General features: G+C 55.5%; 58 protein-coding genes (2 of these 58 running past the window's edge). 20 read left to right on the forward strand and 38 right to left on the reverse strand.

Annotation, left to right across the window (positions count from 1 at the left end; translation table 11 throughout):
- The 10 genes in view from flgK to flgB are tightly spaced (at most 30 nt apart) and all read right to left on the reverse strand, a layout consistent with a single transcriptional unit that may run on beyond the window.
- Positions 1-894: the 5' portion of a flagellar hook-associated protein FlgK gene (gene flgK, locus OVA10_RS04435; protein WP_268195480.1), read on the reverse strand. 477 nt of this gene lie to the left of the window's left edge; 894 of the gene's 1371 nt are visible here — the first part of the coding sequence; it begins with the start codon at positions 892-894; the stop codon falls past the left edge of the window.
- Between the two features lie 3 nt (positions 895-897).
- A complete protein-coding gene (locus OVA10_RS04440; protein WP_129036130.1) occupies positions 898-1290 on the reverse strand; it encodes a rod-binding protein in 393 nt (130 codons plus the stop codon).
- A gap of 9 nt (positions 1291-1299) precedes the next feature.
- Positions 1300-2391, reverse strand: a complete 1092-nt coding sequence (locus OVA10_RS04445) for a flagellar basal body P-ring protein FlgI (RefSeq protein ID WP_181827182.1) — start codon at positions 2389-2391, stop codon at positions 1300-1302.
- Positions 2392-2402: 11 nt separating this feature from the next.
- Positions 2403-3068, reverse strand: a complete 666-nt coding sequence (gene flgH, locus OVA10_RS04450; RefSeq protein WP_100778017.1) for a flagellar basal body L-ring protein FlgH — start codon at positions 3066-3068, stop codon at positions 2403-2405.
- 19 nt (positions 3069-3087) lie between these two features.
- A complete protein-coding gene (gene flgG, locus OVA10_RS04455) occupies positions 3088-3873 on the reverse strand; it encodes a flagellar basal-body rod protein FlgG (RefSeq protein ID WP_100778018.1) in 786 nt (261 codons plus the stop codon).
- 30 nt (positions 3874-3903) lie between these two features.
- Entirely contained in the window at positions 3904-4635 is a 732-nt protein-coding gene (locus tag OVA10_RS04460) for a flagellar basal body rod protein FlgF (protein WP_100778019.1), read from the reverse strand.
- Positions 4635-5822, reverse strand: a complete 1188-nt coding sequence (flgE, locus tag OVA10_RS04465) for a flagellar hook protein FlgE (protein WP_100778020.1) — start codon at positions 5820-5822, stop codon at positions 4635-4637. The genes OVA10_RS04460 and flgE overlap by 1 nt, the downstream gene beginning before the upstream one ends.
- A gap of 12 nt (positions 5823-5834) precedes the next feature.
- Entirely contained in the window at positions 5835-6527 is a 693-nt protein-coding gene (gene flgD / locus OVA10_RS04470; protein ID WP_100778021.1) for a flagellar hook assembly protein FlgD, read from the reverse strand.
- A 3-nt stretch (positions 6528-6530) separates the two neighbouring features.
- Positions 6531-6956 carry a flagellar basal body rod protein FlgC gene (flgC, locus tag OVA10_RS04475; RefSeq protein WP_100778022.1) on the reverse strand — a complete coding sequence of 142 codons (426 nt, stop codon included), beginning with the start codon at positions 6954-6956 and terminating at the stop codon, positions 6531-6533.
- Positions 6957-6975: 19 nt separating this feature from the next.
- Complete coding sequence (flgB, locus tag OVA10_RS04480; RefSeq protein WP_107702447.1) at positions 6976-7326, reverse strand: flagellar basal body rod protein FlgB; 351 nt, start codon at positions 7324-7326, stop codon at positions 6976-6978.
- An 87-nt stretch (positions 7327-7413) separates the two neighbouring features.
- Here flgB and flgA point away from each other — a divergent pair, with 87 nt between their 5' ends.
- The 5 genes from flgA (at position 7414) to OVA10_RS04505 (ending at position 12022) form a co-directional block, all read left to right on the forward strand.
- Positions 7414-8199, forward strand: coding sequence for a flagellar basal body P-ring formation chaperone FlgA (flgA, locus tag OVA10_RS04485; protein ID WP_268195483.1), 786 nt, complete (start codon positions 7414-7416; stop codon positions 8197-8199).
- Between the two features lie 128 nt (positions 8200-8327).
- Complete coding sequence (gene flgM / locus OVA10_RS04490; protein WP_100778025.1) at positions 8328-8600, forward strand: flagellar biosynthesis anti-sigma factor FlgM; 273 nt, start codon at positions 8328-8330, stop codon at positions 8598-8600.
- Positions 8601-8602: 2 nt separating this feature from the next.
- A complete protein-coding gene (locus OVA10_RS04495; RefSeq protein ID WP_100778026.1) occupies positions 8603-9040 on the forward strand; it encodes a flagella synthesis protein FlgN in 438 nt (145 codons plus the stop codon).
- A gap of 41 nt (positions 9041-9081) precedes the next feature.
- Positions 9082-11358, forward strand: coding sequence for a glycosyltransferase (locus OVA10_RS04500; RefSeq protein ID WP_268195486.1), 2277 nt, complete (start codon positions 9082-9084; stop codon positions 11356-11358).
- A 16-nt stretch (positions 11359-11374) separates the two neighbouring features.
- A complete protein-coding gene (locus OVA10_RS04505; protein ID WP_268195487.1) occupies positions 11375-12022 on the forward strand; it encodes a methyltransferase domain-containing protein in 648 nt (215 codons plus the stop codon).
- Between the two features lie 166 nt (positions 12023-12188).
- On the opposite strand, the gene OVA10_RS04510 is transcribed toward OVA10_RS04505, so the two are convergent.
- From OVA10_RS04510 to OVA10_RS04550, 9 genes are read right to left on the reverse strand one after another with little or no spacing between them, the layout of a single operon-like run.
- Complete coding sequence (locus OVA10_RS04510) at positions 12189-13127, reverse strand: hypothetical protein (RefSeq protein WP_268195489.1); 939 nt, start codon at positions 13125-13127, stop codon at positions 12189-12191.
- Positions 13128-13161: 34 nt separating this feature from the next.
- Entirely contained in the window at positions 13162-14541 is a 1380-nt protein-coding gene (locus OVA10_RS04515; RefSeq protein WP_268195490.1) for a glycosyltransferase family 2 protein, read from the reverse strand.
- Between the two features lies 1 nt (position 14542).
- The gene (fliJ, locus tag OVA10_RS04520; RefSeq protein ID WP_100778031.1) at positions 14543-14986 is read right to left on the reverse strand and encodes a flagellar export protein FliJ; all 444 of its coding nucleotides are present in this window, start codon (positions 14984-14986) and stop codon (positions 14543-14545) included.
- A 6-nt stretch (positions 14987-14992) separates the two neighbouring features.
- A complete protein-coding gene (fliI, locus tag OVA10_RS04525; RefSeq protein WP_100778032.1) occupies positions 14993-16312 on the reverse strand; it encodes a flagellar protein export ATPase FliI in 1320 nt (439 codons plus the stop codon).
- Positions 16305-17051, reverse strand: coding sequence for a flagellar assembly protein FliH (gene fliH / locus OVA10_RS04530; protein ID WP_129036123.1), 747 nt, complete (start codon positions 17049-17051; stop codon positions 16305-16307). The genes fliI and fliH overlap by 8 nt, the downstream gene beginning before the upstream one ends.
- Before the next feature lie 2 nt (positions 17052-17053).
- Complete coding sequence (locus tag OVA10_RS04535) at positions 17054-18088, reverse strand: flagellar motor switch protein FliG (RefSeq protein ID WP_100778034.1); 1035 nt, start codon at positions 18086-18088, stop codon at positions 17054-17056.
- Complete coding sequence (fliF, locus tag OVA10_RS04540) at positions 18057-19730, reverse strand: flagellar basal-body MS-ring/collar protein FliF (protein ID WP_268195492.1); 1674 nt, start codon at positions 19728-19730, stop codon at positions 18057-18059. Before fliF ends, OVA10_RS04535 begins: the two co-directional genes overlap by 32 nt.
- A gap of 10 nt (positions 19731-19740) precedes the next feature.
- The gene (gene fliE, locus OVA10_RS04545; RefSeq protein ID WP_100778036.1) at positions 19741-20115 is read right to left on the reverse strand and encodes a flagellar hook-basal body complex protein FliE; all 375 of its coding nucleotides are present in this window, start codon (positions 20113-20115) and stop codon (positions 19741-19743) included.
- 20 nt (positions 20116-20135) lie between these two features.
- Complete coding sequence (locus OVA10_RS04550; protein WP_100778037.1) at positions 20136-21167, reverse strand: sigma-54 interaction domain-containing protein; 1032 nt, start codon at positions 21165-21167, stop codon at positions 20136-20138.
- Between the two features lie 486 nt (positions 21168-21653).
- Here OVA10_RS04550 and OVA10_RS04555 point away from each other — a divergent pair, with 486 nt between their 5' ends.
- The 7 genes from OVA10_RS04555 to OVA10_RS04585 are packed head-to-tail and all read left to right on the forward strand — an operon-like array spanning position 21654 to position 27948.
- Positions 21654-22535 (forward strand): FliM/FliN family flagellar motor switch protein, encoded by an 882-nt coding sequence (locus tag OVA10_RS04555; RefSeq protein WP_268195495.1) that lies wholly within the window; start codon positions 21654-21656, stop codon positions 22533-22535.
- On the forward strand, positions 22528-22929 hold the full coding sequence (locus OVA10_RS04560; RefSeq protein ID WP_100778039.1) for a FliM/FliN family flagellar motor switch protein: 402 nt from the start codon (positions 22528-22530) through the stop codon (positions 22927-22929). Before OVA10_RS04555 ends, OVA10_RS04560 begins: the two co-directional genes overlap by 8 nt.
- A complete protein-coding gene (gene fliP / locus OVA10_RS04565) occupies positions 22926-23678 on the forward strand; it encodes a flagellar type III secretion system pore protein FliP (RefSeq protein WP_100778040.1) in 753 nt (250 codons plus the stop codon). The genes OVA10_RS04560 and fliP overlap by 4 nt, the downstream gene beginning before the upstream one ends.
- Positions 23679-23680: 2 nt before the next feature.
- Positions 23681-23953 (forward strand): flagellar biosynthesis protein FliQ, encoded by a 273-nt coding sequence (gene fliQ, locus OVA10_RS04570; protein WP_100778041.1) that lies wholly within the window; start codon positions 23681-23683, stop codon positions 23951-23953.
- A 5-nt stretch (positions 23954-23958) separates the two neighbouring features.
- Positions 23959-24732, forward strand: coding sequence for a flagellar biosynthetic protein FliR (gene fliR, locus OVA10_RS04575; RefSeq protein ID WP_100778042.1), 774 nt, complete (start codon positions 23959-23961; stop codon positions 24730-24732).
- Positions 24729-25865: a flagellar biosynthesis protein FlhB gene (gene flhB, locus OVA10_RS04580; protein WP_416079560.1), complete on the forward strand. Its 1137-nt coding sequence runs from the start codon at positions 24729-24731 to the stop codon at positions 25863-25865. The genes fliR and flhB overlap by 4 nt, the downstream gene beginning before the upstream one ends.
- Positions 25852-27948, forward strand: coding sequence for a flagellar biosynthesis protein FlhA (locus OVA10_RS04585; RefSeq protein ID WP_268195498.1), 2097 nt, complete (start codon positions 25852-25854; stop codon positions 27946-27948). Before flhB ends, OVA10_RS04585 begins: the two co-directional genes overlap by 14 nt.
- 81 nt (positions 27949-28029) lie before the next feature.
- On the opposite strand, the gene OVA10_RS04590 is transcribed toward OVA10_RS04585, so the two are convergent.
- Positions 28030-28962 (reverse strand): lysozyme inhibitor LprI family protein, encoded by a 933-nt coding sequence (locus tag OVA10_RS04590; RefSeq protein WP_231276871.1) that lies wholly within the window; start codon positions 28960-28962, stop codon positions 28030-28032.
- A gap of 229 nt (positions 28963-29191) precedes the next feature.
- Here OVA10_RS04590 and OVA10_RS04595 point away from each other — a divergent pair, with 229 nt between their 5' ends.
- From OVA10_RS04595 to OVA10_RS04610, 4 genes are all read left to right on the forward strand, one after another.
- Positions 29192-29443, forward strand: coding sequence for a hypothetical protein (locus tag OVA10_RS04595; RefSeq protein ID WP_181827175.1), 252 nt, complete (start codon positions 29192-29194; stop codon positions 29441-29443).
- A gap of 419 nt (positions 29444-29862) precedes the next feature.
- Entirely contained in the window at positions 29863-31488 is a 1626-nt protein-coding gene (locus tag OVA10_RS04600) for a sensor domain-containing diguanylate cyclase (RefSeq protein WP_142503713.1), read from the forward strand.
- 90 nt (positions 31489-31578) lie between these two features.
- Complete coding sequence (locus OVA10_RS04605) at positions 31579-32340, forward strand: EAL domain-containing protein (protein ID WP_123429867.1); 762 nt, start codon at positions 31579-31581, stop codon at positions 32338-32340.
- Between the two features lie 239 nt (positions 32341-32579).
- Positions 32580-33434: an EAL domain-containing protein gene (locus OVA10_RS04610; protein ID WP_268195501.1), complete on the forward strand. Its 855-nt coding sequence runs from the start codon at positions 32580-32582 to the stop codon at positions 33432-33434.
- 49 nt (positions 33435-33483) lie between these two features.
- Here the strand turns inward: OVA10_RS04610 and ssb1 are convergent, their stop codons facing one another.
- Positions 33484-34011 (reverse strand): single-stranded DNA-binding protein SSB1, encoded by a 528-nt coding sequence (gene ssb1, locus OVA10_RS04615; RefSeq protein WP_100778048.1) that lies wholly within the window; start codon positions 34009-34011, stop codon positions 33484-33486.
- A 246-nt stretch (positions 34012-34257) separates the two neighbouring features.
- On the opposite strand from ssb1, the gene uvrA reads away from it, so the two are divergent.
- Positions 34258-37080 carry an excinuclease ABC subunit UvrA gene (uvrA, locus tag OVA10_RS04620; protein WP_100778050.1) on the forward strand — a complete coding sequence of 941 codons (2823 nt, stop codon included), beginning with the start codon at positions 34258-34260 and terminating at the stop codon, positions 37078-37080.
- A gap of 3 nt (positions 37081-37083) precedes the next feature.
- Here the strand turns inward: uvrA and OVA10_RS04625 are convergent, their stop codons facing one another.
- The 5 genes from OVA10_RS04625 to dnaB all read right to left on the reverse strand — a co-directional run bounded on the left by OVA10_RS04625 (position 37084) and on the right by dnaB (position 42451).
- Complete coding sequence (locus OVA10_RS04625; RefSeq protein WP_100778051.1) at positions 37084-37437, reverse strand: MmcQ/YjbR family DNA-binding protein; 354 nt, start codon at positions 37435-37437, stop codon at positions 37084-37086.
- 117 nt (positions 37438-37554) lie between these two features.
- The gene (aphA, locus tag OVA10_RS04630; RefSeq protein WP_100778052.1) at positions 37555-38268 is read right to left on the reverse strand and encodes an acid phosphatase AphA; all 714 of its coding nucleotides are present in this window, start codon (positions 38266-38268) and stop codon (positions 37555-37557) included.
- 275 nt (positions 38269-38543) lie between these two features.
- Positions 38544-39737: an aromatic amino acid transaminase gene (gene tyrB / locus OVA10_RS04635; protein WP_268195502.1), complete on the reverse strand. Its 1194-nt coding sequence runs from the start codon at positions 39735-39737 to the stop codon at positions 38544-38546.
- A gap of 131 nt (positions 39738-39868) precedes the next feature.
- Complete coding sequence (alr, locus tag OVA10_RS04640) at positions 39869-40948, reverse strand: alanine racemase (RefSeq protein ID WP_181827172.1); 1080 nt, start codon at positions 40946-40948, stop codon at positions 39869-39871.
- Positions 40949-41038: 90 nt separating this feature from the next.
- Positions 41039-42451 carry a replicative DNA helicase gene (dnaB, locus tag OVA10_RS04645; RefSeq protein ID WP_100778055.1) on the reverse strand — a complete coding sequence of 471 codons (1413 nt, stop codon included), beginning with the start codon at positions 42449-42451 and terminating at the stop codon, positions 41039-41041.
- 74 nt (positions 42452-42525) lie between these two features.
- Here dnaB and OVA10_RS04650 point away from each other — a divergent pair, with 74 nt between their 5' ends.
- Positions 42526-43509, forward strand: coding sequence for a quinone oxidoreductase (locus tag OVA10_RS04650; RefSeq protein WP_100778056.1), 984 nt, complete (start codon positions 42526-42528; stop codon positions 43507-43509).
- A gap of 177 nt (positions 43510-43686) precedes the next feature.
- Here OVA10_RS04650 and pspG read toward each other — a convergent pair whose 3' ends face one another.
- The 4 genes from pspG to OVA10_RS04670 all read right to left on the reverse strand — a co-directional run bounded on the left by pspG (position 43687) and on the right by OVA10_RS04670 (position 47115).
- Positions 43687-43929, reverse strand: a complete 243-nt coding sequence (gene pspG, locus OVA10_RS04655; protein WP_100778057.1) for an envelope stress response protein PspG — start codon at positions 43927-43929, stop codon at positions 43687-43689.
- Between the two features lie 138 nt (positions 43930-44067).
- Positions 44068-45063 carry a tRNA dihydrouridine(20/20a) synthase DusA gene (gene dusA / locus OVA10_RS04660; RefSeq protein WP_268195504.1) on the reverse strand — a complete coding sequence of 332 codons (996 nt, stop codon included), beginning with the start codon at positions 45061-45063 and terminating at the stop codon, positions 44068-44070.
- 81 nt (positions 45064-45144) lie between these two features.
- A complete protein-coding gene (gene traF, locus OVA10_RS04665; protein ID WP_371923377.1) occupies positions 45145-46404 on the reverse strand; it encodes a conjugal transfer protein TraF in 1260 nt (419 codons plus the stop codon).
- 222 nt (positions 46405-46626) lie between these two features.
- Positions 46627-47115 carry a cupin domain-containing protein gene (locus tag OVA10_RS04670; RefSeq protein ID WP_100778060.1) on the reverse strand — a complete coding sequence of 163 codons (489 nt, stop codon included), beginning with the start codon at positions 47113-47115 and terminating at the stop codon, positions 46627-46629.
- 116 nt (positions 47116-47231) lie between these two features.
- On the opposite strand from OVA10_RS04670, the gene zur reads away from it, so the two are divergent.
- Complete coding sequence (gene zur / locus OVA10_RS04675; protein ID WP_100778061.1) at positions 47232-47747, forward strand: zinc uptake transcriptional repressor Zur; 516 nt, start codon at positions 47232-47234, stop codon at positions 47745-47747.
- 68 nt (positions 47748-47815) lie between these two features.
- Here the strand turns inward: zur and OVA10_RS04680 are convergent, their stop codons facing one another.
- From OVA10_RS04680 to OVA10_RS04695, 4 genes are all read right to left on the reverse strand, one after another.
- A complete protein-coding gene (locus OVA10_RS04680; protein WP_095280331.1) occupies positions 47816-48025 on the reverse strand; it encodes a CsbD family protein in 210 nt (69 codons plus the stop codon).
- Between the two features lie 141 nt (positions 48026-48166).
- Positions 48167-49489 (reverse strand): MATE family efflux transporter DinF, encoded by a 1323-nt coding sequence (dinF, locus tag OVA10_RS04685; protein WP_268195507.1) that lies wholly within the window; start codon positions 49487-49489, stop codon positions 48167-48169.
- Between the two features lie 67 nt (positions 49490-49556).
- Positions 49557-50165, reverse strand: a complete 609-nt coding sequence (gene lexA / locus OVA10_RS04690) for a transcriptional repressor LexA (RefSeq protein ID WP_100778063.1) — start codon at positions 50163-50165, stop codon at positions 49557-49559.
- Between the two features lie 109 nt (positions 50166-50274).
- Complete coding sequence (locus OVA10_RS04695; RefSeq protein WP_100778064.1) at positions 50275-50643, reverse strand: diacylglycerol kinase; 369 nt, start codon at positions 50641-50643, stop codon at positions 50275-50277.
- 154 nt (positions 50644-50797) lie between these two features.
- Between OVA10_RS04695 and plsB the strand changes: the two genes are divergently transcribed.
- Positions 50798-53218: a glycerol-3-phosphate 1-O-acyltransferase PlsB gene (gene plsB / locus OVA10_RS04700; RefSeq protein WP_100778065.1), complete on the forward strand. Its 2421-nt coding sequence runs from the start codon at positions 50798-50800 to the stop codon at positions 53216-53218.
- A 94-nt stretch (positions 53219-53312) separates the two neighbouring features.
- Here plsB and ubiA read toward each other — a convergent pair whose 3' ends face one another.
- The 4 genes from ubiA to OVA10_RS04720 form a co-directional block, all read right to left on the reverse strand.
- Entirely contained in the window at positions 53313-54182 is an 870-nt protein-coding gene (gene ubiA, locus OVA10_RS04705; RefSeq protein WP_100778066.1) for a 4-hydroxybenzoate octaprenyltransferase, read from the reverse strand.
- Positions 54183-54194: 12 nt separating this feature from the next.
- A complete protein-coding gene (gene ubiC / locus OVA10_RS04710) occupies positions 54195-54692 on the reverse strand; it encodes a chorismate lyase (protein WP_100778067.1) in 498 nt (165 codons plus the stop codon).
- Positions 54693-54873: 181 nt separating this feature from the next.
- A complete protein-coding gene (malM, locus tag OVA10_RS04715) occupies positions 54874-55827 on the reverse strand; it encodes a maltose operon protein MalM (protein WP_123429859.1) in 954 nt (317 codons plus the stop codon).
- A 114-nt stretch (positions 55828-55941) separates the two neighbouring features.
- Positions 55942-56737 carry the 3' portion of a maltoporin gene (locus tag OVA10_RS04720; RefSeq protein WP_100780781.1) on the reverse strand. 557 nt of this gene lie beyond the right edge of the window, so 796 of the gene's 1353 nt are visible here — the last part of the coding sequence; its start codon lies off the right edge, out of view — the gene reads right to left on this strand; the stop codon is at positions 55942-55944.

Below are 56737 nucleotides of genomic sequence, written 5' to 3' on the forward strand. Positions count from 1 at the left end.
GGCGACGGTTTCGGCCATCCCCTGGACCGAGGCCTGCATGTTCGCCAGTTCGCCGGTTTCGTAATCGTACAGCGCGCCAAGCTGGCCGCCCGTCGACGGGTTTAACGAGAAATCGCTGCCGGAAAACGTCAGCGTTAAGACAGAGTTACCGTTGGCATCGGTGCTGGCGCTGAGCTGTCCGGCCACTTTGCCGCTCACCAGCGGCTGGCCGTTTTTCATCGATACGGAGTAGCTGCCGTTGCTGTCTTCCACCACTTTCACGTCGCTGTAGGTGCTGAGCTGTTTCACCAGCTCGTCACGCTGATCGCGCAGCACGTTGCTGTTGCCGCCCGTCGAGTCCATCTCCATGATTTTTTTGTTGTAGTCAGCGATCCCGGTGGTCAGGGTGTTCATCTGCTCGACAATGGCGTTGCGCTGATTACCGACCGAGGTTTTCTGGCTATTGATGAAGTCGTTCATGTTGTTGAAACGGGTCGCCAGGGACTGCGCCTGGTTCAGCAACTGCTGGCGGTTGGCTTCACTTTCTGGCCCGGCGGTTAAGGCGCCGAGGGCCGAGAAGAAATCGTCCAGCCCGGTGCCGAGACTGGTGGAATCCGTGCCAATCACCTTCTCCAGCGAGCTGAGATACTGGTTGTTAATGCCGTAGTAGTTAGCTTTGCTGTTGCTCTGCCACACCTGGCCCGTCAGGTATTGATCGGAAATCCGGCGGATGCTATCCACCTGCACACCCGCCCCGGCGGACATACCGCCCGGCCCCATCGTCGTCACGGAGCTTTGGATAATGCCCTGACGGCTGTAGCCCGGCGTCAGCACGTTGGAGATGTTCATCGAGGTCACGCTCATCCCAAACTGCGCGGCCTGCAAGCCGCTAAAGGCAATGTTAATCATGTTCATGGATTACTCCTGCCCGCGACGTATTACCGGGACGACGGGGGGCGTTAATGTCTTCGGATGTTCCTGTAAAGCGACCATTCCCTGCGAATTCTTAAGCGGCGCGCTCTCCTGCGGGCCGAGCTGGGTGATGATCATCTGGGCGATGCCCGTGCTGCGCTGGGAAGCCAGCTGTGACGCCAGCTTGTCATCGTAAAAATCGCGCATCATGCGCTGCTGCTTGCTGTCGAACGGGTTGTTGTCCACCAGCGCTTCGGAGGCTTTTCGCATTTGCTGGAGCATCGAACGCAGGAAAATACCTTCGAACTGCTCCGCTGCCTGTTCCAGATTCTGCGGTTTCACCTGGCCGGTAAAATCGCCGGGCAAAACGCTGGTCTGGGGTTTGATCGCCTGTAGCATTGTCTCTCCTTAAATCACAACCAGTTCGGCATCCAGCGCGCCTGCTTCATGCAGAGCCTGCAGGATCGCCATGGTGTCGTCCGGCGACGCGCCGAGGCTGTTAATGGTATTCACGATGCTGCGCAGGCTGGTGCCTGCTGCAATAGTCACCATCTGGCCGCTACCGCGATTCACATCGACGTCGCTTTGCGGTGTGACCACCGTCTGACCCTGGCTGAATGCGCCCGGCTGGCTAACGTTCGACGATTCACGAATGGTGACGGTCAGGTTGCCGTGCGACACCGCCGCCGCGCGAACCACCACGCCATCGCCAATCACTACGGTGCCGGTGCGGGCGTTAAACACCACGCGCGGCGGCTGTTTACCGGCGTTGATCTGCACATCTTCCAGCATCGACATGAACGCCACGCGCTCGCCCGCCGGCAGCGGAGCGTTGACCACCACGTTAGTGGCGCTTTGCGCCGTCGCCGTGCCGGAGCCAAAGGCGCTGTTCAGCGCCACCGCCACGCTGTTGGCAGTTTTAAAACTTGGGCGCTTAAGGTTGAGAATCACCTGATTGTTCTGCTGAAAATCGGACGGCACTTCGCGCTCGACGGACCCTCCGTTCGGCACGCGGCCCACGGTCGGGGTGTTGATGGTGACGCTCGACCCGCTGTTGCCTTCGGCTTTCACACCGCCGACCACCACGTTCCCTTGTGCCAGGGCGTAGACTTCACCGTCCGCTCCGCGCAGCTGCGTCAGCAGCAAGGTGCCACCACGCAGGCTTTTCGCGTCACCGATGGACGAGACGGTAATGTCGATACTCTGCCCGCGCGCGTAGCCCGGTGGCAGCGTGGCGCTGATCGCCACGGCAGCAACGTTTTTCACTTTTGGATCGATTTTGGTCGGCAGCTGAACGCCAAACTGGCGCAGCATATTGGTCACCGACTGGCTGGTGAACTTCACCTGATTTTTATCGCCCGTGCCGTCGAGGCCGACCACCAGGCTGTATCCCACCAGTTGGTTACCGCGCACGCCCTGAATATCGACCACATTTCCCAGTCGTTCTGCGGTTGCCGCCGTCGTCCACAGCAGCATCAGAAATAGCATCGCTTTACGCATGGCAGACTCCATTAAATCGGGAACAGCGGATGGTTAAAGAAGCGCGTCAGCCAGCCTGCGGAGTTGGAGTCGCTGAGCGCTCCGCGTCCGGCGTAGGAGATACGCGCGTTGGCGATCCGCTGGGAGGAGACTGAGTTGTCGCGCTCAACGTCTTCCGCGCGTACCAGCCCGGTCACACGCATGTATTCATCGCCCTGATTAAGGGTCAGCCATTTTTCACCGCGCACGGCGAGCACGCCGTTGGGCAGCACTTTGTAGACCGCCACGGTGATGGCTCCGCGCAGGCTGTTTTGCTGCTGGGAAGTGGCGTTGCCGTTGAAGTTGCGGCTGCCGTCGATGGAGCCGGAAAGCTTATCGACGGAGTGACCAAAGGCTTCCGGCACGCCAATCGAGACGTCATTTTTCTTGCCGAAGTTGGTCCGTGCCTGTTTGCTGGCCTGGGTGGATTCGTCCAGTTTGACGGTCAGGATGTCACCCACGCGGTAAGCGCGGCGATCCTGCGTCAGGGACCAGTTGTAGTTGCCGTTATACAGCCCGCCGCCCTGCACTTTGGTGGTCGGCATGGAGAAATCTTCTGGCGGCGCGTAGGCCGCGTCATCTTTTTGCACTAACAGCGCCGGGCTTTCACACCCGGCCAGCAGCAGTGCAATACATCCAATAACTAACTGCTTTTTCATTTCTTTTTCACTTCACGCGTTACATCGACTGCGTGACAAATTTGAGCATGTCATCCGCCGCCGAGACCATTTTGGCGTTCATCTCATAGGCGCGCTGAACGGTGATCATATCGACCATCTCCTCCACGACCTGCACATTGGAGCCTTCCAGCGAGCCTTGTTCGAGCTGCCCGAAAGCCTCTTCGCCCGCCACGCCTTCTACCGCTTCGCCGCTGGCCGCCGTTTCGCGATACAGGTTGCCGCCGAGGGCTTCCAGTCCGGCCGGATTGACGAAGTTCACCAGCGTGATCTGCCCAAGCTCGACCGGATCAGCTTCGCCCGCGACCGTGGCCGTGACGGTGCCGTCTTTGCCGATTTGCAGATCTTTAACGTTATCCGGCAGTTCAATCTGCGGCACCAGCGGCAGCCCCTGAGCGTTAGTCAGCAGGCCGTCCGGGTTTTTCTGGAAGTTACCGGAGCGGGTATAGGCGATATCGCCGTCGCTGGTTTCTACCTGGAAAAAGCCCTGTCCGGTGATGGCAACGTCCAGCGACTGTCCGGTGTTCTGGATATTGCCGGTGGTGAACTCTTTTTGGGTGCCGACAATTTTGACGCCGGTACCAAACTGAATGCCCGTCGGCGAGATGTTGTTCTGGTCTAGCTGACCGCCCGGCGTGCGCTGATTCTGATAGAACAGATCGGCGAACATCACGCGATCGCGCTTAAACCCGGTGGTGTTAACGTTCGCCAGGTTGTTGGAGATGGCGCTCATCTTCGCGTCTTGCGCGGCAAGACCGGTTTTACTGATCCATAAAGCGGGATTCATCGTTATTCCTTTTGGCTAAACGGGCAAAAATCAGGCGTTACGCAGCAGGCGATTGCCCGCCGTCGCCAGATCTTCTGCCGCCTTCATCATTTTGATTTGGGCTTCGAACTGACGGTTAAGCGCGATGCTGGAGACCATTTCGTTAATCGCCGAGACGTTAGAGGTTTCCAGATGCCCGGCAACGACCTCGACCTCTTCGGTACGCGGATTGACGTTGGCGTTGGTCACCAGAAAACCGGCGCTGTTTTTGCTCAGCTCGCTGGCGGCGATATCCACCAGCTTGATACGGTCGACGTCCATCGGCGCGGCGATGTCGCCGTCATCCGCCACGATGGTGATGACCCCGTCGTCGGCGATGCTGACGGACGAAAACGGCGGCAGCACGATCGGGCCGTTGTCGCCGGAGACCGGCAGGCCGTCGATGGTCAGATCGCCCTCCGGGCCGACTTCAATCTGGCCGTTGCGGGTGTAGACCTCGCGGTTGCCGCTGACCAGCGCAATCAGGCCGCTGCCTTTGACGGCGACATCGAGATCGCGCCCCGTCTCACGCGTTGCCCCTGGCGTCAGATCGACGCCGCCCTGCTGCTGTTGCACCAAGAAACGGGAGGCGTAACCCTCCCCCTGAATTTGCTGCGACATCGCGCTGTCCAGATCGTGACGAAACCCCTGGGTGTTGACGTTCGCCAGGTTGTTCGCGTGGATCTGCTGCTGCGCGAGGCTGCGGGACGCTCCGCTCACGGCGGTATAAATTAAGTGGTCCATTACAGTGCCTGGAAGAGCGCCGACATCATGTTGTCGTTGGTGCTGATCACTTTGGTGTTGGCCTGGTAGTTACGCTGCGCCGTCATCAGCCCGACCAGTTCGGCGGTGAGATCGACGTTGGAGCCTTCCAGAGTGTTGGAGCTGATCGACCCCAGCAGCCCGGTGCCCGGCGCGCCCGTCAGCGGCGTACCGGAGCTGGCGGTTTGCGACCAGGTGGTGCCATCCTGCGAAGAGAGACCGTTCGGATTGGAGAAGCTCGCCAGCACCAGCTGGCCCTGCAGCAGGCGCTCACCGTTGGAGAAGGTGGCGTAAACGCTACCGTCTTTGTCGATCATTTGTCCGGTACGTTCCCCGGAGGCGTAGCCGTTGCCGGAGTTTTTGCTGACCGAGAAATCGGAGCCAAACTGAGTGGTGCCGCTGTAGCTCAGGGTCAGTTCGATACCGTCTGCGCCCGGAATACTGGCGTTGATGGTGACCGGGCCGGTCGGCGTCTGCAGCACGCCCTGCTCGGTGAAGGTCATTTTCTCGGTAGTGCCAAGATCCTGATCGTCCATGTAGTAGTGCACTTCCCACTCGTTGTCGGTGGTTTTAACGAAGTACTGCTTCATGGTGTGTTCACGGCCCAGAGAGTCATACACCTGGGTGGCGTAAGTGTGGTTGTAGGATTTCTCGTCGGTCGGATCGAAATCGGGATTTTCCGGCAACTTTTCGTTGGCATTCAGGTTGGCGGTGAAGTCGAGAGTGCTGGTTGCTTTCGCCGGGATAGAGCCGCTGCTGATGGTCAGATTGCCGATGGTCCCGGTCTGCACCACGCCGTTGGCATCCACCGGATAGCCCTGCAGGTACATGCCGAGGTTGTTAACCAGGTTACCGTTGTTGTCGGTGGCCATATAGCCGGCGCGGGTGTAGGCGGTGGTGCCGGTGCTGTCGCGCATCATAAAGAAGCCGTCGCCATTAATGGCCAAATCGAGGCTGTTGGCAGAGGCAAAAATGGCTCCGCTTTTGGAAATACTCTGCGCAACGGCGGTCACGCCCACGCCCAGCGGCTGACCTTCGGCATACAGGGATGCGAACTCCGCGCGCCCGGATTTAAAGCCCACGGTGCCGGAGTTAGCGATGTTGTTGGAGATCGCGCCGAGCTGTTGGTTGATGGCATTCAGGCCAGAAACTGCAATATCAAAACTCATAATAATTCCTGATTAACTCGTTAATCCCTTCGGGTTTTTGTCGTTCGACTGGCCGAACTGAGTGATGTTGTGGTACGCCACTTCACCGATGCCGCTGATGTTGAGCATGGTCGCAGTGCCATCGAGCGGGATCCGCACGTTGTTCACCACGCCGCCGACTTCAATCGGCACTTTGGCTGGCTCGTTGTCCGTCATGACGGTCATGGTGTATTTGCCCTCTTTCAGCCCCAGCTCTTGCGGGTTGAGGGTGAAGTCCACGGAACCGGCTTCCTGTTTGCCCAGCTCGATTTTGGTCTCGTTGCCGCTTTCGTCTTTGACGATCACCGTGACGGTGTTGGCGGCGTGATCCAGCGTCAGGCGGCCTTCGATGTTGGTGCTGCCATCACTCTGGAGGGTATCGGTCTGAACCATCACCTTCTGCCCGACCAGATTGCCCGTCGACAGGGTTTGCAGGTTGTCCATCAGCACCGCGTTGTTGGCCATTAATTGCGACATGGTCTCCATCGACTGCACCTGGGTCAGCTGCGCCAGTTGGCCGACGTATTCCGTGCCATCGGTCGGGTTCAGCGGGTCCTGATTCTGGATTTGTGCCACCAGCAGCTGCATAAACAGGTTGTTCATCCCTGCCGCGCTGTTGTCATTGGCGGATACACCGCTGTCGTAAGGGGTAGTACCGGATTGAGTGGAAACGCCATTCACGCTCATCTATTACGCCTCGCCCAGACGCAGCAAGCTCTGCTGCATGCTTTTTACATTGTTAAGAACATCGACGTTGGTTTCGAAATTGCGCGACGCAGACATCATGTCGGCCATCTCTTCCACCACGTTGATGTCCGGATACCAGACGTAGCCGTCCGGGTTCGCCATCGGGTGATGCGGTTCGTACCGCTGCACCGCGTTGCCGGATTCCACGACGTCCATCACCTGCACGCGGGCACCGGACAAGCCGTTGTTGTTCATCAGCTCGTCGTTCTGATACACCGCCGCGAACACCGGGCGGCGCGCTTTGTACACGCCCGCTTCTGCCGTCGCCGCGGTGTCGGCGTTGGCGAGGTTACTGGCGACGGTATTCAGGCGGACGGTCTGTGCCGTCATGGCCGAGCCTGACACTCGGTAGATATCGGTAAAAGCCATTTATCGTTACCTGATTCAATTACTTACCTTCAATGGCCTTCTTCAGACCAGTGAATTTCATATTCAAAAACGCCAGGCTCATCTGGTAGTCCTGAACGTTTTTGGCAAACTCTGTTTGTTCCACATCCAGCGCAACGGTGTTGCCGTCCGAGGAGGGCTGATAGGGCACGCGATACATCTGTTGCGCCGTCGAGCCGGGAAAGAAATCCCGCTGCGAACGTTGCATCTCCGCGGCAAAATCAATATCTTTAGCCTGGAAATTGGGTGTATCGACGTTAGCCAGGTTTGCTGAAAGCAGTTCCGCCCTGGAAAGTCGAAGTGCTACAGCTTGCGGATGAACGCCCAATGCCTTATCAAAACTAATACTCACAACTCACTCCTTCGTGATGGTGGACAGTGCCGATAGTCCGTGTTGCTGCAATCTTTAAAGCAACTATCGTGCCAGGTTCATAACATCATGATTAATAGCGTTTTATCACTGTTTTCACCGCGCAATGGGAAGGGCTTTTTCCGCTCCTCTTTGACCACAGCCATACTCTGCTTTTCCGCGGCTTCCGCCGCCGCGCCGCCCCAGCCCACCAGCGCCCGTAAGCAGGTGCATTCCCGCGTCCAGCAGGCGGCCTCCGAGGCGATTCGTCAGGAAGCCCAGCGCAGCCGCTGGGAGGATTACCAGGCAAAGCTCAATCTGTTTATTCCCTCTGAAATCTCGCAGTACGCCCCCTGCGCCGCCCCGCTCACCGTCAGCATGCCGACGGGCGAACGCCTCGATCTGCGCAGGCTGCGTTTTGACGTACGTTGCGAAAGCGCGGGCGGCTGGGAAGTGGCGGTGACGGTCAAACCGGACATCTATCTCGCCGTATTGATGGCCAAAAACACCCTGGAGCGCGGGCACGTGCTCAGCCCGTCCGATATCACCCTGAAGAAGTTCAATATCAGCAACCTGCGCAGCGGTTACGTCACCCATCCGGATGATGTGGTTGGCCTGACGCTCAAGCGCCGCGTGCGGGAACTCCAGCCTTTAAGCATGAGCCAACTCGATTCGCCGGTGATGGTTGAGCGCGGTCAGCGGGTGCTGATGATTGCCGATCAGGACGGCGTCGAGGCCCGCACCATGGGGATCGCCAGCAAAAAAGGGCGCAAAGGCGAGATGATCAAAGTGAAGAATGAGAGCAGCGAGCGGGAAGTGACCGCCATCGTCAGCGAGATGGGCGTGGTCAGAACCAGCCTGAGCGCGAAAAATTAAAAAACTTTACGCAGGGCTTAAGTTTCGCCCTGAGTGCGTCGCTTTACAGGGGTATGGAGATCGGAAACGTTTTTTCCGCCCGATGAACAGCTGACGCAACCTGCACAAACAAGAAGATGGAGTAAGCGATGAAAGTGACATCCCCCCAGTACGCCATGACGAGCGCGATTAATCAGTCCAGTGCGACGGCACAGACTCGCACCGCAGGTGCTGAGGAGATGAAAGTCGCACGCACCACCGCGATTGATCCGGTTCTCGGTGATGCGCAGACACAGCTGGCAAGCCTGCCAGAAGTGGATATGGCGCGCGTCGCCAGTATGAAAGAGGCTATCGCCAGCGGGAAAATCAGCGTCGATCTCGATGCCTTGACCAGCGCGATAGAGCAATACTATCAGAGGTAAAAATGAGTAACGCCGCACAGAGCGTCAGAACGCTGATTCAGGGCATGGTCGACGATCGCAACCATTACAACCAGCTAAAGACCCTGCTGACGGATCAGCGTCAGTTCCTGATCGCGCGTAACGCGCAGGCACTGGAGACGCTGAACGCCAGCATTTTCACGGTGTATGAACAGCTTCTGGAAAACAGTAAACAGCGCTATCAGCTCCTGACTCGGCTCGGTATCCCCGCCGGTGCGCACGGCCTGCGCACGCTCTTCACCCGCCTGCCCGCCGCCAATCAGTCGCAACTCAACACGCTCTGGGATTCGCTGGAGCAGGCAGCCGCAGAATGTAAAACGCTGAACGACAGCAACGGCATGGTGCTGGCGATGCAGCAGGAGGTTCTGCAAAACCTGTTTAACGTAGGCGAGCCGGAGAACTGGCTTTATCGGCAGGTGTGACCTCCCCCGCTGAATCTCTTTTTCCCCCGAAGGACCGCAGCATGACAACTCAAAAAATCCTGGCGGCCGACCTGCCTCAGGAATATTTGCTGGCCGCTATTCAGGAAGCAGCAACAGCCCATTCACCCGTCTCGCTGGAAGGTGCAACCCCTGACAAATTCGCAGAAGTCAGCGGGTATCTGCGTCGCTGCGGCTATCAGTGCATCGGGCAAATAGACCAACCGCTTTCGTATCAATTTGTTCCGCTCGAGGCTGGAAAACAGCGGATTGTGGTGACAGCGACCAACGATAATTTCCATTTTTTGCTTCCCGTCATGGGGCTGATGCAAGAGCAAGGCCATCATGTACAGAAGCTTAGCGGCAAATCACTCACCCAGCAGTCCCTGCTCAATGCCCTTCGCCATTGCGATGTCGCCTGGTTTGAGTGGGGCGACGGCGCGATTATTGCGGCGAGTCAGTTGCCGAAGTTTTGCCGCATGGTCTGCCGTATCCATCGTTACGAACTCTATGGGGAGGCATTTTTACAGGCCAACTGGGACAATATTGACGAAGTTGTTCTTGTCAGTCAGGCGATGAAAAAACGCTTTATTTCCCTGATGGGCAAAAAATTACCCGTCCATTTGAAGGTCACTGTTCTCGCCAATTTGACCGAACATGTTCCTGTCACGCAGAGTGCCATTCGTCGAAATCCGTTTCATATTGCCTGCGTGGCCCGCTTTGCGCCGCAAAAAAATCTGATCATGCTTCTGCCCATCCTGCAGGCGTTAGTGAAACAGAATTCGCGCTATAAGCTGTTTATTGCCGGACGCGTAGAGGATCAATGTCTCTTCGACAGTTTTACTCAGCTTGTCACCATCTATGGTTTATCCCGCAATGTGGTCATATGCGGAACAATTGCCGCCGAGGAAATGGCGAGCTGGTACGCGGATAAATCCTTTTTGCTCTCCACCAGCTATAACGAATCTCAGGGCATGGGCGTATTTGAGGCGATGCTTGCCGGATTAAAACCTGTTGCATTTCATGCTGCTGGAGGATTGAGTGAATATCTACCCAAGCGCTATTTATTCACTTCGCTTGAAGACGCCGTGGCCCGCGTGCTTGAAGGTAATCCCTCTCCTGAACACTATACACAGGAAGCACAAACCCTTTTGCGCCAGCAGGAATTGCCGGAGGGTTATCAGGCTCTCTGGCAACCGGTCGGCAGTACCACGCCGCTTTTTTCGATTCTCATCCCCTGCTATAACCGTGAGCGCTATTTACTTCCAGCAGTTTATTCTGCGCTGAATCAAAGGGATTCGCATTTTGAGGTGGTGGTGGTTGACGATGGCTCTACAGACGGGAGCCTTGCGACAATCGAAGACCTGAACGATCCGCGCTTGCGCATCGTTCGCAAAGCACACAGCAATGCCCCGGATACCCGAAATCACTGTATTGAAGAGGCGAAGGGAGAATATCTGGTCTGGCTGGATAGTGATGACCACCTCCATGCCAATGCGTTAACCCATTACCGCACCCTGCTACAGCGCAACCCGCAGACCGACGTGATCTCCTGTGCAATGGAAACCTTAGCAGGTGAAAAGAAGTTTTTTTCCCTGTTCAACCATGCACCTGCCAACTGGTTACATCAGATAGTCCATGGCAGTTTCATTACTAATCCTGGTTGCTGCGTTCGTCGTTCGCTCTACACCCGAGTCGGGGACTATAACCCGGCATACCTGCGTGCTCATGACTACGAATTCTGGTCCCGCGCTGTCGGCGTAGCCCGTATTGCTTTTACCGCACAGTGCAATGTCGCTTATCGCCTGCATGACGACAATTTGACCGGAATGGGCAAACCAATTGATGCGACCTATGAGTATCGTATCTTTGAAGCCATTCTTAAACGTTACCGGTCGACGGAGTTGTTTCCTGGCAAAAGCCGCCAGGAGATCGACGCGTTTGTGCAGACACGGCGCGAGGCTTTAATCGCCGCCTGCGATCTTGAATACATAATCATTGTGCTGGACGCCACGACGGTCTCCGTTGACACGTTAATTGAGCAAATCCAGCTCCTGGGCGCTCAACAGGATAAGCAATTCCATTTGTTAGTTGTTTCAGATAAAGCATTGCCATTTGCCAGCCTGCCCGTGCTGATTGCCGATTCGCCCGAGCCTACTATTCTGCGCCAGTACGTTAGTGAAACCTTCCCGCAGCGCTATTGCCGACTCTTTACGACCGACCCCGGCATGCAAATACATCCACTAACGATAGCCGATCTCAAGCACGCACTTTTGCACGACAGCCCTGTAGCAACAGGCCTGCATCGTTTACCTCTTTAAAGCATCAGGATTAGACATGTCACAGCCAAACAATACGTTAGCGTTTCAACACTCAGCACAATACTGGGACGACCGTTACCGCCTTGAAGGTAATTCAGGCGCAGGATCTTACGGTTGCCTGGCTGATTTTAAAGCCGAGGTACTGAATCGGTTTGTTGAAAAGGAAAACATATCGTCAGTCATGGAGTTCGGCTGTGGCGATGGAAATCAGCTCTCACTTGCGCGCTACCCGCGCTATACCGGTTTTGATGTTTCTGCGCATGCCCTTGAGCGCTGCCAGAGCCGATTCGCCAACGATCCAACAAAGCACTTTTATCCGGTCAACGCATGGAACGGTCAGACAGCTGAACTCGCGCTCTCGCTGGATGTGATTTATCACTTAATTGAAGATCAAGTTTTCACACACTATATGACCACGTTGTTCAGCGCAGCCGAGCGGTTTGTCATTATCTATGCGTCGAATAACGAGGAGCTGAATGCGCTACTAGGCGGGCATGTTAAACACGTTCGCCATCGCAAATTCACTGACTGGATTGTTAAAAATATGACCGCGGAATGGGTGCTAGAGGATTGGGTTCCGAATAGATATCCGTTTGATGTTCGCAATCAAGACAATACGTCCTTTGCAGATTTCTATATTTTCCGTCGTATTGAAGAACAGTAAGTTCCGCAGACCCGGTGCCAGACAGGTTCCAATGCAGACTCACTGCGACGGTAACTCTCTGTAGAGAAATAGAAAAAATAGACATCAAAACGTTATCTTCATGGTTTTGATGTCTATTTAAATTAAAAGGCTGAACGGCTAACGTTAATAGTGACGGCCTGGAACATCAAATCAACGACAGCCCACACAGCAACGTGTAATCCGCAGAATTCGCGCCCTTCCACACATTTCCGCTCTGCCAGTTAAACCACGCGCTAAACAGCGCCACCACATCGTTGTGGGTGAGCTGAGCGTTGTCCTCGAGCCACATGGCGCACAGCATTTTCAGCTGGAACATCATGCGGGTCAGGGACATCAGCACATCGCCGTAGTTGTCGGCGTCGGGACCGGGCAGACATTCGCCATACAGTTTATAGATCAGGGCGTTGCGTAGGATATGCGGCTGTTCGTTCAGCAGGGCGTTGCGCGCGGCACCGGCTTCCAGCTCGCGTAAGCGATCCTGCAGACGGGCAGGCTGCATCACCGCCAGCTCGCTGAGCTTCAGCATCATGCTCATTTTCTGCATTGCGGGCAGATTGAGGGTCAGGCGCATCGCGCCCATCTGCTCCAGCGCTTCCACGCGATTCACCTCAATCGGCGGCAGAAGGCGCAGCTGTTCGTCGAGGATCCCGCGCTCCGCCAGCGCCGAAAGCTGCTCGCCCATCTCCAGCAGCTGGTGCGGCTCGCACTGATCGCTGTCGAGATAACGCTGCGCTTTACTGAGCAACACGCCGATGGCGTACAGGCTGCTCTCCAGCGTCAGTGCCGGATGGACCGCCAGGTTGATGCACTGCTGGTTCAGGGTTTCGTCCCAGGCGCTCAGCCCCTGCTCGCTCTGCGGCCGGGTCGTTGAGGTATGCAGAACAAAGGCCTGCGGGTTGAGCAGGATCTCGCGGGCCGCAGTCTCGCAGCCCGCGTCGAGGCTGTCGCGCTGCTGGTTTTTCAGCTTCACGTGAGTGACGGGCCAGTCGTCCGTACGCCCCTGACAGGCAGGGCATTCGCAGGGCCGTACCCGCTCGGCAAAGCGGACGACATATTCGGGTTGGTAGTGCTCAATCAGTTCCATAGGGTACTCCGGCCGCTGGAGTGGCGGCCCTTCTTCATTGAAAGTTTTTGCGAAAAAACCAGTGGGTGCAATCGATACGCTTCCCGCTTTCGCGGTCGGATATCTCGGGTAAAAAAGCAAAGCTCGGCTGCAGACCAAGCCAGCAGCGGGCCTGCATGAGCGCAGGCCAGCATTCATCAAGGGTGAGCTGTTGCGCGATAGCCTGGCGGTAGCACGCCAGCAGCTCGGGGATGTATTCGCCGTTGACGGCATACGCGCAGCCGCAGTCACCGCGCGCGATGCGGGCCACGCCCGGCAACGCCTTGAGAGGTGAAATACGCTGATAGCGCGCTCCCAGCACCACCACCTGCCAGTCGATATGAGCCAGGCGGGAAAGGAGCTGGTTTACCGTTTTTATCGACATCTCTTTGCGCACGTATTTCACCGACGCATCCACCAGCACCACGCTTTGCCACTGCTCGCGCATCGCCGTGTCCAGCACCTGGCAGTGGGACGTCAGCTCGTCCTGCCCGTCGCGGGCAAAAGGCACCAGCTGTTGCGCATCGAGTCCAAGCGCGACCAGCGCCTGACGCTGATGTTCAAGCTCATCGGGCTGGTCATACAGCACCGCCACCTTAGCGAAGACCGACCACTGCACGGAGGTGCTGAGCGGCGCGTGGCTCAGGCGGCGATAGTGGTTCAGCAGATTGCGATCGGAGACGAAATCTTCCAGCGTCAGCGCCGTCGGCTGGCTGGAGCCGAGCACGAAATCTTTGTCGTAGGTGTTAGCACTGTGCGAAATGCACAAAATCGCCTCGCGGGGATCGATTTGCAGCACCGGTGCGGTGAAGTTATTCAGAAACGCCTGCTCTTCCGCCAGCCTCGCGGAGTCTTCATAGCGATGGTTTTTCAGGAAGTGGCGATGATAGGCAAAGGTGCCGTTCAGGGCATGGTGGGCGCCAAAAGAATGGGTGCGATAGATTTTATCGAGATGGCTGTACCAGATATAAATGGTATCGCTGCCGGAAAAGAGGGCATTGTTGCGCTGCATTTCGCCCACTTGCGCGCTGATTTTGTTCGGCGGGTAGTAGTCGTCATCGTCAAAGCAGACGATGTACTCCCCTTTGGCCAGCTCGTTGAGTTTGTTGCGTTTTTCACCGAGATCCAGCCGCTCCGGGCTGTGGATATAACGCACATTGTCCACGCGCGCATCGACCATCATGGCGATCAGATCTTCGTTGCCTTGCGCGGAATCGTCGAGGATCACCAGCTCGCGTTTATCGGCCGGATAGTCTTGATACTGAAAGAGATAGAGCAAATAGGGCAGGAACGCCCGGCGCTCCCACGTCGGACAGATCACGCTGACAAACGGGAATTCGGTGATTTTTTTCTGCTGCTGGCGTTTGAGCAGCGACTGCATCAAATTAGTAGCCATCTTATCGCTGCCGCTGGGCCTGTTGTTGTCTTAACCAACACTGCGCGGAGACGGCGTCAGTGACTTTTTGCTCGCGGCGCTCCTGCGCCTGGCGCAGGTCCTGTCGACGGCCATCGAGCACCAGTTCGAGACTCTTTTCCCGACGCGATTCCGCCAGCAAATTCCCCTGCAATTTTTGCGCTTCGACTGTCGCGAGCGCCTGCTCCTGCCGCTGCCAGTCGATCACTCGCTGGATATTGCGTTTGTAGAACGACTGATTGTGAAGCATGGTCGCGCTGCCCTGCATCTCCGGCGTGCTGTGGTTGACGAGGTTCGACAGGGCGTGAATGTTCTTCTCCAGGCGCTGGCACAGCTGCTGCTGAGTGGCGAGTTTACTGCTGAGATCTTTTACCGCGCGGTTGCGCAGCACATGGAGTTGTTCGAGGGTCTGAATCAGTTTACTCATCGTCGATTATCCTGCTTTCGCCAGTACGTTGAGATCGGAGATGGTTTTGTCGAGCAGCGCCGCATCCTGCACTTCCTGCTGCAGGAACCGGGTGATTGCCGGGGCGAGATTGACCGCTTTATCGGCCATCGGATCGGCACCCGCCACGTATCCGCCCAGCGGGATGAGCGGCTTGATGCTCTGGTATTCGGCGTACAGCTGCTTGAGGGTGCGCGCCGAAAGCTGGTGTTCGCGCTCCGTCACCTGGCTCATACAGCGGCTGATGGATTGCCCGATGTCGATGGCCGGGTAGTGGCCCGCTTCCGCCAGATGTCGCGACAAGACGATGTGCCCGTCCAGCACCGCACGGGCGCAGTCGACTATCGGGTCCTGCTGGTCATCACCTTCTGCCAGCACCGTGTAGATTGCGGTCATTGAGCCGTGGCTTTCGCTGTTGCCCGCGCTTTCAACCAGTCTCGGGATCATGCCGAATGCCGATGGCGGATAGCCTTTCGTGGCGGGCGGTTCGCCCAACGAAAGGGCGATTTCACGCTGCGCCATGGCGTAGCGGGTTAAAGAATCCACCAGCAACAGAACGTCTTTACCCTTGTCGCGGTAGTAGCTGGCGATGGTGTGGCACAGCTCCGTGGCTTTGATACGCATCAGCGGCGATTCGTCGGCCGGCGCGGCGACGATCACCGATTTACGCCGCCCCTCTTCCCCCAGCGAATGTTCGATAAACTCTTTCACTTCGCGCCCGCGCTCGCCGATCAGCCCCACCACCACCACGTCGGCCTGGGTATAGCGGGTGATCATGCCGAGGAGCACGCTTTTGCCAACGCCGCTCCCCGCCATTAACCCCACTCGCTGGCCTTTGCCGATGGTCAACAGGCCGTTAATCGCCCGCACGCCCACGTCGAGCGGTGCGGCCACCGGCTGACGTCGCAGAGGATGCACCTGCGGGAGTTGCTGCGGCAGTACCGTGTCGCCGGAGAGTTTGCCTTTGTCGTCAATCGGCTCGCCAAGGCCGTTCACCACCCGTCCGAGCCACTGATCGCCAATCAGCACCCCCTGCTGTTTATCGGCGGGGTAAACGCGCGCGCCCGCCATCAGGCCGGAAGGCTGTTTGAAGGGCATTAAAAAGGTTACGTCGCGATCGAACCCGACCACCTGCGCCTCGATAAACTCCCCTTCGGCGCTTTCGACCTGGCACAACTGGCCGACGGCGAGACGGCACCCGACGCACTCCAGCAAAATGCCCGCCACGCGCACCAGGCGCCCGGCCACGCGGGCGAGGTTGATGTTATCGATGGAGCGCAAAACCTGCGCGAAATCGGTGTTACTCATCGCGGGATTCCGGCAGCAGCGTCTCTTTCAGCACGTCCATACACTGGTCCAGTCGGTGCTGGCAGCCCACGTCCATTTCAGTGGTGTTGGTCACCACGCGGCATTCACCGGGGGCCAGATCGGGGTCCGCCATTAGCCCCCACTGGGCCACTTTTTCCGGCTCGGCTTCGCTGATGCGGCGATGTTCTTCGCTGTTGAGCATGACGTTGATCTGCTCGGGTTGCTGGGGCAATGCGCTCAGCGCTTCCTCCACCAGCGTCAAAATCTGCGTGGGATGGAGGGTCAGTTCACAGCGGATCACCTGCCGGGTCACTTTCTCCACCAGCTGTAATAACTCCTCGCGGCGACGCTGCTCGTAGTTCGCCATGAAGGTTTCCATCGACTGAATGATCTCATCCAGCGGATGGGCCGCGTCGAGAAACTGCTGGCGCGCCTGGGTTTTCCCTTCGGATCGCCCTTTCCGCACGCCTTCGTCAAAACCGAGGCGCAGCCCCTCCTGATATCCCTCTTCTTTGCCCTCTTCCATGCCCTGGGCAAATCCACGGTTCAGGCCGTCCTGAAATCCCTGCTGAAGCTGTTCCTGTATCGCCGCGCCGTCAGCCGCAGCGGGAATATCCTCCGCCACGCTGTGTGCCGGGCGGCGTTTACGCAGCGGCGGGAATTTGTACAGGCGCGGTTTGATCACCGCCTGTCGGGTCGGGGTCAGGGCGCTTAAGGGTAAGCTGTGCTTTTTAAACATGGTTACTCCATGGTCTGTTCGGCAAACAGCTGCACCTGAATCTCACCCTCTTCCGCCAGCTGACGGACGGTGGCCATGATCTCTTTACGCACATGATCGACGCGGCTCACAGGAACCGGACCCAGACGCGTAGTGGTGGATTGCAGCAGGGTAACCTGGCGTTTCGGCATGACGTTGAAAATGGTCTGGCGCAGTACCGGCTCGGTGCCTTTCAGGGCAACCGCCCACTCTTCGATGGAGATCTCCTCCATCAGACGTTGCAGCGTGGCTGGCGTCTGGCGACTCAGGATGAAGAACTCGTACATCTCCTCTTCCAGCTCCTCCACCACGCCCGCATCCCGTTCACGCAGCTGATCGAGCAGTTGCTGCTGGTTGGACGGAATACGGTTGACGATATTGGCGGCATGTTTGATGCCGACCACTTTCGAGCCGTGCTCGGACAGCACCGCCACGCCGCGTTCGATCAGGCGATCCAGTTCGTCAATCACGTCGCGGTTAACGTCATCGAGGCGCGCGATACGCCAGACGATTTCGTCCTGACGCTCCTGCGACAGGGCGCTGAGCACGCTGGCGGCCACGTCCGGCGGCAGGAAAGCGAGGAATACCGCCTGTAACTGGAGGTGCTCCTGCTCAATCAGCGCCGCCAGTTGCGGCACGTCGACCCACTGCAGACGCGCCATGCGGTGGCGGATCTCGTCCCCGTAGATGCCGTTGATCACGCTGCTGGCGATTTCGCCGCCCAGCGCTTTCTCCAGAATGCTGCGCAGATAGCTGCGCGAGGCGCCGTTGATACCGCTCTGCTCGCGGTAATCATCAAAAAAGTTGTTCATCGCATAGCGCGCGTGGTCCACCTTCACGCCGTGCAGCCGCGCCATGGTGTCGCTGAGTAAAATCACTTCATCACGGTTCATCTTCTGCATCAGCTTTGCGGCGGCTTCTTCGCCCACGCTGAGCAACAGAATGGCGGCCTGCTCCAGGCGGCTGCGTCCACTTTTGACGCTACCTTTACTGCTCTTGTTTATTAGGTGTTCGCTCATTGCTGTTGATCCATTGTTTCAGTACTTCAGCCATACGTTCGGTTTCGTTTTCCGCCAGCATTTGCAGGTATTCCACCTTGGTTTCAAGGCCAGAACTGAGTGGCGGCAAGTCGGTATCCTGATTGAATGCCGGTCCTGGCAATCCGGTCAGGCCGTTTTCGGTGGTGACCAGCTCATTTTCCGGTGCGTCGTCCAGCCCTTTCGCTTCAATCGCATCGATGGCAGGCGCATCGCGGCGCGCCAGGCGCTGAGCCAGAGGACGCACGCCAAACAGCAGGGTTAATAGCGCCAGCAGGCCGATACCGCCCATTTGTCCCCAGTATTGAATGGACGGGTCTTGCCACCACTTCAGCACCGGCAGGCCGTCGCCCGTGATATCAACAAAGGTCAGACGGTCGAGGGTCAGGGAGTCACCGCGATCTTTTTCGATGCCAGCGGCGTCCTCGACCAGCCGCGTCAGCGTGGCGAGCTGTTCCGGCGTCATCGAGGCGAGAGATGGCGCGGCCTGATTCAGGGCCACCGCCACGCGCAGTTTCTCCAGCTTGTAGCCGGGATGACGGATGTGGCGGATATCGCGATCGAAGGCAAACTTACGCTGCTCCTGGGTGCGGTTGGTGAGGGAGCGCGGATCGCTGGTCTGGGTTTGCGTGGTTTGCTGCTGCGTGTCAGGTGCCGTGGCAGCTGCCGGTGGCGTCACGGGACGGTTACTGAGCGAGCCAGGAATGCCCATCGCCAGCTCGTTGGTGGTGTTTTCGCGGGAGATATTCTCGTCGCTGACCAGCGGCTCTTTGCCCAGGCGCTCCTGGGTCTCTTCGACGCTGCTCATGTCCACGGACGGCGTCACGCTGATGCGGTAGTTTTCGCTACCAAACAGCGGTGTCAGCAGCCCGGCGATATTACTGGTGGTTTCGTGTTTGATACGCTCAATCACATCGCGCCCCTGGCGGATGCTGGCCATATTGGTGGTGCCCTGCTGGCCGTTCTCCGACAGCAGATTGCCCGCCTGATCCACCACGCGTACGCTGTTTGCCTGCATGCCCGGCACGCTGCCGGCGACCAGTTGGACAATCGCGGCGACCTGCTGCTCATCCAGATGTTTGCCGTAGCGTAGTTGCAACATCACCGAGGCGCTGCTCTGCGGTTTGTTGGTCATCACAAAGGAGCTGGATTCGCTCAGACCGAGATGCACGCGGGCGCTTTCCACCGGGTCGAGCGCCATAATGCTGCGCGCCAGTTCCCCTTCGAGGCTGCGTTTGTAGCGAACGTTCTGCACAAACTGGCTACTGCCGAGCATCTCCTCTTTGTCCATCAGCTCGTAGCCTTCCGGCATCACCGCCGTAATCCCTTTCGCCGCCAGCGCCATGCGCGCACGCGGGAGTTTGTTTTCCGGGATCAGGATCTGGCCGTTGTCGGGGTTTATGCGGTAGGCAATCGCCTCTGCGCCCAGAACTTCCACCACCTGCGCCACGGGAATATTTTCCTGGCTGCCGTACAGGGCCACATAGCCCTGATTGCTGCGCCACAGAGAGAAGACGATCGCCGCCACCAGCAGCAAGCCGCCTGCGGTAATCAGCCACTGGGGTTTCAGCCGCCCGGCAGGCAAGGGTAAAGCGGAGAGTTTTTCTTTTAACTTATTCAGCACGGAGGAGACCTTAGAGCGGAGTATTCATCACTTCGTCGAGCGCAGTGGTGAGTTTGTTGCGAACCTGCATCATGGCGGAGAAGGCCACGCTCGCCTTCTGCGATTCGATCATCGCACCAGCCAGATCGTCGCTCTGTCCCATTTCAATCGCTTTTTGCTTTGCTCCGGCAGAGTGCTGGACCGCATCGACGTTATCGATCGCGTTATTCAGCACCTGGGAAAAGGAGAGATTGCCTGCGCCCGCCACGTCGGGAAACGACGCACCGGGGGCGATCATCTGCCCCTGATTCACTGCGCCAGACGCTGCCATCGCGGCCGTATTGTGCATTTTGTCCAGCATCGCCTGTTGGCTGGCGTGAAGACCGATAGCGGTAATTTTGTCCATTGGTTAAGTCCCTTATGCCGTTACGAGTAGCAACCGGCATCAATGCCTTCTTCACGCATTGACGCCAGTCGATAGCGCAGCGCGCGCGGGGTGATACCCAAAAAAGCCGCCGTTTTAGATTTGTTGCCGTTGTGACGTTTGAGCAGTTCGAGGATGTACTGGAACTCCGCCATCCGGCCATGAAGCTTCACGTTGCTCATCGCGCTGGCCGCGCTCTGCTGCTCGCGGTAGGCAGGCATGACGTCGAGGTCGGGCATTTCGACGGTAGGAATCATCACCGGCAGGCCAAAATCCACCGCCGTGATCTCTTCACCGTTGCTCAGAATCATGCCGCGCTGAATAACGTTCTCAAGCTCACGCACGTTGCCCGGCCATTCGTAAGCCAGCAGCGCGTGACGCGCTTCGTCGCTCAGACGAATATTGCCTTTATGGAAGGCTTTATATTTGGCAATAAAACGCAGCGCTAAAGGAATAATGTCCTGACGGCGTTCACGCAGCGGGGTGATATGAATGGGTACGACGGAAATACGGTAAAAGAGATCCTGACGAAAACGCCCTTCGGCAATTTCCTGCTGTAAATCTTTATTGGTGGAGGCGACCAGGCGAATATCCAGAGGAATACGTTTATGGCTGCCGAGACGCTCGACTTCCTGCTCCTGCAAAACGCGCAATAATTTCGCCTGCAGCGCTAACGGCATATCACCGATTTCATCGAGCAATAAGGTTCCGCCATTCGCCTGTTCGAATTTACCGGCAACGCCTGTGACCGCTCCGGTAAAAGCACCTTTTTCGTAGCCGAATAAAATTGCCTCAAGCATGCTTTCCGGAATGGCCGCACAGTTCACGCCAACATAAGGCGCATCGGCACCTAATGCATTCTCATGAATATAGCGGGAGATACACTCTTTTCCTGTTCCGGTCTCGCCAGTAATAAGTACCGATACATTATATTTAGCCACGCGACGCGCTAATGAAAATACATTGACGCTTTCTGGTGCGCTGGCAACAAATCCATTTTCATTTTGGGCTTCATGTTCAATAACAATACTCATAACAACTCACCAACAATTTAATCAATTCATTAACCTGAAACTGCTGCACAGATATTCCGCCGCCTGGCGCGGATATTTATAAATGCATAAGTTCGATATGGGTTACGAAAGTCACCGGATACAGTGAAGCATCGGAATTCATGACTGAAGCGCAGTATATCGGTGCGGGGTGAGATGTCTTGTTTTTAATGGGTATTAAAATATTAATCTATAAATATCATAGAGTTACAAAAGTTATTAATCTTAATAAGCGCCTGTAAAATAAGGAATTAATAACCCGGACAATCTTGTGCCGATCGTCTAAAAAGAGTCTAATTCTTGTCCTTAATAAACTGTGTGCGTCTGGATTTCTCTCTGGCAGGTAATTCCTCCTGAATAGATAAAGCGGCACCGTTTTAAGAAACTTAAATTATTTTAGAACCGATTAGCGTTTTTTGTTTTATCTCTGACGCTTTACGCTTATCACTCTTTTTATGCGGAAGAACTATGCAAGCAGCTCCTCAGCGAATCAGAATCTACCCACGTCAGGCGATTCCCGACATGGTGAAGCTCGATGTGAGCAAGCTCGGTCGCCCATGGCATAAATTACCCAAGTTAATGAATGACAGCTTCGATATCTTTGATTCGCGCCTGAGCATTTATTTTCTTAAAAAATTGCGGGTAAATGTCGCACTGGAATCGATGACGTTTGCGATTGACCAGACGCATAAAAACACCCAACTTTTTTCTACGCCGCTCGGTTCCATTGCCTTTAGCATCGAGCGTTCATTACTCCTGCACATTCTTCATGACTATTATGGCCTGGGGAAAGAGAGCGGAAATATTTCACCGGACACCAGCCAACCGGTAACCAAAACAGAAGATCGTCTGAAAACAAAAATCGGGCTGGATCTCACCCGTTTGCTGATTGATAAAGAGACTTTTGGCCAGGACCTCGAAATTAAAAGCGACAACACCACCATTATTAATCAGTGGGCGTGGTGCGTCACTTTTAGTCTCGAAGGGTATGAGCACGGCAGTTTTACGCTGTTATTTGATAATCAGCACGTCGATCACATGTTGATGAATTTACGCGACCCGCTGACGGACAGCCACGCTGGCCCTAAACCCACGCCGGACCGTTCGCAGATCGAACGTCTGTTTTACAGCCTGCCGCTAAAACTGAGCGGCAAAGTCGCCAGCCTGAATTTAACCGTCGCCCAACTGGCCAAAATCAAGCCGGGCGACATCATCCCTATGAGCATCAACGATCCCGTTCCTGTGTTTATCGGGAAAGAGCAGATTTTTGACGCCAACATCGCCGAAGACCACAGCAAGTTATTCCTCTGTGGATTTAACGACAGAACCATCGAGAAGCCTTATGAGTGATCTGCAACAAGAATTGAGCCAGTCCCTGGATTTCAGCGATCTCAACCTCGGCGATATGCCGCGCGAAGAGACGGTTGAAGGCAATATCCGCCTGGATATTCAGGAACAACCTGAGACGGCGAGCGGCATCGACGACCTGCGCAAAATGGCGCTGTTCAGCCGCATTCCGGTCACCCTGACCCTGGAAGTGGCGTCGGTCGAGATTTCGCTGGCCGACCTGATGACCGTCAACCATGACTCGGTGATTGAGCTGGATAAAATGGCCGGTGAAGCGCTGGACATCAAAGTGAACGGCATTCTGTTCGGTAAAGCCGAAGCGGTGGTGTTGAACGATAAATACGGCCTGCGCATTCTGGAGTTCAACAGCAAAGAACTGGGTGAACTGACGCGATGAAACCGCTGCTTCGCGCCGTGGCGCCCGCGCTGCTGTTTGCCGGGCTGCTCTTTTCACCGCAGCTGTTTGCGGCGAACGGCGATATTACGCTCTTTAGCTCGGCCACCACCGACGGCGGGCAGGATTACAACGTCAAAATTGAAATCCTGATCCTGATGACCCTGCTGGGGTTACTGCCGGTGATGGTGCTGATGATGACCTGCTTTACGCGGTTTATCATCGTGCTGGCGATTTTGCGTCAGGCGCTCGGGCTGCAGCAAAGCCCGCCGAACAAAATCCTCACCGGCATCGCGCTGGCCCTGACGCTGCTGGTGATGCGCCCGGTCTGGACGACGATTTACGATGAGGCCATCGTGCCGTTTCAGAATGATGAAATCACCATGAAACAGGCGTTTGGCAAAGCGGAGACGCCGCTGAAGAACTACATGCTGGCGCAAACCAGCAATAAAGCGATGGCGCAGATGATGGATATCGCCAAAGTGACGGGCGATCCGCGCGAGCAGGATCTGACGGTGGTTACCCCCGCGTACCTGCTGAGCGAGCTGAAAACCGCCTTCCAGATTGGCTTCATGATCTACATTCCGTTCCTGGTTATCGACCTGATTGTCGCCAGTATTCTGATGGCGATGGGGATGATGATGCTGTCGCCGCTGATTGTGTCGCTGCCGTTCAAGCTGATGCTGTTTGTGCTCTGTGACGGCTGGACGCTGATTGTCGGCACCCTCACCTCCAGCGTGCAAGGGGTATAGCCATGGTCACGATGGATATTGCCGGTGACATCATGGCGAGCGGCATCAAGCTGGTGCTGATTATCTCGGCGGTGGCGATTGTGCCGAGCCTGATCGTCGGCCTGTGCGTCAGTATTTTTCAGGCGACCACGCAAATTAACGAACAGACCCTGAGCTTTCTGCCGCGTCTGCTGGTGACGCTGGCGGTGTTGATCATTGGCGGCAAATGGATGCTGACCCAGTTAGTCGACTTTACCGTCAATCTCTTTCACCAGGCGGCGGCGCTGGTGGGCTGACGGCCATGGGCATTGATATTCTCACTCTGATAAACCCGCTGATGGCGCTCGTTCTGCCGTTTGTGCGCATTCTGGCGTTTATCCACTTTTGCCCGGTGCTGGATAACCGCGCCTTTAGCAAACGCATCAAAGCGGCGCTCGCGCTGGCGCTGTCGGTGATTATCACCCCGATGCTGCCGGAAAAAGTGCTGCTCACCGGGCTGCTGTCGGTGCGTACCCTTCTGCTCATCGGAGAGCAGATGCTGTGGGGCATGCTGTTTGGCATGGCGATGCATTTGGTGTTTGTCGCCCTGCAAACCGCCGGACATATTCTTTCGATGAATATGGGCCTTGGGATGGCGATGATGAACGACCCAGTCAACGGCAGCTCGACCACCGTGATTTCGCAGATTATTTACACCTTTTGCGCCCTGCTGTTTTTCATTATGGACGGGCATCTGCTGGTGGTGACGATTCTGTTTAAAGGTTTTGTCTGGTGGCCCATCGGTCAGGCGATTAATAAACCGACATTATTATTAATCGTACAAAGCCTGGGCTGGATAATGTCTGCGGCGACATTAATCGCCCTTCCCACCACCTTTGTGATGCTGATTGTGCAAGGGGGGTTTGGCCTGCTGAACCGCATCTCTCCGACCCTGAACCTGTTCTCGCTCGGCTTTCCCATCAGCATGCTGTTCGGCCTGCTCTGTATTTCGATGATGATGACCAATATTCCCGACCACTATCTCAACCTGACCAATGAAATTCTGGCCAGGCTCGAAGCCGTAAGGAGCCACTGATGGCCCAGGGCGGAGATAAGAGCGAAAAACCCACCCCCCAGAAACTGCGCAAAGCGCGGGAAAAGGGCGATCTGCCGCGCTCGAAAGACCTGACCATGGCGGTGGGGCTGCTGACCTCGTTTATCACCCTGAGCAGCTTTTTTCCCTATTACCAGCAGCTGATTATGGAATCTTTTACCTCGGTGGGAATGATGGCCGGGCGGCTGGACGATAGCGGCGCGCTGAGCCAGTTTCTAATGCTCAACGTCTCGGTGATCTTGCGCTTTATCGCCACCCTCGCGCCGATTCCACTGGCCTGTATTGTGGCGAGCCTGATCCCCGGCGGCTGGATTTTTACACTGTCGAAGCTAAAGCCCGATTTCAAAAAAATCAGCCCGATCAGCGGCGTAAAGCGCATGTTCGCCGCCAGCCATTATGTGGAAGTGGGCAAGATGATGCTCAAGTGCGGGGTGATTCTGGCGGTGCTGTATTCGATGGTTCACAGCTCCCTGAATCCGCTGCTGCATCTGCAGCGCCTGAACCTCAACCAGGCGATCCACGCCGGTTTTGGCATTTTTCACCATGTACTGATCTACTTCATTTCAGTGATTGTGATTTTTGCTCTGCTCGACGTGCCGCTGACCAAATTCATGTTCACCAAAAAGATGCGCATGACCAAGCAAGAGGTGAAGGAAGAGTACAAAAATAACGACGGGAATCCGCAGATCAAGGGGCGTATCCGCCAGCTCCAGCGCCAGATGGCGATGGGGCAGATTAACCGCACCGTACCAGAAGCAGACGTGATCATCACCAACCCGACCCATTTCGCGGTGGCGCTGAAATACGATCCGAACAAAGCAGAAGCCCCGTACATCGTGGCGAAAGGGGTCGATGATATCGCCCTCTACATCCGTGAAGTGGCAAGCCAGCACCAGATTGAAGTGGTGGAGTTTCCGCCTCTGGCGCGAGCGGTTTACCACTCCACGCGCGTTAACCAGCAAATTCCGGCCCAGCTTTTTCGCGCCATTGCGCATGTGCTGACCTACGTCATGCAGCTCAAATCCTGGCGCACCGGCCAGCTTGAGGCCAAACCGAGCCTGAACAAACAGATCAACATTCCTAAAGAGGTATTAAAAACCCATGGCGAACAGTAAGTCACAGCAAATGCTTGCCATTCTCCGTCAGGGCCGCATCGGCGTACCGATATTACTGCTCAGCGTGCTGGCGATGGTGATGTTGCCGTTGTCTCCGCTGATGCTGGATATTTTGTTTACCTTCAACATCGTTCTGGCCGTGACGGTCCTGCTGGTGGCGGTAAACATGCAGCACCCGCTCGATTTTGCCGTGTTCCCGACGCTTCTGCTGATCACCACCCTGATGCGACTGACCCTGAACGTCGCTTCCACGCGCGTGGTGTTACTCCACGGCCACGAAGGGGAAGGTGCAGCCGGTAAGGTGATCGAGGCCTTCGGACAGGTGGTGATCGGCGGCGATTTCGTCGTCGGTTTTGTCGTATTCATCATCCTGATGATCATCAACTTTGTGGTGGTCACCAAAGGGGCAGAGCGTATTTCCGAAGTGTCGGCGCGTTTCACCCTTGATGCCCTGCCCGGTAAACAGATGGCGATCGACGCCGACCTGAATGCGGGGCTGATTAATCAGAAACAGGCGCGCGATCGGCGTAAAGAGGTGTCGAAAGAGGCTGACTTCTACGGCGCGATGGACGGGGCCTCGAAGTTTGTCCGTGGTGACGCCATCGCCGGGATCATGGTGCTGGTGATTAACGTCATCGGCGGGATCTGTATCGGTATCTTCAAATACGATCTTGATGCCAGCCACGCGTTCCAGCAGTACGTTCTGCTGACCATCGGTGACGGCCTGGCGGCGCAGATCCCTTCCCTGCTGCTGGCGACCGCCGCAGCGATTATCGTGACGCGCGTCAGCGACGGCGATGACGTCAGCGATGAGATCAAAACCCAGCTGCTGGCCAAACCGCATGTGCTCTACACCGCCGCCTTCGTCATGTTTATTCTGGCGATTGTCCCCGGAATGCCACACATCGCGTTTCTGTGCTTCACCGGTTTACTGCTGTTTGCCGCCTGGCGGCAGAGCAAAGTGGTTAAACCCGCCGAAGAAGAGACGGATTACGAGGCGATTACTGACGCACTGGGCCAGGATGTCGCGCCTGCCATCAACTGGGAAAGCATTCCGCTGGTGGAGCCGATTGGCCTGAATCTGGGGTACAAACTGGTGACGCTGATTGACTCGGCAAAGGGCAGCCCGCTGTCGCAGCGTATTCGCGGGGTGCGCCAGGTGGTGTCTGAGCAGTGTGGCGTGCTGCTGCCGGAGATTCGCATCCGGGAGAATTTCCGCCTCAAGCCTGCGCAATATGCAATTCATATCAACGGCATCCGCACTGCGCTGGCGGAGGTGTACGCTGAAAAACTGATGGCGATTCCAGGGGCGGAGCTGTACGGCGAAATCGACGGCGTGCTGGATACGGATCCGGCGTACGGCATGGCGATCGTCTGGATCGACCCGGAACAGAAAGCCAATGCATTAAATCTGGGTTATCAGGTGGTGGACTGCGCCAGCGTGGTCGCGACGCACGTCAATAAAGTCGCCCGCGAGCATCTGCCGGAGCTGTTTAATTACGACGATATTACCCATCTGCACGCCCGTCTGGCGCAACAGGCGCCGAAGCTGGCGGAGGATCTGTCGAACGCCCTCAACTTTAGTCTGCTGCTGCGGATTTACCGCCAGCTGCTGCTGGAGCAAGTGTCGCTGAAAGATATCGTCACCATCGCCTCGACGCTGCTGGAAAGCTCGGCAGTGACTAAAGATCCGATCCTGCTGACCTCCGACGTGCGTTACGCCCTGCGTCGCGCCATTATTCATAATATCAACGGTGACCGGCAGAAGCTGGCGGCCTATACCATTGATAACGCGCTGGAGAATATGCTGCTGGGCGCGCTAAATCAGTCTCAACAGAGTGGAAAAGTGGCGCTGGATAGCTTCCCGGTCGACCCGAACATTCTGACGCAGCTGCAGAACACGATGCCGATTATTCAGGAGCAGATGAAAGCGAAAGGGATGCCACCGCTGCTGCTGGTGACGCCGCAGCTGCGACCATTGATTTCACGCTATGGGCGTCTATTTGCCAGCAATTTGAATGTACTGTCGTATAACGAGGTACCGGATGACAGTGATTTGACGATTGTGGGGACGTTGTCGTAGTCAGTGATGAATGCCCGGCGGCACTGCGTGAGTGGTGTTGTCAGCCGGGCAAGCGCTGCGTTACCCGGCATTTCCTGCCAGTTAATCATCCAAAAAACGCAGTTTCCATCCGGCGAGGGTGCGCGGCATATGACGCTGATCGCTACCGTCGGTGCTGTAATAGCTGAACATCAGGCCACCCCCCTTCGCTGGCGAAATCAGCCCGGCCCAGATTTCCCCTTTCGGCGTGTACATCACGATAGCCGTGTGTTTATTTGCCGCGCCTTGCACCCACATGGAGATCACGCGGGCACCGATGTTGTCGATATCATTCTGATAAATATAGACGTTCGCGCTGTTGACGAAGTTCTGGTAATCGTCGCCGACCAGCGCGCGGAATTTGTCGTCGAGGGCGGCATCCTGGAAGATCCCGAGGGTGAGCAGCGTCGCTTTGGGGCGCGGATCGTGTTCCGCCATCTGATAAGCGCCATCGAGAAATACCCCGGCTGGCATCGACATGCGGCAGCCCCAGTCGGAGTTACTGTAAACCTGGAGGGAGCCGTCGTGTTTGGGGATCAGCAGCAGTTTGCAGTTATTGGTGTCCACCACCTTTTCGACCACCAGCATCCCGTAGAGTTTGCGCGCCTCGGCGGTGAATTCATCTTTGTTTAACCCCGCCCAGGCACGAATATCCAGCGTCTCGCTCCACTGGGCACTGCGACTGAACTGGATCACCCCGCCGCTCATATTGGGTGCCAGCATGTTCCACCATTTGCCTTCCCACTTAAAATCGCGGTTAACGTTGGAAATGCCACTGATCCCGGCGTAGTACGCACGTTCAATGCAGACGGCAGTTGTGCATTTTTCCAGCAGTTTTTCCCAGTGGAGATACTCTTTATCGTTCGCCGCCAGACCATCCTGATGAATCGCCTGCTGATAAACCACCGACAGGGTGCTGTCGAGCCAGTGCAAGTTGTCGTTATTACAGATGGTGTTTTCCAGCGGGGTGACGGCGCGCTGGCAGTTCACGGCCATCGCACTGCCACTTAACATTAACGTGAGGCAAAACAGAAAACGGCAAAAGCGAGGGATCATATTTGTTCAACTTTCATCCAATAATAGAGCTATTGTGGCGAATGGATCAGCGCTTTGCAATATAAACCCATTCACGATAACTATATGAATAGAAAATGAAAATGAAGTGTTAAGTTCTGTTTGTATTTTGTCGCATTAAAAGAGGGGATGTATAATTTATGGATGCTTAATGATGAAAATTGATAGTAGCAATCTAACCATGGCGACGGTGGCAGCTTACGGTTCACAGATGGAATCCTCGCGAAGCCCATTAGGGACCAGACGTTCTAGCGGCAATGCCTGCCCACAAAGTGGTTACTGGCAAATAGATAATCCTGCAGTCACTAACGTGGTTAATGTGAAAAAGGGCGACACGATGCCCTGGCAAAATGGTTATCCGGTTAACTGGAAATTGATTGAGTATGATTTGAAAAACGAATAATTCATTTCTTTTGCTATGGCTGGGAAATTGCTTTTCCGCTTATCCAGGAAATAAAATTTCCCTCCCCCCCCTCACAATAATCATTGAATCAACATCACAGCAACATTTACCCCTTTTCCTAATACTTCGTAAAATAAATATTCCCGCGTAGAAAGTGTTAATTCTATAAGTATTGTCAACGCATGAAAAGAAGTTGAGTTAATTTCATTATAAACAACAAGTTAACATGTATATATGTAAACAAAAGATCGTTTTAATCTATCAATACCTCGATTTCGATCGATATTAACAAATAGATCTCCTTACGTTCCATTCATTGACCGCATCGATCGATAACCATTATTCGATCGGCTTTGACAATTAAAAAATGAGCATGTACCCTTCCCACAAATCGAATTTCTCTCGTCGTTGTTAATTAATTGTTAGGATTATTCATCCTCTTATTTAGCGACAATTCACCCCTGTTACCAGGCATGTTTTGCGCTTTTTTTCTATTTCTATCTCTTATTGTTTATAGCCTGTACGATCCGGAGTACACAGTGATCAAAAGTTTGAATTTCAGAAGGCCGTTGAATATTTGTTTTTCCGCGATGGCTTTTACCCTCATTTTAGTTTGTCTTATGATCACCCTGGCACAGTGGACAGATATTAAAGATTCGTATAAAAGGCTGAACAATTATTACGTCAACAATATGGCGTCCTTTTTTGATAAATATCTGAGTGGATATGAAGATATCCTCAGAGAGATGGCGCGCGTCGCCGCCGATCAGCATAAGTTTAGCCATATCGAAGAGACGGATTTACCCCTGCGAAACTGGTTAATTGAGCGCCTGCGCATCATGCCGGATGCGGTGTCTATTATTCATGCCGATGATGACGGGCATTTCATTCGCCTGCCCTACACGGGCGCGCTCAGCAAGAAAAACATCAACTGGGACCCACGTCAGGCCGCCTGGTTTACGATTGCTGTGGAAGATACCGAGGTCGCCCACTACACCATTAACACCGATCCTTTTACCGGAAAAGAACAGGTCCTGACGATATCACTTCCCATTATCAACGGCGAGGATGGTTCGAACGACGGCGTGCTGGCCCTCAATCTGGATGTGGAAAAAAGCGAAGAAATTCTCATTAATTCTCTGCCGCCGATGAAGAGCAAAACCTTCCTGATGAGCCGACGCGGTAAAGTCATCATTAACCCGGGTCACGCTATCGAGCCAGACACCTTAAAGGCGATCGCCGATCACGCCCGAGAGTATCGCGGGGATTTTTACTTCAACAGGCATTACTATTTCTATCGTGCCATCTCACCACAAGGATGGTTTGTCGTTCAGCAGGTGGCTGAACATGAGATGAACCAATTGGTGCTGCACGAAAGTATCAAAGTGACTTATGGAATGGCCTTTGCGCTGGTGGTGCTGCTTTTCTGCTGGTGGGCATCCCGGGCGGCGCTGAATACGATTTATATGCGTATCGCCAATGGGATCAGAAACGGTGCAATTAAGCCTACCGCTGTAGAAGAACTGCTATTTGATGAGATCCATAGTGCGAGGCTGCGTCAGGAACAGATTGAGCATGATGCGCTGACCGATGGCCTGACCGGTCTCGGAAATCGCCGCGCCTTTGACCATGACATCGAAGAGTACAATGGGCAAAACAATACCCATATCGCGATGATCGACATCGATAATTTCAAAACCGTCAATGACACCTGGGGCCACATGACCGGCGATATGGTGCTTAAAACCACTGCCGAAATCGGGCTACGCCTGCGCGGGCTGGAAACTATCACACTCTATCGCTACGGCGGTGAAGAAATTGCCGTGTTGTTCAAGGATGTTTCCATCGAAAAGGCGCAAAGCTATCTCGAAAAATGGCGAATTACGTTGAATACCAGAAGTTTCCGCGAAAAAGATCTGCGAGTTTCGTTCAGTGCCGGACTGTGCAAAATGGGGGATAGCTCGGTCTCTGAGGTCATCGCTCAGGCCGATAAGCTGCTCTATCAGGCGAAAAAAACCGGGAAAAATAAGGTCCTGACCGGTTAACTTGCCAACGCCGCAATATGTCCCCGCCGGTTTAAGTCTGACATGCGTTGTGTCGTTTTAAACGGGTAACCTTTTGGCTATGAGGCTGGTATGGAAAAAAGTACACATTTTGTCGTTCAGAGTGTCGAAAAAAACAGGCTCGATGCTGGCATCGATTTTGTCATTCAACCTATTTTCGATCTCTCGCGCTTCGTCTGCATTGGCGGCGAGGTGCTGGTGCGCGGCACCCATCGGCGCAATATTGTTCCGCCAAACCTCTTTATTCGTCAACTGGAAGAGACGGGTGGGATCGTGCCAATGGGCGATTACGTTATGGCTCAGGCGTTTGCATTTATCGCCAGGAAGCAGCAGGCATTGCGAGAAAACCAGCTCTTCACACTGAATATTTCTCAGATTCAGTTGAACGACAGCGCTTTTGCCGCGCGCGCCATTAACCTGCTGCAACAAAACCATCTGCCTCCACGAAACTTCGTTTTTGAAATTACGGACAGCGTCGATTGCCCGGAACCCGCCATTCGCCAAAACCTCGAACAGCTGAGCCACGCGGGCATTCAGCTCGCCTGGGACGGAATTAACGGCCTGGAGAGGCTGCACGCCAGGCTCGCCGTCTGGACAACCGACTACATTAAACTGGACAAAAGCTGTCTTGCCGCAGCGAATCTCGACAACACCTGTTTGATGCTGGACGATATCAATAAAAGAGATATCGACGTAATTATCGAAGGCGTTGAAAACTATACCCATGTCTCCACCATGCTGCGTCACGGAGTGAAATATGGACAAGGTTTTCTCTTCTCTCGGCCTCTCAGCAAAGAGCATTTTCACCAGGAATATATGCAGCCCGAACGCTAACAGACTGCCTGCCCGACCATGCGTATAAGAAAATAATCCTCATGTATCAGCAATATCTTCTTCGAACAAAAAAGAACAGAGTCATCATTTCATGTATGGCCTTTGTGCTGACATTCGTTGTGACCGCGATGATTGCGCTGGCCAGCATGTATAACCATCAGAAAAAAAATAGTGAGAATGAGGCACCCGTTTATATCCAGGCAGACCATGAGCCCCGGTTGAATCACACGTTAAAGGCCATGGCGACATCCTGGATTTCTGTCAGTTTTATCCTTGCGATGTCCTGTATTATGGCGGGCGTCGTCTGGCGACTGGCGGTGCGTCGCCACTCTCTTTATCACCAGCTGGCCAATGCGATTCGGCAGCGTAAGATCCACCCGCATTATCAGCCGCTGATTTGCGCCCATACCAATGTCGTCTCAGGCGCGGAGATCCTCGCTCGCTGGCGTCATCATGAGTTGGGGTTTATTCCACCGGACCTGTTTATCCCGGTGGCGGAGCGCACGGCGTTGATTATCGATTTAACGGAAAGCCTGCTGGAGCAAGTGGTGAAGGATATTCAGCAAGGCACAATGACGCTCCAGCCTGGGTTTAACCTTAATCTCAATATCAGCTACAGCCATTTGACGGATGACGCCTTCGATGCCTTTGTAGACCGCTGGGCACCGGTTTTGGCGGCACAGGGCCTGACGCTGGTCTTTGAAATTACCGAGCGCGAAAACATTGATATTGGCGAGGCGATGGCGAGGAAGGTAACCCGCATAAAAAGTAGTGGCATCAAGATTGCGCTGGATGATTTCGGCACCGGCTTTTCGAATCTGGCGTTTATTGCCAACCTTAGCCCCGACTACATCAAAATCGACCGCATGTTTGTCCGTCAGATCACGCGCGATAACGCCACGCCGCTGATTGACTGCGTGATTGATATGGCGAAAAGAATGAACATTCTCACCACCGCAGAAGGCGTGGAGTATGACTATCAGGTGGAGTATCTGAAGGCGAATCAGATCGACTGTTTACAGGGTTATTTCTATGCAAAACCGCTCGCATTTGGTGATTTTGTGACATTTTTAAGAAATTACGCCGCCAGGTAAAAACAAAAAGCCCCGAAAGGGGCTTTTTTAATACTGATGTCTGCAAACCTTAGAACGGGATATCGTCGTCGAAATCCATTGGTGGTTCATTAGACGGTGCTGGAGCAGACTGCTGCTGCGGACGAGACTGCGCGCCGCCGCTGAACTGATTGCCGCCCTGTGGCTGCTGAGGCTGACCCCAGCTACCCTGCTGCTGCTGGCCGCCGCCTGCAGGTGCGCCACCGCCCTGACGGCCACCCAGCATCTGCATGGTGCCGCCGACGTTTACCACAACTTCAGTGGTGTACTTTTCTGCACCGGACTGATCGGTCCATTTACGGGTACGAAGCTGACCTTCGATATACACCTGAGAACCTTTACGCAGATATTCACCAGCCACTTCTGCCAGTTTGCCGAACAACACAACGCGGTGCCATTCAGTCTGCTCTTTCATCTCACCGGTCGCTTTATCACGCCAGGATTCGGAAGTAGCCAGCGTAATGTTGGCAACTGCGCCACCACTCGGCATGTAGCGTACTTCCGGGTCCTGGCCCAGATTACCGACGAGAATCACCTTGTTTACGCCTCTGCTGGCCATGATCGTGTCTCCTGAATACGTTTCTTAATAGTGTAAGCGCGCGAGTGTACCATTTCCACGGCACATTTTGATAGCTGCGACGGTGATTCCAGACAACTCACGCTCACTAAACATTGTTGCACATTAAATCAGAAGCTGCATTCCAATACTGTATATTCAAACAGGTCAGATTGTGTCATAATTAGCCGTTTCTGCCGTTTGTCCTTCAAACAAACCAGGCATCCGAGTCTCTACCGGGAAAGGTGAATGGATAAGATCGAAGTACGGGGCGCCCGCACCCATAATCTCAAGAATATCAACCTCATAATCCCTCGCGACAAGCTGATTGTCGTGACCGGGCTATCGGGTTCTGGCAAGTCATCTCTGGCTTTCGACACCTTGTATGCCGAAGGACAGCGTCGTTACGTTGAATCGCTCTCCGCCTATGCGCGTCAGTTCCTGTCACTGATGGAAAAGCCGGACGTCGACCATATCGAAGGGTTGTCGCCTGCCATTTCCATTGAGCAGAAATCAACGTCCCACAACCCGCGTTCTACGGTTGGTACGATTACTGAAATTCATGACTATCTGCGTCTGCTGTTTGCCCGCGTGGGCGAGCCGCGCTGCCCGGATCATGACGTGCCGCTGGCCGCGCAAACCGTCAGTCAGATGGTGGATAACGTGCTGGCGCAGCCTGAAGGCAAACGCCTGATGCTGCTGGCGCCAATCATTAAAGACAGGAAAGGCGAGCACACCAAAACGCTGGAAAACCTGGCAAGCCAGGGCTACATCCGCGCGCGTATCGACGGGGAAGTGTGTGACCTTTCCGATCCGCCGAAGCTGGAACTGCAAAAGAAACACACCATTGAAGTGGTGATTGACCGCTTTAAAGTGCGCGACGATCTCACGCAGCGTCTGGCCGAATCGTTCGAAACGGCGCTGGAGCTGTCGGGTGGTTCCGCTATCGTCGCGGATATGGACGATGCGAAAGCCGAAGAGCTGCTCTTCTCCGCGAACTTTGCCTGTCCGATTTGCGGCTACAGCATGCGCGAACTGGAACCGCGTCTGTTCTCGTTTAACAACCCGGCTGGCGCGTGCCCTACCTGTGATGGTCTGGGCGTGCAGCAATATTTCGATCCGGATCGCATCATTCAGAATCCGGAGCTTTCGCTGGCGGGTGGCGCGATTCGCGGCTGGGATCGCCGTAATTTCTACTACTTCCAGATGCTGAAATCCCTGGCCGAACACTATAAGTTCGACATCGAAGCGCCGTGGGCGAGCTTAAGCCCGAATGTTCATAAAGTGGTGCTGTCAGGTTCCGGCAAAGAGAACATCGAGTTCAAGTACATGAACGATCGCGGCGATACTTCCGTGCGCCGCCATCCGTTCGAAGGCGTGTTGCATAACATGGAACGCCGCTACAAAGAGACCGAGTCCAGCGCAGTGCGCGAGGAGCTGGCGAAGTTTATCAGCAACCGCTCCTGCACCACCTGTGAAGGGACGCGTCTGCGCCGCGAGGCTCGCCATGTCTTTGTCGAGAACACGGCGCTGCCGACCATCTCAGACATGAGCATCGGCCACGCGATGGACTTCTTCACCAATCTTAAGCTCTCCGGCCAGCGCGCGCAGATTGCGGAGAAAGTGCTGAAAGAGATTGGCGATCGCCTGAAGTTCCTCGTGAACGTCGGCCTGAACTATCTGTCACTTTCTCGCTCAGCGGAGACCCTCTCCGGCGGCGAAGCGCAGCGTATCCGTCTGGCAAGCCAGATTGGCGCGGGTTTAGTCGGGGTGATGTACGTGCTGGATGAGCCGTCCATCGGCCTGCACCAGCGCGATAACGAACGCCTGCTCGGCACGCTGATCCACCTGCGTAATTTGGGTAATACGGTGATTGTGGTCGAGCACGACGAAGACGCAATCCGCGCCGCAGACCACGTCATCGATATCGGCCCTGGTGCGGGTGTGCATGGCGGCCAGGTGGTCGCCGAAGGGACACTGGCCGACATCATGGCCGTTCCGGAGTCGTTGACCGGGCAGTTCATGAGCGGCAAACGCAAAATCGACGTGCCGAAGCAGCGCGTTGCGGCCAACCCAGAGAAAGTGCTGAAGCTGACTGGCGCGCGCGGCAACAACCTGAAAGACGTCACGCTGACGCTGCCGGTTGGGCTGTTCACCTGTGTCACCGGGGTGTCGGGTTCCGGTAAATCGACGCTGATTAACGATACCTTGTTCCCGATTGCACAGACTCAGCTGAACGGTGCAACGCTCGCCGAGCCAGCGCCATATCGCGACATTCAGGGCCTGGAACATTTCGATAAAGTGATCGATATCGATCAAAGCCCGATTGGCCGTACGCCGCGTTCAAACCCGGCTACGTATACGGGCGTCTTTACACCTGTACGTGAACTGTTTGCCGGTGTTCCTGAATCACGCTCGCGCGGGTATACGCCAGGACGTTTCAGCTTTAACGTGCGCGGTGGCCGCTGTGAAGCCTGTCAGGGCGACGGTGTGATCAAAGTTGAAATGCACTTCCTGCCGGATATCTACGTGCCGTGCGATCAGTGCAAAGGCAAGCGCTATAACCGCGAAACGCTGGAGATTAAGTACAAAGGCAAAACGATCCACGAAGTGCTGGATATGACCATTGAAGAGGCGCGTGAATTCTTCGATGCGGTGCCTGCGCTGGCGCGTAAGCTGCAAACGCTGATGGACGTGGGGCTGACCTACATTCGTCTCGGGCAGTCAGCGACAACGCTCTCCGGCGGTGAAGCCCAGCGCGTGAAGCTGGCGCGTGAACTGTCGAAACGCGGTACAGGCCAGACGCTGTATATCCTGGATGAGCCAACCACCGGCCTGCACTTTGCCGATATCCAGCAGTTGCTTGAAGTGCTGCATCAGCTGCGCGATCAGGGCAACACCATTGTGGTCATTGAGCACAATCTGGATGTCATCAAAACCGCAGACTGGATTGTGGATCTCGGTCCGGAAGGCGGCAGCGGCGGCGGTGAAATCCTCGTCTCCGGTACGCCAGAGACAGTTGCCGAGTGCGAAGCCTCGCACACCGCGCGCTTCCTTAAACCTCTGCTGTAATCCTCAGTCTGAAAGCTGCTGTCGGGTATTTTCCGGCAGCAGCTCAAAGGCCTGCTTGTAAGAGGCATCCACCAAATAGTAAATCTGCGAATCGGGCAGCGAGCCGTCGAGATAAACGGTGCTCCAGTGCGCTTTATTCAGATGCTTGCTTGGGCGCACATCGCTGTGCTGCTGACGCAACAAGTCCGCCAGTTCCGGGCTGGTTTTTAACGATGCCGCCGGACGCCCTTCTACCTCTTTTACCATCGCAAACAGCACGTCAGCCACTTTGATCTGCGTAGCTTTCCAGTCGCTGTGGACACTTTGCCCGGCGCCCGGTTTATTCATGCAATATTGCAGTATCTCCGAAATTGTCATCTTTGCTCCCCTGTGAGTGGGTTGAGTGCGACCTGAGGACTTGCCTCTTTAAGTGTGCAGCAAGACGACAAAAGGTAAACCCGGGCAGGCCCAATTTGTACAAATAATCATCGATTATCAGTATTCAGAATTAACAATCACCTCTTCGCCAAAAGAGCCGGCCATAGGCAGCGGGCGGTACGTCGAGTTGGAGGCGCGCAGAACGCGGATGCCACGGGCACCGACATCACGGGCGGCAGAGATATCGTTATCCGAATCGCCGTAGAACACTTTGATATTTTTCTGTTCCAGCCACTGGGTCTTGGTGTTTTGCCCGTGCTTATCCCCGGCAAAAATCACCGGATTCATATTCGCTGGCGGAATAGAAAAATCGCCCTGCAGGGTTTTGCTGACGGTTTCCGTTTTGGTCTGGCTGCGACCGGTGATGAAATAGATGCTGTCGCCGCGTTTTACGTGCATCGCAATCAGTGCGCGACCCACCTCTTTCGGGATACTGAATTCATCCCAGCCGTTGTTCATTTTTTCCCAGAATTCCGGGTTCTTCAGATACTCCTCGCTCTCAGGCGAGTAAGTTTTTTTGCCTCGCCAGAAGCCAGGGCTTGAAAAGAGGACGGTATCGTCGATGTCAAAACCGACAGCCATTGGCGCGCGGCCCATCAGGCTATTTTCAATTTGTGCCACGGAGACCCAGTGAATGGGGGCTTGTTCAGCCAGAATGGCGGCGGTGGTTCCGGTGTAAAGCGGCGTTGGTGCGGAGGCTCGGGCACCGACTGCACTATTAAGCGAGAACAATAAGCAGGCGGCGCTGAGCGCCAGTGTGATCTTGCGCATGTATTCCCCTGAATATTCAGTTTGTTATCGTTTTAAATTGAGCGAATGGTCAAAAATCTATCAGACCTTAACCCCTGAGCCAGGCGAAGGAAAGGAAATTTTTCAGATTGTCCCTGGTAAAGGGAGGGATATCACAAAGCGGGAAAAACAAAAAAGCCGGGTGGCCATTGCGCCTTACCCGGCCTGCGATTCAGGTCGTGGTCACCGTTATTGGCCCGGTACGCACAGCGCCACCGGGCGTTAATGGGTACGAACCCAAAAGAGTAAGTGAGTGCTTACATCACAGCCGCAAACGCCTGTGCGACGCGCTGAACGTTATGCGCATTCAGCCCTGCGACACACATGCGGCCGCTGGCAATCAGATAGACGCCAAACTCTTCACGCAGACGATCGACCTGCTGCGCGCTCAGCCCGGTGTAGCTGAACATCCCACGCTGCTTGAGCAGATAATCGAAGTTATGCTCCGGTAACGCGCTTTTCAGGGCGTTAACCAGCGCCTGACGTATCGCCAGAATACGCGTACGCATCGCTTCCACTTCAGCAAGCCAGGTCGCTTTCAGGCCCTCATCGCCCAGAACCGTCGCCACGACCTGCGCACCGAAAGCTGGCGGGCTGGAGTAGATACGACGCACGGTGGCTTTGAGCTGGCCAAGCACGCGACCTGCTGCCTGTTCGTCTTCGCAGACCACCGACAACCCGCCGACACGCTCGCCGTACAGGGAGAAAATTTTCGAGAAGGAGTTGCTCACCAGTGCTGGCAGCCCGGCGCTGGCAATCGCGCGGATCGCGTAGGCATCCTCTTCCATGCCTGCGCCAAAGCCCTGATAGGCGATGTCGAGGAACGGGATCAGATTCCGCGCTTTCAACACCTCAATGACCGCATCCCACTGGCTGTTGGTCAGATCCGAACCGGTTGGGTTGTGGCAGCATGGGTGCAGCAGGACGATGCTGCGCTCCGGCAAGGTGTGCAGTTTTTCCAGCAGCGCTTCAACGCGTACACCTTTGGTGTCGTTGTCGAACCACGGATAGGTGCTGACGGCAAAGCCCGCGCCTTCAAAAATCGCAACGTGGTTTTCCCAGGTCGGATCGCTGACCCATACGCCTGAATCGGGGAAGTATTTTTTCAAAAAATCGGCGCCCACTTTCAGCGCACCGGAACCACCCAGCGTCTGAATAGTTGCGACGCGTTTTTGCGTTAATACCGGGTGATCGGCACCAAACAGCAGCGGCGCAATGGTGTCGCGGTAGGTGTTCAGCCCTTCCATCGGCAGATAGAGCGAGGCGCCGTGCGGCACCGCGTTGAGACGCGCTTCGGCTTCGGCCACCGACTGCAGTTGAGGAATAATGCCGTCTTCGTTGTAGTAAAGACCGATGCTGAGGTTCACTTTGTCGCTGCGTGAATCTTCTTTGAAACGCTCCATTAAGGAGAGAATGGGGTCGCCGGCGTAGGCGTCAACTTTCTGGAACACGCGATGTATCTCCGGATATCTGTCAGGCAGGGATTTCAACAATAAACCGGAAGCGCGAGAAGATCGAGGGGATGTTCATCACAAGGTGCATGCCGGGTGAGGCGAAGCCGCCACCCGGCACTCAATGGGCGTTAATCGACGTACTTCATCGCCACCCGCGACGTCAGGCGCGTGATAAGTTCGTAAGCACTCACTTTCGTAATTTCAGCAATGCGCTCAACGGGTAAACCTTCGCCCCACATCACGACCGGATCGCCCGCTTTGTCGGCGGCATCAGGCCCGAGATCGACGCAAATCATGTCCATCGCGACACGCCCGACAAGTTTCACCTGACGGCCATTCACCAGCACGGGCGTACCGGACGGTGCCGCGCGCGGATAACCGTCGCCGTAGCCCATCGCCACCACGCCCAGACGCGTATCGCGCTCGCTCACCCAGGTGCCGCCGTAGCCAACCGGTTCACCCGCCTGATGCTCACGCACGGCAATCAGGCTGGAGACCAGCGACATCACCGGCTGGAAGCCAAAATCAGGCCCCCAGGGTTTACTTTCCAGCGGCGAAACGCCGTAGAGAATAATGCCCGGACGCGCCCAGTCGAAGTGCGACTGCGGCCAGAGCAAAATACCGCCGGACGCCGCGATAGAGCGCATTCCCGCCTTGCCTTCGCAGAAGGTGTTAAAGATGTCGAGCTGCTGCTCCGTGGCGCCGCACTCAGGCTCATCGGCACGGGCAAAGTGGCTGACGATATTCACCGGCTGACGCACGTTTTTGCACTGGCTCAGGCGCTGATAAAACGCCTCTGCCTGCTCCGGGCGCACGCCCAGGCGATGCATGCCAGTGTCGAGTTTCATCCACACGGTGACCGGCTCGCTGAGGGTCGCAGCTTCTAGTGCGGCCAGCTGCTCTTCGTTATGCACGGCGGTATGGAGATGCTGATCGGCAATCGTCGTCAGATCGTCGGCTTCGAAAAAGCCTTCGAGTAACAGAATCGGTTGGGTGATGCCGCCCGCGCGCAGGTGCAGGGCTTCTTCGAGACGGGCGACGCCAAAGGCATCGGCATCAGGGAGCGTTCGCGCGGTCTCAAGAAGACCGTGTCCGTAAGCGTTCGCTTTCACGACTGCAACGAGCTTACTGGCGGGCGCCAGTTCACGCAGACGTTGCAGGTTGTGTCGCAGAGCGCGGCGGTTAATGACTACAGTTGCCGCTTGCATTCGAATTCCTTGCCTTAATGAAATAAATCCAATCCTCTGAATCATTTGCGTTCCAGCGGCGGTGGCTGTAACGCGAAGGATGACGAGGATTTATTCGTCGTCGTACTGCGGCCCCGCATAATTATCAAAACGCGACCACTGACCGTTAAACGTCAGACGCACCGTCCCGATCGGGCCGTTACGCTGCTTACCAATAATGATTTCCGCGATGCCTTTCATGTCGCTGTTCTCGTGATAGACCTCGTCACGGTAGATGAACATGATCAAGTCGGCATCCTGCTCGATGGAGCCTGATTCACGCAGGTCGGAGTTGACCGGGCGCTTATCGGCACGTTGTTCCAGGGAGCGGTTAAGCTGTGACAGCGCCACGACGGGCACCTGCAACTCTTTGGCTAACGCCTTGAGTGAGCGAGAAATTTCTGCAATTTCCAGAGTACGGTTATCGGAGAGCGACGGCACGCGCATCAGCTGCAGGTAGTCAATCATGATAAGGCCGATGCCGCCGTGTTCGCGGGCGATACGGCGCGCACGGGAGCGCACTTCCGTCGGCGTCAGGCCGGAGGAGTCATCGATATAGATGTTCCGTTTTTCCAGCAGAATGCCCATGGTGCCTGAAATGCGCGCCCAGTCTTCGTCGTCAAGCTGACCGGTACGAATACGGGTCTGATCCACGCGCGACAGGGACGCCAGGGAACGCATCATAATCTGGTCCGATGGCATCTCAAGACTGAAGATAAGCACCGGTTTATCCTGCAACATCGCCGCGTTTTCGACGAGGTTCATCGCAAATGTCGTTTTACCCATCGACGGACGCGCCGCGACGATAATCAGATCCGACGGCTGCAAACCGGCGGTTTTTTTGTTGAGATCGTCGTAACCGGTATTTACGCCGGTCACGCCGTCATGCGGCTGCTGGAAAAGCTGTTCGATACGCGCGACGGTGGAGTCGAGCACGTCGGCGATATTTCGCGGACCTTCGTCTTTATTGGCGCGGCTTTCGGCGATCTTGAAGACGCGGGATTCGGCGAGGTCCAGCAAATCTTCGCTGGTACGGCCCTGTGGATCAAAGCCCGCTTCGGCGATCTCGTTCGCAACGGCGATCATCTCGCGCACAACGGCGCGTTCGCGCACGATATCTGCATAAGCGCTGATGTTCGCCGCACTTGGCGTGTTTTTCGATAACTCTGCCAGATAGGCAAATCCACCGACCGAATCCAGCTGCCCCTGACGCTCCAGCGATTCTGCCAGTGTAATCAGGTCAATCGGGCTACCGGCTTCCTGCAGGCGCGCCATTTCGGTAAAGATATGGCGGTGTGGACGAGTATAAAAATCGTCGGATACCACGCGCTCGGCGACATCGTCCCAGCGCTCGTTGTCCAGCATTAAACCGCCCAACACCGACTGTTCCGCTTCAATCGAGTGCGGCGGGACTTTGAGTCCGGCGACCTGCAAATCGCGCTCGCGAGGCTCAGTCTGTTTGTTGAAGGGTTTATTTCCTGCCATAGTGAATGGATTACCATAAATTGAGAGACGGGGAAGTATAACCGTCTGCAAATGAATCGACAAAGGAGTTCAACGTGGCAACTCGTATCGAATTTCACAAGCATGGTGGTCCAGAAGTCCTCAAGGCCGTGGAGTTTACCCCCACGCCGCCTGGGGAAAATGAAATCCAGGTCGAAAACAAGGCCATCGGTATCAACTATATCGACACCTACATTCGCGGCGGGCTTTATCCACCGCCAGCCCTGCCGAGCGGTCTGGGGACCGAGGCTGCGGGTGTCGTGGTTAAAATCGGCAGCGGCGTGAAGCATATTAAAGAGGGCGATCGCGTGGTGTACGCCCAGTCGCCGTTGGGCGCGTACAGTTCGATTCACAACGTGCCCGCCGATAAGGCCGCCATTCTGCCGAACGCGATCTCATTCGAACAGGCCGCCGCCTCCTTCCTGAAAGGGCTGACGGTCTATTATCTGCTGCGCAAAACCTACGAAATCAAACCTGACGAGCAGTTCCTGTTCCACGCCGCAGCGGGTGGCGTTGGGCTTATCGCCTGCCAGTGGGCAAAAGCGCTGGGCGCAAAACTGATCGGTACCGTCGGCAGCGCCCAAAAAGCGCAGCGGGCGTTACAGGCTGGCGCGTGGCAGGTGATCAACTATCGCGAAGAGAGCATCGCCGAGCGGGTGAAAGAGATCACCGGCGGCAAGAAACTGCGCGTGGTGTATGACTCGGTAGGGAAAGACACCTGGGAAGCGTCGCTGGACTGCCTGCAGCGTCGGGGTTTGATGGTGAGCTTTGGCAACGCCTCGGGCGCGGTCACCGGGGTGAATCTGGGTATTCTGAATCAGAAAGGCTCGCTGTACGTGACGCGCCCTTCCCTGCAAGGTTACATCACCACCCGTGACGAACTGACAGAAGCCAGCAATGAGCTATTTTCGCTGATCGCCAGCGGCGTGATTAAAGTGGACGTGGCTGAGGCGCAGAAATATCCGCTGAGCGATGCACAGCGCGCGCATGAGGTGCTGGAGAGTCGTGTGACGCAGGGATCGAGTTTGCTGATCCCTTAAAAAGAATTAGGGCTTCCCGTAGGAAGCCCTTTCTTTTTTTAGTTCGGCTGTATGTAGGGTACAGCTCGATGAATTCTTTAACGGCGGCAATAGTGACAGATTCGATAAGTAAATCCTATTCTGTTCTAAGCATCGCTGCCGGAAAAGTTGCAGGTATGTGACGAAGACCTCAATACCTTAGTAACGAAAGCGGTTATTGCGCTGATACTGTGGGACTTTTGGCGCTTTTATCGCCCGAATTACCCACACCACGGCCACCGCCAACAGCAACCACGGCAACAGTTTTAGCATCAGTGCAAACAGCCCACCGATAAACATCACCACCGTCGCCACAACCAGTGCCGCCAGAATGCCAAGCAGCGAAATTCCGGTCGCCATCAGCATGACAAAAAATCCAATCACAAACAGCAATTCCAGCATGGCTCTCTCCCACGTCAATACCATAAAGATGTAGTGAGTATTACAAGAAACGTGCCAAATTTAACTTATTGAATTCAAAACAAAACGCCCCGCGAACATTCGCAGGGCGTGGTGAATTTGACGAACTTTTAGTGAAAATTATCGCTTGTCAGCGACCAGACGCAGGGCCTGCTCCAGCACTTCGATATCCGCCCCGGCTTTATGCGCGTTTTCACTCAGGTAGCGACGCCACTGACGCGCCCCTGGAATGCCCTGGAACAACCCGAGCATATGACGCGTCACGTGGCCCAGATAGGTACCATTGCTCAGCTCACGTTCGATGTACGGGTACATGGCACGCACCACGGCCACCGGATCGTTATCGGCGCGCTCAACGCCAAAGATCTCCCGATCCACCGAGGCCAGAATGCCCGGATTTTGATACGCCTCGCGGCCTACCATGACGCCATCCATATGTTCTAAATGGGCTTTGGCTTCGTCGAGAGACTTGATACCGCCGTTAATCGACATTGTCAGATGCGGGAAATCACGCTTTAGCTGATACACGCGCGGGTAGTCCAGCGGCGGAATTTCACGGTTCTCTTTTGGACTGAGACCGGACAACCAGGCTTTACGCGCGTGGATAATAAACATCTCGCACTCGCCCTTCCCGGATACAGTGTCGATGAAATCGCACAGGAATTCGTAGCTGTCCTGATCGTCGATGCCGATACGGGTTTTGACCGTCACCGGAATCGACACCACATCGCGCATCGCTTTGACGCAATCCGCCACCAGTTGGGCATTCCCCATCAGGCACGCGCCGAACATGCCGTTCTGCACGCGATCGGACGGGCAGCCGACGTTGAGGTTAATTTCGTCGTACCCACGCTCTTGCGCCAGTTTCGCACAATGCGCCAGCGCCGCCGGATCGCTGCCACCAAGCTGCAACGCAACCGGATGCTCTTCTTCGCTGTAGGCCAGATAGTCGCCCTTTCCGTGAATGATCGCCCCGGTGGTGACCATTTCGGTGTACAGCAGCGTGTGGCGAGAGAGCTGACGCAAGAAATAGCGGCAGTGTCTGTCGGTCCAGTCGAGCATCGGCGCGATGGAAAAACGGTGTGCAGGGAAATCGGACTGTAGTTCTGACGGCATGGCGAAGTTTTAAGCATGTGGTGGAAAAGGGGCGCTACTATAGCACAAAGAAAAGCCGGAGGCGCATGGCCTCCGGTCGTCTTAGAAGGTGACGCTCAGCTGCGCGCCTGCCCCCCAGGTTTTGTCCTCGCCGTACAGACCCATCAGATCCACATGGACCGCGTTGAACGGCGCAAAGCCAACACCGCCGGTGAAGACGTTGCTGTCATTGTCCTTCACGTCCGCGCGATAACCGGCGCGCACCGCCAGCCAGCTGAGCGGAGTGACCTCGGCGCCGACGCCGACGTACTGAGAGTTATCTTCGCTCTTGAAGCCTTTGGTTTCAGTCAGATCGCCATCGGCAGTCAGGGTCACCAGATCGTTATGCCAGGCCACGCCCGCAGTCACCAGCGGACGGATCTGGTAGGTATCTTTGTAGCTCACCACGTCACCCGTGCGGCCATTGCGGATACGGATATCTTTGGTATCGATATCGCGCGACATCAGGTTCTGCCCGCTCAAGCCCACCGTCCAGTTCTCGCCAAAATCGGCGGCCACACCGGCATCCACGTTAAAGCCAGTATCGTCCGTGCGATAGCGGCTGCTGTTCCAGTCGCTGCTGTCATAGGTGTAAATGGAGGTGGTGTAGTTGTAGAGCCAGGTTTTTTGCAGTTTTGGCGTGATACCGACCGAGACCGGCACATCGCCAATATCAAACTGACGGGCCACCGCGACGCCATAGTCAGAGACAATCGCTGCCCGGCCTGAGGCCGTGGAGTTGAGGTTTTTGGTGATCTCATCCGAACCGTTAAGAGCGGCATCAAGCGCGACGCTGCCCGCCACCAGTTTGCTGTTCTGGATGCTGCGCAGATAATCGATATCCTGCTGGTCAATAGAGGAACTTACCCGTGCGTGAGCGTTGCCTTTCGCCACAAAGGCGACCGCCAGCACGTTATTTGGAATGCTGACCGCAATCCCGGCACCGGCGGTGGCGCGAGCGGTTTTACCTTTCAGATCGTCCAGCTCGTCAGCAAGATCTTTCGCGGCACTCTGAAACTGGTTAACGGATCCCAAAGGATTGGCGATGATCTCAGCCGCTGTCAGGCTGTTAATCACATCGTCGTAGTAATCGACTTTATCGCTGATATCGTCGATCTGATCCTGCAGATTATCTTTGTCAGTAATCTGTGCGCCGACCGAAGGCAAAATAACGGTAATGTCGTCATCCGGTTTTGCTTTTGCCAGCAGTGCCGGGTTAATAAACGCTCCGCTACCGTAATTGCCTGATGCAACGCCAGTACCGCCCATCGCGTCGCTACGCGCTTCTGTCCAGGTATTGGCTGCTCCCGCCTCGTTTGCCATAAACAGGGAGACAGCGATGCTAACCACCGAAAATTTAAAATGTTTTTTCACAGTATGCTCGTTTTATAGTCTGTTATTAAACAACCCCTGTCAGTTATCACCCATACAGGGACGAACTATTGCTGTGAATAACATCAAAAAGACACGCCTGTTCCCTAAGTTAAATCTTCCGCGAGGCCTGTTGTAATTTGTGACGGCCCTCAATATTTATAGAAGAGGATATTATTTTCGCCCAGGTTTTCCGTCGTGAGGGCCAAAAAATTGCGGCGGATGGTCCACCCAGCGGTCCTCGCGGGTGGCGGCGTAGACCGGGTTGAGCGGGTAATAGATGCGGTTGTGTTTTTTGTTCGCCTCGCCCACCACCAGCAGCCGCACCTCTTCATCGGTGTTATTGATAAAGGTGTGGCACACGCCAGTTCCGGCCGGAAAACCGACGCTGTCGCCCGGCTCTAGCTTCCATAAATATCCGTTAATCCACGCCTGGGGATACCCTTCAATAACAAAGATAAACTCCTCTTCGTCGCTTTCAGCGTGCGGATACGAAGTGCGACGGCCCGGCGGCAGGCGCTCATGGTGGATACCTATCCGCCCAAGCCCCAGTTTGCGGGCCAGCGGTGCGCCGATAGCAAAAAGTTCGTCACTGTCTGGATAAGTGGAGTCGTCGGCACCTTCGACGTCGCGCCAGTGCCGGATGCAATCAGGTCTTTTCATTGTATTTTTCCCGTGTGGCGATGGGTCAGGTATAGCACAACTGTGGCGGATCTCGGCGTTTTCAGCAGAACATGGTAAAGTGAGGGTTTTCCAGACTCCATAATTCGAGGTGCGATATGGATAAGACCACGATGCAAGATCTGTTAGCGCAAGCTGAAAAGCTCTGTGCGCAACGCAATGTGCGCCTGACCCCGCAGCGCCTTGAAGTGTTACGTCTGATGAGCCTGCAACGCGGTGCCATCAGCGCCTACGATCTGCTCGATCTGCTGCGTGAAAGCGAGCCGCAGGCGAAACCGCCCACCGTTTATCGCGCGCTGGATTTCCTGCTGGAGCAAGGCTTTGTGCATAAGGTTGAGTCGACTAACAGCTATGTGCTGTGCCATCTTTTCGATCAGCCAACACATACCTCGGCCATGTTTATCTGCGATCGCTGCGGCGCGGTCAAAGAAGAGGGGGCGGAAGGTGTGGAAGATATTATGCATTCGCTGGCGGCTAAAATGGGCTTTGCCCTGCGCCATAACGTGATTGAAGCACACGGGTTGTGTTCAGCCTGTGTCGAAGTGGAAGCCTGTCGTCATCAGGGTGAATGTCAGCACGATCACTCCATTCTGGTGAAGAAAAAACCGCGCTAAAAACGAAGCGGGCGGCCATTAGGCCGCCCTCAGGGATTGTACTTCCGTGTACAACGGGTAGAACTCTGTTACCAGCGGTAGTCGTTGCGTTTTTCCCAGTCAACAACCTCTTTTTCCGCCTGATCTTTCGCGTAGCCGTAGCGTTCCTGAATCTTACCTACCAGCTGTTCGCGTTTACCTTCAATGACGGTCACATCATCGTCGGTCAGTTTACCCCATTGTTCTTTCGCTTTACCTTTGAACTGTTTCCAGTTACCGCCGATTTCGTCTTTATTCATAATCAATTCCTCATCGTTCGGTTATCACGTAAATTCGAGTCGTCCGTTACGTTCATTTCTGCTGGACGTGATAATAATTGTAGATAAGGATTCGGCATGCGTGTTGAGATTCAGAATCTTTAACCGTTTCGTCAAATCACGCTATCCGCTAAACCAGCTGTTATTGCGCCAGTGGCGCCGCCAAATCAGCGCTAATGACAGGCCGCGCAAGGCGAGGAACACCGCCAGCGCCAGCCACAAACCGTGGTTGCCGAGCCAGGGCAGCGTGAAGAGCGTCAGGGCGAAACCGGCCGCCGCGACTGCCATGCTGTTGCGCATTTCCGCCCCGCGCGTTGCGCCGATAAACATACCGTCCAGCAGATAGCACCACACCCCCACCACCGGTAACACGACCTGCCAGATGATGTAGTGATTAGCCAGTTCTCTCAGTTCAGGCAGCGAGGTCAATAGCGCTACAATCTGCCCGCCAAATAAGGCATAGATCAGTGCGAAGACCAGCGCCACCAGCCCAGACTGACGACAGGCCGCGCGCCAGACCTCCTGCAACTGCCCCGCCTCACGGGCACCATAGGCCTGGCCCGAATGGGCTTCCACCGCATAGGCAAAACCGTCCAGCGCATAGGCGGTGAACGTCAGCAACGTCATCAGCACTGCGTTTACGGCCACGATCTCCGGCCCCAGGCGCGCGCCGAACACCGTCAGGGCGCCAAAGCAAAGTTGCAGCAGCAGCGAGCGAAACATGATGTCGCGGTTAAGCGCCAGCAGTTTACGGATGTTGCCGTGCCACGCTGTTTTGAGCATCGCGAATGAGATTCCCCGCATGGCCAGCACGCGTTTCACCATCCATAGGCCAATGAAGAAAGTGCCGTACTCTGCGACCACCGTTGCCAGCGCCGCCCCCTGCACGTTCATGTGCAGACCCATCACCAGCCACAGATCGAGCACGATATTGAGTAAATTTCCCACCACCAGCAGGATCACCGGCGCACGCGCGTACTGCACACCCAGCAACCAGCCGAGCAGAACCAGATTTGCCAGCGATGCCGGTGCGCTGAGCCAGCGGATTTCGAGGAAGCGCCGCGCCTGTTCCAGCACCGCTTCACTACCGCCCACAACATGCAGAGCCAAATCGATGAGCGGCGTGCGCAGCAATACAATTAGCAGCCCTGCGCCAAGGGCGAGGATCAGCGGCTGCACCAGCGCACGGGCAAGTCGAACGGGATCTTTGGCACCAAACGCCTGGGCAGTCAGCCCGGTGGTGCTCATGCGTAAAAAGAGCAGCAGCATGAAGAGGAAACTGGTCGCCGTCGCGCCAATGGCCACGCCGCCGAGGTAAACAGGGGAATCCAGATGACCAATCACCGCCGTATCCACCAGTCCTAACAGGGGAACGGTGATATTGGAGAAAATCATCGGCAGCGCAAGACGCCACAATGCCTTGTCTGAGGTTGTCAGCAGAGACATGAGAAAGTACCGGGAATTGAGAGTAGACAGTCAGGCTGCGGTGCGACCACAGCCTGTCAGTAAGAGATTACAGCCATTCGCCGTTGCGGATAACACCAACAGCCAGACCTTCAATAGAGAAAGCCTGTTCGCGGAGATCCACCACAATCGGGGAAAACTCGCTGTTTTCTGGCAACAGCTGAACCGTGTTGCCCTGTTTTTTCAGGCGCTTAACGGTCACTTCGTCGTCGATACGCGCAACCACAACCTGCCCATTGCGCACATCCTGCGTTTTATGAACCGCCAGCAGATCGCCATCCAGAATACCGATGTCTTTCATGGACATCCCACTGACGCGCAGCAGGAAATCGGCACTTGGCTTGAACATGGCCGGATCGACCTGATAGTGACCTTCAATATGTTGCTGTGCCAGCAAAGGCTCACCCGCCGCGACGCGACCCACAAGTGGCAGACCTTCTTCTTCTTCCACCAGCAGGCGAATTCCGCGTGACGCACCAGAGACAATCTCAAGAACGCCTTTACGCGCCAGCGCTTTGAGATGCTCTTCAGCGGCATTTGGAGAACGGAAGCCCAGGCGCTGCGCGATTTCCGCACGCGTCGGTGGCATTCCCGTCTGGCTGATATGATCTCGAATGAGATCAAACACCTCTTGCTGTCTGGCCGTTAACGCTTTCATTCCGCCCCCTGGGTGTATATACAGTTATGCTGTGAGTATATACAGTTAAAGGTGATTTTGGAATCAAAAACTGCACAAAAAACCAGAGACTTATTGGATTCCTGAAGCCTTATCGAAAATGTGACCAAAGAAGCGTGCCCCAGGTGATGGCTGCGATGATAATCGCCAGCAGCACAGCGGCAGAACCCATGTCCTTCGCACGGCCCGACAGCTCATGGAAATCAGAACCGATGCGATCCACCACCGCTTCAATAGCGCTGTTGAGAATTTCCACTATCATCACCAGAAGGACTGAACCAATGAGCAACACGCGGGTTATCGGGTCGACATCCAGAAAACAGGCGATGATCACCGCAACAACCGCAGCAACCCCTTCCTGGCGGAAAGCGGCCTCATTGATCCATGCGGCGCGGAAACCTTTCCATGAATATCCGGCAGCTTTGATGATTCGGGTTAACCCAGTGGTATTATTGGCCATTAAAAGAACCTTTTCTTAGATTTAGCGTCAGTAACTATAGCTGTAGCGCGTAGCAATACAGCCTGAAGTATGACCGGTAACAACAGAAATTTTGCGCGCTTTCTGTTATCCTTGCGCCGCAATTGCATTATTAACCAGAGGCTTTACATCGTTTATGTCCGGCTGGCCACGAATTTACTACAAATTACTTAATTTACCATTAAGCGTCCTGGTAAAAAGTAAGTCTATCCCGGCGGAACCTGCGCTGGAATTAGGGCTCGATACCTCGCGCCCTATTATGTACGTTTTGCCTTACAACTCGAAGGCAGACTTACTGACGCTCCGCGCCCAATGTCTGGCGCATGACTTGCCCGATCCGCTCGAACCCCTTGAGGTCGACGGGACTCTGCTGCCGCGCTACGTGTTTATTCACGGCGGGCCGCGCGTGTTCACCTATTACACGCCAAAAGAAGAGTCCATCAAGCTGTTCCACGACTACCTCGATCTGCACCGCAGCAACCCCAGTCTGGATGTCCAGATGGTGCCGGTGTCGGTGATGTTCGGTCGTCGTCCTGGCCGTCAGAAAGGCGAGGAAAACCCACCACTGCGTATGCTGAACGGTATCCAGAAGTTCTTTGCCGTCTCATGGTTAGGCCGCGACAGCTTTGTGCGTTTCTCCCCTTCCGTCTCCCTGCGCCGCATGGCGGATGAGCACGGGACGGATAAAATCATCGCCCAGAAACTGGCTCGCGTCGCGCGTATGCACTTTGCCCGTCAGCGTCTGGCTGCCGTTGGCCCGCGCCTGCCTGCACGCCAGGACCTGTTCAACAAATTGCTGGCATCTAAAGCCATTGCCCGCGCGGTTGAAGACGAAGCGCGCAGCAAGAAAATCTCTCACGAGAAAGCCCAGCAAAATGCCATCGCCCTGATGGAAGAGATTGCGGCCAACTTCTCCTACGAGATGATCCGCCTCTCCGACCGTATCCTGAGCTTCACCTGGAACCGTCTGTATCAGGGGATTAACGTCCATAATGCCGAGCGCGTGCGCCAGCTTGCCCACGACGGCCACGAAATCGTCTATGTGCCTTGCCACCGCAGCCACATGGACTACCTGCTGCTGTCATACGTGCTGTATCATCAAGGGCTGGTACCACCGCACATCGCGGCCGGTATCAACCTGAATTTCTGGCCAGCCGGCCCGATTTTCCGCCGTCTGGGTGCGTTCTTTATTCGTCGTACCTTCAAAGGCAACAAGCTCTACTCCACGGTGTTCCGCGAATATCTGGGCGAGCTGTTTAGCCGTGGCTATTCCGTTGAGTATTTCGTCGAAGGGGGGCGTTCCCGTACGGGCCGTCTTCTGGATCCGAAAACCGGTACTCTGTCGATGACCATTCAGGCGATGCTGCGCGGCGGTACGCGTCCGATTACGCTGGTGCCGATCTACATTGGTTACGAGCACGTCATGGAAGTGGGCACTTACGCCAAAGAGCTGCGCGGTGCGACTAAAGAGAAAGAGAGCCTGCCTCAGATGCTGAAAGGCCTGAGCAAGCTGCGCAATCTCGGCCAGGGTTACGTGAACTTTGGCGAACCGCTGCCGCTGATGACCTATCTGAACCAGCACGTGCCGGAGTGGCGCGAATCTATCGACCCAATCGAAGCGATTCGCCCTGCATGGCTGACGCCTACGGTGAATAATATCGCGGCCGATCTGATGGTGCGTATTAACAACGCCGGGGCGGCGAACGCCATGAACCTGTGCGTCACGGCACTGTTAGCCTCACGCCAGCGCTCGCTGACGCGTGAACAGCTGACCGAACAGCTCGATTGCTATCTGGATATTATGCGTAATGTCCCGTACTCAGCGGATTCCACCGTTCCGTCTGCCACCGCCAGTCAGCTGATCGACCACGCGCTGCAGATGAACAAGTTCGAAGTTGAGAAGGACACCATCGGGGACATCATCATTCTGCCGCGCGAGCAGGCGGTGCTGATGACCTACTATCGTAACAACATCACGCATATGCTGATGTTGCCGTCGCTGATGGCAGCCATCATCACTCAGCATCGCCGCATTTCCCGTCAGGAACTGCTGCGCCATGTTGAGACGCTCTATCCGATGCTGAAAGAAGAGCTGTTCCTGAGCTGGAGCAAAGATGAAGTGGCCGTTGAGCTGGAAAAACTGACTGCTGAGCTGTTGCGTCAGGGTCTGTTGACCGTCAAAGATGACGAGCTGCATATCAACCCGTCACGTTCCCGCACGCTGCAGCTGCTGGCGGCCGGTGCGCGTGAAACGTTGCAGCGCTACGCGATCACCTTCTGGCTGTTGAGCGCGAACCCGTCTATCAACCGTGGTACCCTGGAAAAAGAGAGCCGCACGCTGGCTCAGCGTTTATCCGTGCTGCACGGCATTAACGCCCCAGAGTTCTTCGATAAAGCGGTGTTTAGCTCACTGGTACTGACGCTGCGCGATGAAGGCTATATCAGCGATACCGGCGATGCGGAACCTGAAGAGACGATGAAGGTTTATCAGATGCTGGCCGAGCTGATAACGTCGGACGTGCGTTTGACCATTGAAAGCGCAACGCAGGACGAGTGACATAAAAAAGCCGGGAGGCGATTTCGCCTTTCCCGGCTTACACATATGCATCAGATATATGCCCGGTGAGCGTTAGCGCTGCCGGGCATTTTTTTCAGGAAAAATAGCTCATCGCCAGCCCTAAAAACAGCACCAGCCCAACATAGTTGTTATTCAAAAACGCTTTGAAACAGGCTTCACGCTCGCGATTCGCAATCAGCTTTTGCTGATATGCAAACAGCATCCCCGCCACCAGCACGGACCAGTAAAATTCCCAGTTCAGGGCGTTCAGATAACCAATCAGTACCATCAGCCCTAACACCGCGACCTGCAATATCCCGATGATCAGCTTGTCGTGGCGGCCAAACAGAATCGCCGTCGATTTGATGCCAATTTTCAGATCGTCATCGCGGTCGACCATCGCATACTGGGTGTCGTACGCCACCGCCCACAGAATGTTAGCGAGGAACATCAGCCAGCAGCTCAGGGGCACTGATTCACTAACAGCGGCAAACGCCATCGGAATCGACCAGCCAAAGGCCGCGCCCAGCACCACCTGCGGCAGATGGGTATAGCGCTTCATAAACGGATACACCCACGCCAGCGCCAGTGCCGCAACCGAGAGTAAAATCGTCATGGTGTTGAGCGTTAAAACCAGCAGAAACGCGAGGAGCACCAGCACCACAAACAGGGTGCGGGCCTCTTTTTCTGACACCTGACCGCTCGGCATCGGACGGTTGGCGGTGCGTTTCACGTGGCCGTCAAATTTGCGGTCGGCATAATCGTTAACCACGCAGCCCGCGGCACGCATCAGCCAGACGCCTGCGACAAACACTGCCAGGATCCACAGCGGCGGTAAACCAGGGGTGGCAACCCACAGCGCCCATAGCGTCGGCCACAGCAACAAAAAGGTGCCGATGGGTTTATCGGTACGCATCAAGCGGTGAAAAGCCAGCAGCTTATCCTGCGTCAGACTCCACTCCATTTTCATATCCTCTTAGTACAACGGCGATGCAGGCAAAAAGAGTTCTGTCAGCATGAGCGGCTTGCCGCTTAAGCGCAGGCGGGAACGGCGTCCCCACAGGTCTGCATTGCGACCAATTTCAATAAAATCACGGGTAAGCTCAGACGACGTAAAAAGATAGCGTCCCAGCGGGGTTTTACCCAGCTGTTGCAGCGCCAGCTCCGGGCCGCACAGGGTAGATTCAGGGACCACGGTCCGCCCGGCAAGCCAGGGTTCACCATCGGCGCAGAGTAAAATTTCACGCAGCCAGTAACGATCTTCTTTTGGCAGCAGCGGCAGTTCACTGGCGACGTCATCAGGCGAGACGAACCCTTCCTGAATCAGCGTTACCGTGACTTTTTTCCCCTGCTGCTCAAAGCGTTTCGTCATGGAATCTTCCAGCAGCAACCAGTCCAGTTGCTCCGGGTCAAGCGCGGGAATGTTTTCAAAATAGCGCAGCGCACGCAGTTGCGTTAGCGCAGGGTGTGACATGCCAGACTCTCCGATACATAACGTCTGGCTATTGTATCGCAGAAAAGCAGATTGGGGGCGGCCAAACGCGGTTTAACGATCATTATCGCAACAGGAGTGCAACAGCCTGCGCCGCCCAAAAAAAAGTGCGCCCACTCAGGCGCACTAAACTACTGACAACATCAGCACTGTGGGGAGACGGTCACCCCTTGCCTTTTACACTGCTGATAAAGGTGGAACGGGCAGTGGTCGAACCTAAACGCTCAGCTTCATCCAGCAGCTTCAGCGCTTTGTCTACATCGCCGCGATCAACTGCTTCTTTGATGGCGCGATTGAAGTAACTTTCAGTGTCATTCAGCATCGGCTCGGCTTTCTTCGCCGGAGCTGGTGCTGGTGTCGGCGCAGCGGCAGGGGCAGCGGCGACAGGCGCGGCATAAGCCGGTGCGGCGGTGTTACCCACGGTCACAGGGCCAGGGCCGGCGGAGCCAAACAGTGGGCCAACCAGCACGCTGGAGGCGGAAGAGGTGCTGACCTTCAGTTTCAGCGTGCCGTCGGTGGTGTGGCGCGCTTTTGGATCCGGAATATCCGGGACCGCATTGCCCGTGCCTTTGGCGTAGGCTTTGGCCGGGTCAACCAGGGTAGTTGTCTGGGCGAGATCCTGCGGCGTCGTGAAGACCAGCACATAAATTTTCTGCTGACCCAGCGCAGGCGTCAGGCGCATCACCCCTTCCAGGCGATCGGCGCTCATCACGCCCGGCTCCTGATAGGTAAAATAGCTGCTCGGGAAGAACGCCGATGGCGTCATGTTCTGATCCAGAATCAGCACGTTCGGCGCAAAGACGTGGGTTTGCTTGTCGACAATACTGGTCAGCGTCAGGTTCAGCTCACCAATGTTTGCCGGGACGCTCCAGGCCGCGACCGGGCCGGAAATACCAGGCACATTTAGCTGCTGGCCGCCGCTCGCAAGATCGGTGCTTTGGGTTTTAGACTGGTCGACAGGCGTCCAGACCAGTTGTTGCAGCGCAGAAGCCGGGATGGCGGGAGCCGCCGTGGTGTTCTGCGGAACGAAATTAACCTCGGCAAAACTGACTGCCGGAACGCTTGCCAGCAGGCCAGCGGAAAGGCAGAGGGCGACGAGACTTTTGTTCATTTTCATTGTTATCACCTCAGATATTCAGCGCAGCGGTGGCCAGGCAATAGCGCGCGACGCTTAAATCAGAGGGGCTTGCGCCCCTCCTTTGTTTAGCCATTACGTGAGATTAACTGCGGATTACCACCAGATTTCCATCTGGGCACCGAAGCTCCACTCGTCGTTATCGCCGCGGCCAAGGCCAGCAGTCTGCATACCGAAGTTGGAGTTGTAGTTACCGCTGGTAGTGATCGGGCTACCCGACGTGTCGTAACCCCATTTCTCATCCCACTTCGCATAGGTTGCGAAGACGCGGATTGCCGGACGGGACCAGATGCTGTCGCCAGCCTGCCATTGTTGCGCCAGGGTGACTTTGTACTGGTTGTTTTTGTCGCCGGTGTTCTGGGATTTGACGTTGTCGTAGCCCACTTCCAGCAAGGTACTCATAATTGGCGTCCATTTGTACATTGGGCGCACACCCACGGTGTACCATTTGGTGCCGTTGCCGTTATCCCAGTCGATGTCCTGGTACATACCGACGTACATCAGGTCCCAGCTGTCGCCCAGGGAGATTGCACCGTGGTCGAGAACGCGCAGCAGGTGGCCGTTGTTGTTGATGCCGTAGGCATACAGTTTGCCATCGGAATCGTCATTACCCAGACCGATGCCAGCACCCTGGTTCAGGCCTTTACCCTGAGAGGTCATGGAGTCTGTTGCGTACTGAACGACGAACTTGTTAAAGCCTTTCAGCATGCTTTGGGTATGTTCTGCGGTGAACATCCAGCCATCTTTGGAGGCGTTCGGCTGCAGATAGTAATCGTCATTTACGTTGGTGTGACCGTAGTCAACGCCCAGTTCCAGGGTACCGCCTGGGTTGATTTCCATCTGCGCTAAACGCACGTCGAAGACGTCGTTAGCGGTATCAGTGGTGTAATCA

It is taken from the genome of Lelliottia sp. SL45, assembly GCF_026672535.1.
Lineage (GTDB): Bacteria > Pseudomonadota > Gammaproteobacteria > Enterobacterales > Enterobacteriaceae > Enterobacter > Enterobacter nimipressuralis.

Excerpts from the sequence above, each read along its gene's own strand:
- fliI (WP_100778032.1), bottom strand. The coding sequence starts at position 16,312 with ATGAGTAACACCGATTTCGCGCAGGTTTTGCGCTCCATCGATAACATC.
- flgD (WP_100778021.1), bottom strand. The coding sequence starts at position 6,527 with ATGAGCGTGAATGGCGTTTCCACTCAATCCGGTACTACCCCTTACGAC.
- aphA (WP_100778052.1), bottom strand. The coding sequence starts at position 38,268 with ATGCGCAAGATCACACTGGCGCTCAGCGCCGCCTGCTTATTGTTCTCG.
- OVA10_RS04590 (WP_231276871.1), bottom strand. The coding sequence starts at position 28,962 with ATGGCCGTGAACTGCCAGCGCGCCGTCACCCCGCTGGAAAACACCATC.
- fliP (WP_100778040.1), top strand. The coding sequence starts at position 22,926 with ATGAAACCGCTGCTTCGCGCCGTGGCGCCCGCGCTGCTGTTTGCCGGG.
- OVA10_RS04680 (WP_095280331.1), bottom strand. The coding sequence starts at position 48,025 with ATGAATAAAGACGAAATCGGCGGTAACTGGAAACAGTTCAAAGGTAAA.
- fliJ (WP_100778031.1), bottom strand. The coding sequence starts at position 14,986 with ATGAGTAAACTGATTCAGACCCTCGAACAACTCCATGTGCTGCGCAAC.
- OVA10_RS04460 (WP_100778019.1), bottom strand. The coding sequence starts at position 4,635 with ATGGACCACTTAATTTATACCGCCGTGAGCGGAGCGTCCCGCAGCCTC.
- dnaB (WP_100778055.1), bottom strand. The coding sequence starts at position 42,451 with ATGGCAGGAAATAAACCCTTCAACAAACAGACTGAGCCTCGCGAGCGC.
- OVA10_RS04495 (WP_100778026.1), top strand. The coding sequence starts at position 8,603 with ATGAGTAACGCCGCACAGAGCGTCAGAACGCTGATTCAGGGCATGGTC.
- OVA10_RS04605 (WP_123429867.1), top strand. The coding sequence starts at position 31,579 with ATGGAAAAAAGTACACATTTTGTCGTTCAGAGTGTCGAAAAAAACAGG.
- OVA10_RS04585 (WP_268195498.1), top strand. The coding sequence starts at position 25,852 with ATGGCGAACAGTAAGTCACAGCAAATGCTTGCCATTCTCCGTCAGGGC.
- OVA10_RS04515 (WP_268195490.1), bottom strand. The coding sequence starts at position 14,541 with ATGGCTACTAATTTGATGCAGTCGCTGCTCAAACGCCAGCAGCAGAAA.
- OVA10_RS04670 (WP_100778060.1), bottom strand. The coding sequence starts at position 47,115 with ATGAAAAGACCTGATTGCATCCGGCACTGGCGCGACGTCGAAGGTGCC.
- plsB (WP_100778065.1), top strand. The coding sequence starts at position 50,798 with ATGTCCGGCTGGCCACGAATTTACTACAAATTACTTAATTTACCATTA.
- flgA (WP_268195483.1), top strand. The coding sequence starts at position 7,414 with ATGATTAATAGCGTTTTATCACTGTTTTCACCGCGCAATGGGAAGGGC.
- OVA10_RS04440 (WP_129036130.1), bottom strand. The coding sequence starts at position 1,290 with ATGCTACAGGCGATCAAACCCCAGACCAGCGTTTTGCCCGGCGATTTT.
- OVA10_RS04610 (WP_268195501.1), top strand. The coding sequence starts at position 32,580 with ATGGCGACATCCTGGATTTCTGTCAGTTTTATCCTTGCGATGTCCTGT.
- dusA (WP_268195504.1), bottom strand. The coding sequence starts at position 45,063 with ATGCCGTCAGAACTACAGTCCGATTTCCCTGCACACCGTTTTTCCATC.
- OVA10_RS04505 (WP_268195487.1), top strand. The coding sequence starts at position 11,375 with ATGTCACAGCCAAACAATACGTTAGCGTTTCAACACTCAGCACAATAC.
- malM (WP_123429859.1), bottom strand. The coding sequence starts at position 55,827 with ATGAAAATGAACAAAAGTCTCGTCGCCCTCTGCCTTTCCGCTGGCCTG.
- fliH (WP_129036123.1), bottom strand. The coding sequence starts at position 17,051 with ATGTTTAAAAAGCACAGCTTACCCTTAAGCGCCCTGACCCCGACCCGA.
- OVA10_RS04535 (WP_100778034.1), bottom strand. The coding sequence starts at position 18,088 with ATGAGCGAACACCTAATAAACAAGAGCAGTAAAGGTAGCGTCAAAAGT.
- traF (WP_371923377.1), bottom strand. The coding sequence starts at position 46,404 with ATGGCAAACGAGGCGGGAGCAGCCAATACCTGGACAGAAGCGCGTAGC.
- OVA10_RS04695 (WP_100778064.1), bottom strand. The coding sequence starts at position 50,643 with ATGGCCAATAATACCACTGGGTTAACCCGAATCATCAAAGCTGCCGGA.
- flgM (WP_100778025.1), top strand. The coding sequence starts at position 8,328 with ATGAAAGTGACATCCCCCCAGTACGCCATGACGAGCGCGATTAATCAG.
- OVA10_RS04625 (WP_100778051.1), bottom strand. The coding sequence starts at position 37,437 with ATGACAATTTCGGAGATACTGCAATATTGCATGAATAAACCGGGCGCC.
- alr (WP_181827172.1), bottom strand. The coding sequence starts at position 40,948 with ATGCAAGCGGCAACTGTAGTCATTAACCGCCGCGCTCTGCGACACAAC.
- OVA10_RS04550 (WP_100778037.1), bottom strand. The coding sequence starts at position 21,167 with ATGAGTATTGTTATTGAACATGAAGCCCAAAATGAAAATGGATTTGTT.
- pspG (WP_100778057.1), bottom strand. The coding sequence starts at position 43,929 with ATGCTGGAATTGCTGTTTGTGATTGGATTTTTTGTCATGCTGATGGCG.
- flgH (WP_100778017.1), bottom strand. The coding sequence starts at position 3,068 with ATGAAAAAGCAGTTAGTTATTGGATGTATTGCACTGCTGCTGGCCGGG.
- uvrA (WP_100778050.1), top strand. The coding sequence starts at position 34,258 with ATGGATAAGATCGAAGTACGGGGCGCCCGCACCCATAATCTCAAGAAT.
- OVA10_RS04560 (WP_100778039.1), top strand. The coding sequence starts at position 22,528 with ATGAGTGATCTGCAACAAGAATTGAGCCAGTCCCTGGATTTCAGCGAT.
- fliR (WP_100778042.1), top strand. The coding sequence starts at position 23,959 with ATGGGCATTGATATTCTCACTCTGATAAACCCGCTGATGGCGCTCGTT.
- flgE (WP_100778020.1), bottom strand. The coding sequence starts at position 5,822 with ATGAGTTTTGATATTGCAGTTTCTGGCCTGAATGCCATCAACCAACAG.
- OVA10_RS04445 (WP_181827182.1), bottom strand. The coding sequence starts at position 2,391 with ATGCGTAAAGCGATGCTATTTCTGATGCTGCTGTGGACGACGGCGGCA.
- OVA10_RS04595 (WP_181827175.1), top strand. The coding sequence starts at position 29,192 with ATGATGAAAATTGATAGTAGCAATCTAACCATGGCGACGGTGGCAGCT.
- OVA10_RS04555 (WP_268195495.1), top strand. The coding sequence starts at position 21,654 with ATGCAAGCAGCTCCTCAGCGAATCAGAATCTACCCACGTCAGGCGATT.
- dinF (WP_268195507.1), bottom strand. The coding sequence starts at position 49,489 with ATGTCTCTGCTGACAACCTCAGACAAGGCATTGTGGCGTCTTGCGCTG.
- fliQ (WP_100778041.1), top strand. The coding sequence starts at position 23,681 with ATGGTCACGATGGATATTGCCGGTGACATCATGGCGAGCGGCATCAAG.
- ubiA (WP_100778066.1), bottom strand. The coding sequence starts at position 54,182 with ATGGAGTGGAGTCTGACGCAGGATAAGCTGCTGGCTTTTCACCGCTTG.
- OVA10_RS04500 (WP_268195486.1), top strand. The coding sequence starts at position 9,082 with ATGACAACTCAAAAAATCCTGGCGGCCGACCTGCCTCAGGAATATTTG.
- flgC (WP_100778022.1), bottom strand. The coding sequence starts at position 6,956 with ATGGCTTTTACCGATATCTACCGAGTGTCAGGCTCGGCCATGACGGCA.
- OVA10_RS04510 (WP_268195489.1), bottom strand. The coding sequence starts at position 13,127 with ATGGAACTGATTGAGCACTACCAACCCGAATATGTCGTCCGCTTTGCC.
- ssb1 (WP_100778048.1), bottom strand. The coding sequence starts at position 34,011 with ATGGCCAGCAGAGGCGTAAACAAGGTGATTCTCGTCGGTAATCTGGGC.
- flgG (WP_100778018.1), bottom strand. The coding sequence starts at position 3,873 with ATGAATCCCGCTTTATGGATCAGTAAAACCGGTCTTGCCGCGCAAGAC.
- lexA (WP_100778063.1), bottom strand. The coding sequence starts at position 50,165 with ATGAAAGCGTTAACGGCCAGACAGCAAGAGGTGTTTGATCTCATTCGA.
- ubiC (WP_100778067.1), bottom strand. The coding sequence starts at position 54,692 with ATGTCACACCCTGCGCTAACGCAACTGCGTGCGCTGCGCTATTTTGAA.
- zur (WP_100778061.1), top strand. The coding sequence starts at position 47,232 with ATGGATAAGACCACGATGCAAGATCTGTTAGCGCAAGCTGAAAAGCTC.
- fliE (WP_100778036.1), bottom strand. The coding sequence starts at position 20,115 with ATGGACAAAATTACCGCTATCGGTCTTCACGCCAGCCAACAGGCGATG.